The 57,671-nt window shown below is 72.9% G+C and carries 42 protein-coding genes, 3 tRNA genes and 2 pseudogenes (2 of these 47 cut by a window edge); 20 read left to right on the forward strand and 27 right to left on the reverse strand.

The features are described 5' to 3' along the window. On the forward strand, positions 1-291 hold the 3' end of the coding sequence (locus FB563_RS22255; RefSeq protein WP_055706733.1) for a carbohydrate ABC transporter permease. Its footprint begins 612 nt before the window's first position; 291 of the gene's 903 nt are visible here — the last part of the coding sequence; its start codon lies off the left edge, out of view; it ends in the stop codon at positions 289-291. Beyond that, positions 284-1,117 (forward strand): carbohydrate ABC transporter permease, encoded by an 834-nt coding sequence (locus FB563_RS22260; protein WP_055706734.1) that lies wholly within the window; start codon positions 284-286, stop codon positions 1,115-1,117. The genes FB563_RS22255 and FB563_RS22260 overlap by 8 nt, the downstream gene beginning before the upstream one ends. A 15-nt stretch (positions 1,118-1,132) precedes the next feature. Here the strand turns inward: FB563_RS22260 and FB563_RS22265 are convergent, their stop codons facing one another. The 9 genes from FB563_RS22265 to FB563_RS22305 form a co-directional block, all read right to left on the reverse strand. Continuing rightward, the gene (locus FB563_RS22265; RefSeq protein ID WP_055706735.1) at positions 1,133-1,909 is read right to left on the reverse strand and encodes an SDR family NAD(P)-dependent oxidoreductase; all 777 of its coding nucleotides are present in this window, start codon (positions 1,907-1,909) and stop codon (positions 1,133-1,135) included. 69 nt (positions 1,910-1,978) lie between these two features. Beyond that, complete coding sequence (locus tag FB563_RS22270) at positions 1,979-2,563, reverse strand: TetR/AcrR family transcriptional regulator (protein ID WP_055706736.1); 585 nt, start codon at positions 2,561-2,563, stop codon at positions 1,979-1,981. A 61-nt stretch (positions 2,564-2,624) separates the two neighbouring features. Further along, positions 2,625-2,978 carry a nitrite reductase small subunit NirD gene (gene nirD, locus FB563_RS22275; protein WP_055706737.1) on the reverse strand — a complete coding sequence of 118 codons (354 nt, stop codon included), beginning with the start codon at positions 2,976-2,978 and terminating at the stop codon, positions 2,625-2,627. Beyond that, positions 2,975-5,581 carry a nitrite reductase large subunit NirB gene (gene nirB, locus FB563_RS22280; protein WP_055706738.1) on the reverse strand — a complete coding sequence of 869 codons (2,607 nt, stop codon included), beginning with the start codon at positions 5,579-5,581 and terminating at the stop codon, positions 2,975-2,977. Before nirB ends, nirD begins: the two co-directional genes overlap by 4 nt. After that, positions 5,581-6,798: an NAD(P)/FAD-dependent oxidoreductase gene (locus FB563_RS22285; protein ID WP_055706739.1), complete on the reverse strand. Its 1,218-nt coding sequence runs from the start codon at positions 6,796-6,798 to the stop codon at positions 5,581-5,583. The genes nirB and FB563_RS22285 overlap by 1 nt, the downstream gene beginning before the upstream one ends. 182 nt (positions 6,799-6,980) lie before the next feature. Next, on the reverse strand, positions 6,981-7,622 hold the full coding sequence (locus FB563_RS22290; RefSeq protein ID WP_055706740.1) for a class F sortase: 642 nt from the start codon (positions 7,620-7,622) through the stop codon (positions 6,981-6,983). A gap of 142 nt (positions 7,623-7,764) precedes the next feature. Continuing rightward, entirely contained in the window at positions 7,765-8,271 is a 507-nt protein-coding gene (locus FB563_RS22295; protein ID WP_055706741.1) for a hypothetical protein, read from the reverse strand. A 244-nt stretch (positions 8,272-8,515) separates the two neighbouring features. After that, positions 8,516-10,168 (reverse strand): M4 family metallopeptidase, encoded by a 1,653-nt coding sequence (locus tag FB563_RS22300; protein WP_055706742.1) that lies wholly within the window; start codon positions 10,166-10,168, stop codon positions 8,516-8,518. 234 nt (positions 10,169-10,402) lie between these two features. Continuing rightward, positions 10,403-11,047 carry an AfsR/SARP family transcriptional regulator gene (locus FB563_RS22305; protein ID WP_159045522.1) on the reverse strand — a complete coding sequence of 215 codons (645 nt, stop codon included), beginning with the start codon at positions 11,045-11,047 and terminating at the stop codon, positions 10,403-10,405. Between the two features lie 341 nt (positions 11,048-11,388). On the opposite strand from FB563_RS22305, the gene FB563_RS43035 reads away from it, so the two are divergent. The 6 genes from FB563_RS43035 (at position 11,389) to FB563_RS22330 (ending at position 16,640) form a co-directional block, all read left to right on the forward strand. Then, positions 11,389-13,953 (forward strand): cyanobactin maturation protease PatG family protein, encoded by a 2,565-nt coding sequence (locus FB563_RS43035; protein WP_167528501.1) that lies wholly within the window; start codon positions 11,389-11,391, stop codon positions 13,951-13,953. 102 nt (positions 13,954-14,055) lie between these two features. Next, positions 14,056-14,184: a hypothetical protein gene (locus FB563_RS44955; protein WP_267888673.1), complete on the forward strand. Its 129-nt coding sequence runs from the start codon at positions 14,056-14,058 to the stop codon at positions 14,182-14,184. Between the two features lie 40 nt (positions 14,185-14,224). Then, the gene (locus FB563_RS22315) at positions 14,225-14,425 is read left to right on the forward strand and encodes a hypothetical protein (protein ID WP_055709997.1); all 201 of its coding nucleotides are present in this window, start codon (positions 14,225-14,227) and stop codon (positions 14,423-14,425) included. Between the two features lie 91 nt (positions 14,426-14,516). Next, entirely contained in the window at positions 14,517-14,846 is a 330-nt protein-coding gene (locus FB563_RS22320; RefSeq protein ID WP_142218853.1) for a hypothetical protein, read from the forward strand. A gap of 27 nt (positions 14,847-14,873) precedes the next feature. Further along, positions 14,874-16,151: a hemopexin repeat-containing protein gene (locus FB563_RS22325; RefSeq protein ID WP_055709780.1), complete on the forward strand. Its 1,278-nt coding sequence runs from the start codon at positions 14,874-14,876 to the stop codon at positions 16,149-16,151. Between the two features lie 36 nt (positions 16,152-16,187). Then, positions 16,188-16,640, forward strand: coding sequence for a gamma-glutamylcyclotransferase family protein (locus FB563_RS22330; protein ID WP_055709779.1), 453 nt, complete (start codon positions 16,188-16,190; stop codon positions 16,638-16,640). 1 nt (position 16,641) lies between these two features. Here the strand turns inward: FB563_RS22330 and FB563_RS22335 are convergent, their stop codons facing one another. The 4 genes from FB563_RS22335 to FB563_RS22350 form a co-directional block, all read right to left on the reverse strand. Next, positions 16,642-17,472 (reverse strand): arylamine N-acetyltransferase family protein, encoded by an 831-nt coding sequence (locus FB563_RS22335; RefSeq protein ID WP_055709778.1) that lies wholly within the window; start codon positions 17,470-17,472, stop codon positions 16,642-16,644. A gap of 57 nt (positions 17,473-17,529) precedes the next feature. Next, the gene (locus FB563_RS22340) at positions 17,530-19,632 is read right to left on the reverse strand and encodes a molybdopterin oxidoreductase family protein (RefSeq protein ID WP_055709777.1); all 2,103 of its coding nucleotides are present in this window, start codon (positions 19,630-19,632) and stop codon (positions 17,530-17,532) included. A gap of 98 nt (positions 19,633-19,730) precedes the next feature. After that, positions 19,731-21,200: a hypothetical protein gene (locus tag FB563_RS22345; RefSeq protein ID WP_055709776.1), complete on the reverse strand. Its 1,470-nt coding sequence runs from the start codon at positions 21,198-21,200 to the stop codon at positions 19,731-19,733. A 2-nt stretch (positions 21,201-21,202) separates the two neighbouring features. Beyond that, positions 21,203-21,862: a SanA/YdcF family protein gene (locus tag FB563_RS22350; protein WP_234358044.1), complete on the reverse strand. Its 660-nt coding sequence runs from the start codon at positions 21,860-21,862 to the stop codon at positions 21,203-21,205. 183 nt (positions 21,863-22,045) lie between these two features. Here FB563_RS22350 and FB563_RS22355 point away from each other — a divergent pair, with 183 nt between their 5' ends. The 5 genes and pseudogenes from FB563_RS22355 to FB563_RS22375 all read left to right on the forward strand — a co-directional run bounded on the left by FB563_RS22355 (position 22,046) and on the right by FB563_RS22375 (position 29,318). Next, positions 22,046-22,906, forward strand: a complete 861-nt coding sequence (locus FB563_RS22355) for a sirohydrochlorin chelatase (RefSeq protein ID WP_142218854.1) — start codon at positions 22,046-22,048, stop codon at positions 22,904-22,906. Positions 22,907-23,021: 115 nt separating this feature from the next. Then, positions 23,022-24,299: a deoxyguanosinetriphosphate triphosphohydrolase gene (locus FB563_RS22360; protein ID WP_055709117.1), complete on the forward strand. Its 1,278-nt coding sequence runs from the start codon at positions 23,022-23,024 to the stop codon at positions 24,297-24,299. Positions 24,300-24,403: 104 nt separating this feature from the next. Further along, the gene (locus FB563_RS22365; RefSeq protein WP_055709116.1) at positions 24,404-25,669 is read left to right on the forward strand and encodes an NAD(P)/FAD-dependent oxidoreductase; all 1,266 of its coding nucleotides are present in this window, start codon (positions 24,404-24,406) and stop codon (positions 25,667-25,669) included. Positions 25,670-25,787: 118 nt separating this feature from the next. Beyond that, positions 25,788-27,692: a DNA primase gene (gene dnaG, locus FB563_RS22370; protein ID WP_142218855.1), complete on the forward strand. Its 1,905-nt coding sequence runs from the start codon at positions 25,788-25,790 to the stop codon at positions 27,690-27,692. Between the two features lie 263 nt (positions 27,693-27,955). Continuing rightward, positions 27,956-29,318: pseudogene (locus tag FB563_RS22375) on the forward strand (RNA polymerase sigma factor). A 32-nt stretch (positions 29,319-29,350) separates the two neighbouring features. Here FB563_RS22375 and FB563_RS22380 read toward each other — a convergent pair. The 4 genes from FB563_RS22380 to FB563_RS22395 form a co-directional block, all read right to left on the reverse strand. Beyond that, the gene (locus FB563_RS22380) at positions 29,351-31,276 is read right to left on the reverse strand and encodes an ABC transporter ATP-binding protein (protein ID WP_055705984.1); all 1,926 of its coding nucleotides are present in this window, start codon (positions 31,274-31,276) and stop codon (positions 29,351-29,353) included. Next, a complete protein-coding gene (locus FB563_RS22385; protein ID WP_055705985.1) occupies positions 31,276-33,009 on the reverse strand; it encodes an ABC transporter ATP-binding protein in 1,734 nt (577 codons plus the stop codon). The genes FB563_RS22380 and FB563_RS22385 overlap by 1 nt, the downstream gene beginning before the upstream one ends. A gap of 142 nt (positions 33,010-33,151) precedes the next feature. Continuing rightward, positions 33,152-34,591, reverse strand: a complete 1,440-nt coding sequence (locus tag FB563_RS22390) for an FGGY family carbohydrate kinase (RefSeq protein WP_142218857.1) — start codon at positions 34,589-34,591, stop codon at positions 33,152-33,154. Between the two features lie 61 nt (positions 34,592-34,652). After that, entirely contained in the window at positions 34,653-34,958 is a 306-nt protein-coding gene (locus FB563_RS22395) for a hypothetical protein (protein WP_055710448.1), read from the reverse strand. A gap of 159 nt (positions 34,959-35,117) precedes the next feature. Between FB563_RS22395 and FB563_RS22400 the strand changes: the two genes are divergently transcribed. The 3 genes from FB563_RS22400 to FB563_RS22410 all read left to right on the forward strand — a co-directional run bounded on the left by FB563_RS22400 (position 35,118) and on the right by FB563_RS22410 (position 35,523). Next, positions 35,118-35,190: transfer RNA gene (locus FB563_RS22400), tRNA-Asn, on the forward strand. 6 nt (positions 35,191-35,196) lie between these two features. After that, a tRNA-Asn gene (locus FB563_RS22405) sits at positions 35,197-35,269 on the forward strand. A 177-nt stretch (positions 35,270-35,446) separates the two neighbouring features. Beyond that, positions 35,447-35,523: transfer RNA gene (locus FB563_RS22410), tRNA-Ile, on the forward strand. 939 nt (positions 35,524-36,462) lie between these two features. Here FB563_RS22410 and FB563_RS22415 read toward each other — a convergent pair. Beyond that, positions 36,463-37,383 (reverse strand): LysR family transcriptional regulator, encoded by a 921-nt coding sequence (locus tag FB563_RS22415; protein ID WP_055710447.1) that lies wholly within the window; start codon positions 37,381-37,383, stop codon positions 36,463-36,465. Positions 37,384-37,475: 92 nt separating this feature from the next. Here FB563_RS22415 and FB563_RS22420 point away from each other — a divergent pair, with 92 nt between their 5' ends. Then, complete coding sequence (locus FB563_RS22420) at positions 37,476-38,864, forward strand: MFS transporter (protein ID WP_055710446.1); 1,389 nt, start codon at positions 37,476-37,478, stop codon at positions 38,862-38,864. A 142-nt stretch (positions 38,865-39,006) separates the two neighbouring features. On the opposite strand, the gene FB563_RS22425 is transcribed toward FB563_RS22420, so the two are convergent. From FB563_RS22425 to FB563_RS22450, 5 genes are all read right to left on the reverse strand, one after another. After that, positions 39,007-40,044 (reverse strand): rod shape-determining protein, encoded by a 1,038-nt coding sequence (locus FB563_RS22425; RefSeq protein ID WP_055710445.1) that lies wholly within the window; start codon positions 40,042-40,044, stop codon positions 39,007-39,009. Between the two features lie 164 nt (positions 40,045-40,208). After that, positions 40,209-44,480 (reverse strand): SAV_2336 N-terminal domain-related protein, encoded by a 4,272-nt coding sequence (locus FB563_RS44145; protein ID WP_244329030.1) that lies wholly within the window; start codon positions 44,478-44,480, stop codon positions 40,209-40,211. Continuing rightward, entirely contained in the window at positions 44,470-45,495 is a 1,026-nt protein-coding gene (locus FB563_RS22440; protein WP_055704153.1) for an AAA family ATPase, read from the reverse strand. Before FB563_RS22440 ends, FB563_RS44145 begins: the two co-directional genes overlap by 11 nt. A 71-nt stretch (positions 45,496-45,566) precedes the next feature. After that, positions 45,567-47,249 carry a VMAP-C domain-containing protein gene (locus FB563_RS22445; RefSeq protein ID WP_055704154.1) on the reverse strand — a complete coding sequence of 561 codons (1,683 nt, stop codon included), beginning with the start codon at positions 47,247-47,249 and terminating at the stop codon, positions 45,567-45,569. After that, positions 47,246-47,638 carry a CU044_2847 family protein gene (locus FB563_RS22450; RefSeq protein WP_055704155.1) on the reverse strand — a complete coding sequence of 131 codons (393 nt, stop codon included), beginning with the start codon at positions 47,636-47,638 and terminating at the stop codon, positions 47,246-47,248. Before FB563_RS22450 ends, FB563_RS22445 begins: the two co-directional genes overlap by 4 nt. A gap of 217 nt (positions 47,639-47,855) precedes the next feature. Between FB563_RS22450 and FB563_RS22455 the strand changes: the two genes are divergently transcribed. Then, entirely contained in the window at positions 47,856-51,500 is a 3,645-nt protein-coding gene (locus FB563_RS22455) for a S8 family serine peptidase (protein WP_055704156.1), read from the forward strand. A gap of 1 nt (position 51,501) precedes the next feature. On the opposite strand, the pseudogene FB563_RS22460 reads toward FB563_RS22455, so the two are convergent. The 3 genes and pseudogenes from FB563_RS22460 to FB563_RS22470 form a co-directional block, all read right to left on the reverse strand. Continuing rightward, positions 51,502-52,846 (reverse strand): annotated as a pseudogene (locus tag FB563_RS22460) (carboxyl transferase domain-containing protein). Continuing rightward, on the reverse strand, positions 52,839-54,284 hold the full coding sequence (locus tag FB563_RS22465) for an acyl-CoA synthetase (protein ID WP_055704157.1): 1,446 nt from the start codon (positions 54,282-54,284) through the stop codon (positions 52,839-52,841). The pseudogene FB563_RS22460 and the gene FB563_RS22465 overlap by 8 nt, the downstream one beginning before the upstream one ends. Positions 54,285-54,467: 183 nt before the next feature. Then, a complete protein-coding gene (locus FB563_RS22470) occupies positions 54,468-55,484 on the reverse strand; it encodes a MerR family transcriptional regulator (RefSeq protein WP_079048539.1) in 1,017 nt (338 codons plus the stop codon). A 136-nt stretch (positions 55,485-55,620) separates the two neighbouring features. Here FB563_RS22470 and FB563_RS22475 point away from each other — a divergent pair, with 136 nt between their 5' ends. Continuing rightward, the gene (locus FB563_RS22475; protein ID WP_055704159.1) at positions 55,621-56,484 is read left to right on the forward strand and encodes an ATP-grasp domain-containing protein; all 864 of its coding nucleotides are present in this window, start codon (positions 55,621-55,623) and stop codon (positions 56,482-56,484) included. Positions 56,485-56,588: 104 nt separating this feature from the next. On the opposite strand, the gene FB563_RS22480 is transcribed toward FB563_RS22475, so the two are convergent. Beyond that, a complete protein-coding gene (locus FB563_RS22480) occupies positions 56,589-57,488 on the reverse strand; it encodes a LysR family transcriptional regulator (RefSeq protein WP_055704160.1) in 900 nt (299 codons plus the stop codon). A gap of 94 nt (positions 57,489-57,582) precedes the next feature. Between FB563_RS22480 and FB563_RS22485 the strand changes: the two genes are divergently transcribed. Further along, positions 57,583-57,671 carry the 5' portion of an oxidoreductase gene (locus FB563_RS22485; RefSeq protein WP_055704161.1) on the forward strand. It continues 742 nt past the right edge of the window, so the window shows 89 of its 831 coding nt (coding positions 1-89); the start codon lies at positions 57,583-57,585; the stop codon falls past the right edge of the window.

The following is a 57,671-nucleotide window of genomic DNA, read 5'->3' on the forward strand; positions in this document are numbered from 1 at the left end:
CGGCACATCACCCTGCCGCAGCTGCGGGCCACCTCGGTCGCGGTGGTGCTGCTGCTCGTCATCAACGCCTTCCAGGCCTTCGACGAGTTCTACAACCTGCTCTCGGACGCGCGGGGTTATCCGCCGTACGCCCGGCCGCCGCTGGTCTACCTCTACTACACCGCTCTCGGGCAGGGGCAGAACCTGGGGCTCGGCAGCGCGGGCGCGGTGATCCTCGCGCTGGTCATCGCGGTCGTCACGGTGGGGCAGGCGCGGTGGCTGCGACTGGGAAGGACGGACGCCGATGGATGACGCCCTGGTACGGGTGGGCCGGGCGCTCAGGCTGGTGATGCTGATCGCGCTCGCCCTGCTCTTCCTGATCCCCTTCTATCTGCTGGTGCGCAACGGGCTGTCGAGCGAGCAGGACATCACCTCGCCCGAATGGACCTTCTTTCCGGGGGAGGTGCGATGGGAAAACGTCCGGGAGCTGTTCGACGACCCGTCCGTCCCGTTCGCCCGCTCGCTGCTCAACTCCGCGCTGATCGCCGTCGCGACCACGCTGGGCACCCTGTTCCTGGCCTCCCTCGCGGGCTACGGCCTCGCCCGCATCCCCTACCGGCACGCGAACAAGGTCTTCTACGGCATCCTCGGCACCCTGCTGGTCCCGGCCGCCGTCACCTTCGTGCCCAGCTTCGTGCTGGTGTCGTCGCTGGGCTGGATCTCCACCTACCGGGGGCTGATCGTCCCGACGCTGTTCTCCGCGTTCGCCTGTTTCGTGTTCCGGCAGTACTTCCTCGGCTTTCCGCGGGAGTTGGAGGACGCGGCGCAGGTCGACGGGCTCGGGTACTGGCGGACGTACTGGCTGGTGGTGGTGCCGAACGCGCGGCCGGTGTTCGCGGCGGTCGGGACGATCGTGTTCCTCGGGGCGTGGAACTCCTTCCTGTGGCCGCTGGTGATCGGGCAGGACCAGAGCGCCTGGACGGTGCAGGTGGCCCTGTCGTCGTTCACCACCTCCCAGGTCGTGCGACTGCACGAGCTGTTCGTCGCCGCGGCCGTGTCGATCCTGCCGCTGCTCGTGGTGTTCCTGTTCTTCCAGCGGTGGATCGTGGCCGGGGTGGAGCGGTCGGGGATCGACTAGCCGGTCACCAGCGGGTCACAGCGTGCCGCCGCTGTCCACGACCAGGTCGGTGCCGACGACGGAGGCCGCGTCGTCCGAGGCCAGGTAGAGGACGGCGGCGGCGACCTCCCGGGTGGCGGCGATGCGGCCGAGCGGGAGGGTGGCCCGCGCGCGCTCGGCCCGGTCCGCCTCGGTCTCGCCCGGGCGCAGGGACATGGAGGTCTCGGTGGCACCGGGGCTGACCACGTTGATCCGCACACCGTCCCGGATGTGGTCCAGGGCGGCGCCCCGGCTGAGCGCGGTCACGGCCGCCTTGGACGCGGAGTAGGCGGCGGCTCCGCGGGAGGCGGTGTGCAGGCCGAAGGTGGAGGAGATGTTGACGATCGCGCCGCCCGCCGGCTGGGTGCGCATCCGGCGGATCTGCGCCTGGAGGGCCAGGAAGACCCCGGTGACGTTGGTCGCGAGCTGGGTGTGCCAGTCCTCCTCCGGGAGGTCCGCGAGGGGCTGCCCGCCCCGGAACACGCCCGCGTTGTTGACCGCCACGTCGAGCGAGCCGAAGTACTCGACGGCGGCGCGGACCACCGCGTCGGCATCCCCCGCACGGGAGATGTCGGCGCTCACCGCGAGGCCCTTGCCGCCCTGTTCCTCGATCAGCCGGACGGTCTCCGCCAGCGGCTCGGGGCGCCGTCCGGCGACGACGACCCGGGCTCCCTCGGCGGCGAGCGCGAGGGCGACGGTCCGGCCGATGCCGGATCCGGCGCCGGTGACGAGGGCCGTCCGGCCGGAGAAACGGTGGTGTGCGGCGGTGGTCATGATCTCCCCTTTTCTTGACCGTTCGTTTCAGTATGAGGTGATGAAAAAGGCGCTGCTCGACCGTGCGCCTCAGTCGAGCAGCGCCAGCGCCTGCTCTGCCGCGTCCCGTACCCGGGCCGGGTCCGAGGACGCCTTGCCGACCACCCGCAGCCCCTGCATCAGCACCAGGAGCATGCGTGCGAGGACGAGCGGGTCGCGGTCGGCGGGCAGTTCACCCTGGGCCTGGGCGCGCACGAGTGCCGAGTGCAGCGCCGTCTCGATGTGGTCCCAGTTGCGCTCGACGTGCCGGGCGGCGGCCGGGTCGTGCGGGGCGAGTTCGGCGGCGGTGTTGGTGATCAGGCAGCCGTTCAGCCGCAGCCGCTCGTCGGCGGCCTCCGCCGCGTACCGCCGTACGACCCCGCGCACGGCCGGCAGGGCGGCGCCCGGCTGGGACAGCTCCCGCACGATCCGGCCGAGCCCCGCCCGCTCGTAGCGCTCCAGCGCCTTCAGGTACAGCTCGTGCTTGCTGCCGAAGGTCGCGTACAGGCTCGCTCTGCCGATGCCGAGGTGCTCGACCAGGCCGGCCATCGACGTCGCCTCGTAGCCGCGCCGCCAGAACAGCTCGAGGGCCGACTGCAGCGCGGCGTCCGGATCGAATTCCTTGGTCCTGGCCACGTACCGCAGCCTAGGTTTATCTGGAACGATCAGTCAAGCAAAGTCGATCCGTCGGCGTCGGTCAGACCGTGCGCACCTCGTACGCCGCCACCCGCACCTCGGCGTCGTCCAGGCACTCCCCGCTGACCAGGTCGAAACGCTGCTTCAGCAGGGGCGAGGCGACGAACGGGCGGCCGAGGCGGGTGCCGGTCAGGCCGCGGGAGAGGACGGCCGCGCCGGTGAAGGGGTCGCGGTTGTCGACGGCGTACAGGCGGTCGGCGCGGTCCCGGAAGAGGGCCACCTGGCGGCCGTCCGGCAGCAGGGCGGCCACCCCGCGGCCCGGGGTGAGCGCGCTCAGGTCGCAGGCCGTGAACCAGTCGTCGTCGGCGAGCCGGAGCTGGACCTTGAGGTCGGTGGTCTCGACAGCCAGGGTCATCGGGCGCTTCCTTCCAGTACGTCGTCGGCGGGCCGCAGGCCGATGTTCAGCAGCGGCAGGTCGGGCTTGATCTGGTCGCGCTCGGGGACGAAGGCGACGACCGGGTCCGGGGTGTCCGGGGCGTTCACGAAGGACACGAACCGGGCCAGCTTCTCGGGGTCGTTGATGGTCTCCGCCCATTCGTCGCGGTAGTTCGCGATGTGGGTCCGCATGAGCTGCTCCAGCTCGTCGCAGATGCCGAGCGAGTCGTGCACCACCACATCGCGTACGTGGTCCAGGCCGCCCGGGATCCGCTCCAGCCAGACGCTCGTGCGCTCCAGGCGGTCGGCGGTGCGGATGTAGAACATCAGGAACCGGTCGATCAGACGGACCAGTTCGGCGTCCGACAGGTCCTGGGCCAGCAGGTCGGCGTGGCGCGGGGTGGCGCCGCCGTTGCCGCCGACATACAGGTTCCAGCCGTTGGCCGTGGCGATCACGCCGAAGTCCTTCGACTGGGCCTCGGCGCACTCGCGCTGGCAGCCGGAGACCGCCGACTTCAGCTTGTGCGGGGAGCGCAGGCCCCGGTAGCGCAGCTCCAGGTCGATCGCCATCCTGACCGAGTCCTGGACGCCGTAGCGGCACCAGGTGGAGCCCACGCAGGACTTCACGGTACGCAGCGACTTGCCGTAGGCGTGCCCGGACTCGAAGCCGGCATCCACCAACCGCGCCCAGATCAGCGGCAGTTGCTCCACCCGCGCGCCGAACATGTCGATCCGCTGGCCGCCGGTGATCTTCGTGTAGAGACCGAAGTCCCGGGCGATCTCGCCGATCACGATCAGCCTCTCGGGCGTGATCTCGCCGCCGGGGATGCGCGGCACCACCGAGTACGAGCCGTTCTTCTGCAGGTTGGCCAGGAAGTGGTCGTTGGTGTCCTGCAGGGCCGCCTGCTCGCCGTCCAGGACATAGCCGCTCGCGCCGATCGTCGGGGCGAGGGAGGCGATGATCGAGGCGACGGCCGGCTTGCAGACCTCGCAGCCGTCGCCGCCCCGGGCGCCCTCACGGCCGTACCGGTCCAGCAGCTCCTGGTACGACGTGATGCGCAGGGCGAGGACGATCTCGTACAGCTCCTCGCGGGTCTGGGAGAAGCAGCCGCACAGGCCCTTGTCGACCTCGACGCCGGACGCCTCCAGCTCGGCGTTGACCAGCTGGCCGAGCACCTTGACGCAGGAACCGCAGCCGGTGCCGGCCTTGGTGCACTTCTTCACCTCGGGCACGGTGGTGCACTTGTGCTCCGTCACCGCGCCGCGGATGGTGCCCTTGCTGACGTTGTGGCAGGAGCAGATGATCGCCTCGTCCGGCAGGGCGGAGGGGCCGAGCTGGACCCCCGAGCCGGCTCCGGCGGGCAGGACGAGCGACTCGGGGGAGAGGGGAGGCACCGAGCCGGTCAGCGCACGCAGGGTGCCGTACGCGTCCGCGTCGCCGACGAGGATGCCGCCGAGCAGCGTGCCGTCGGAGCCGATGACCAGCTTCTTGTACTGGCCGGCGCGGGAGTCGGAGTAGACGACGTCCAGGCAGTCCTCGGTGGTGCCGTGCGCGTCGCCGAAGGACGCCACGTCCACGCCGAGCAGCTTCAGCTTGGTGGACAGGTCGGCGCCGGTGAAGGACGCCTCGTCCTCGGCGATGGTGGCCGCGGCCGTCTCCGCCTGCTCGTAGCCGGGGGCCACCAGGCCGTACACCCGGCCGTCCGCCGCCAGCGCGCACTCGCCGATCGCGAACACGTGCGGGTCGGTGACCGTACGGCACTGCTCGTCGACGGTGATGCCGCCGCGCTCGCCGACCGCGAGGCCGCAGTCCCGGGCCAGCTGGTCGCGGGGGCGGACGCCCGCGCTGAACACCACCATGTCGGTGGCCAGGTCGGAACCGTCGGACAGCTTCATGCCGGTGACGGCACCGGAGGCGTCCGTGACGATCTCCTGCGTGCCCACACCCGTGTGCACGGTCAGGCCCATGCCCTCGATGGTCCGCAGCAGCGCCGCGCCGCCGCCCTCGTCCACCTGCACCGGCATCAGGCGCGGGGCGAACTCCACGATGTGCGCGGTCAGTCCGAGCCCCTTCAGCGCGCCGGCCGCCTCCAGGCCGAGCAGGCCGCCGCCGACCACGGCTCCGGTCGTAGCCCTCGTCCTCGCGTACTCCTCGATGGCGAGGAGGTCCTCGATGGTCCGGTAGACGAAACAGCCCTCGGCGTCCTTGTTCGGGACCGGCGGCACGAAGGGGTAGGAGCCGGTGGCCAGGACGAGGGTGTCGTACTCGAAGACCTGGCCGGACCGGGCCGTGACCTTCTTCGCCTCGCGGTCGATCGTCTCCGCGGGGTCGCCGACGTACAGCTCGATGCCGTGCGTCTCGATGAACTCCATGTCGGTCATGGACAGGTCCTCGGGTGTCCTGCCCGAGAAGTACGAGGTGAGGGCGACGCGGTCGTACGCTGGACGCGGCTCCTCGCACAGCACGACCACGCGGTGCGTGGCGGTCAGGCCGCGCTCGGCGAGCGCTTCGAGGAAGCGCTGGCCGACCATGCCATGGCCGACGAGCACGATCGTGGGGGTGGCCCCCAGGGCGGTGGTCATCAGGAGCCTCCATCATTGGTGAGCAGGTGGAGCAGGGGCCCGCCGTCGGAGGGCAGCGGCTCTGCTCCCTCCCAGGCGCGGGCGAGCGCGCCGACGGTGCCGAGTTCGCCGACGAGGACCCCGCCGACCAGGCGGTCGTCGCGGACGACGACCTTGCGGTAGGTGCCGCGGGTGGCGTCGGCGAGCCGTACGACGTCGTCGCCGGGGCGCGCCTCGGTCTCGCCGAACGCGGCCAGGTCGAAGGGGGAGCCCGGGCCGTTGAGCGTCAGCCGGGTCAGGGAACGGGTGCCCAGGTACCGGGCGCCGGCGTCGCCCGCGAGCAGCTCGGCGAGCGCGTCGGCCTGTTCGAGCGCGGGGGAGGCCAGGCCGTAGACCGTGCCGCCGTGCTGGGCGCAGTCGCCGACGGCGTGGATGCGCGGGTCGGAGGTGCGCAGTTCGTCGTCGACGAGGATGCCCTTGCGCACGGCGAGACCGGCCTGCTCGGCGAGTCCGGTGCGCGGCCGCACGCCGCAGGCGAGGACGACGAGGTCGGCGTCGAGCGCGTACCCGTCGGCCAGCTCGACCGAGCGGACCGCGCCCGCGACCGAGCGCACGTCCCGCACCCGGCACTCGGTGTGCACCTCGACGCCCAGCTCGGTGAGGTGCCGCAGCACCAGCCGGGAGGCGTCCGGGTCGAGCTGGCGTTCCATGAGCCGCTCGGACTGCTGGGCGAGGACCACCTGGGCGCCGCGCACGGCGAGCGCGCGGGCGGCGGAGACGCCGAGCAGCCCGCCGCCGATGACGACCGCGCGCACCCCCGGCCGGACCGCCTTGGCCAGCCCCAGGCAGTCGTCCATGGTGCGGAACGCGTGGACGCCCTCGGGCAGTTGGTGGTCCGGTGTGAACAGGCCGCGCAGCGGCGGCAGCACGGGGTTGGAGCCGGTGGCGAGAACCAGCGTGTCGTATGCGATCGAGGAGCCGTCGGCGCACCTGACGGTCCGGGCCCCCCGGTCGATGCCGGTGACCCGGGCCCGCAGCAGGCCCTCGGGCGCGGGCAGGCCGATCACCTCGGGGGCGTACCGTCCGGCCAGCACCTCGGCGAGCAGCACCCGGTTGTACGGCGGGTGCTCCTCCTCGCCGACGAGCAGCGCGGGCGTGCCCAGCTCGCCGAGCCGCCGGGCGAGCCGTACGCCCGCGAGGCCGGCGCCGATCACCACCACACGCGTATTCGAGGTCATGCCCTTGAGCGTGCGGTCCCGACGTTACCCGGCCGCATCACGCCTGTTTCCCGTGAGGAACGCTGCCCTCAGCCTGCGGCGCCTGGGCCTGTGAGGTCCGGGGGTGTGATGGGTCGTATTTCAGGTGCGGCGCCGTTGGGGCTGGTCGCGCAGTTCCCCGCGCCCCTTCGGGGCGCCTCCGCTCAGCCGCGGCTGCCCGTCAGGTGGGCGAAGACCACCACGTTGCCCTGGTAGCCGGTGGCCTTCGAGTAGCCGCCGCCGCAGGTGATGACGCGGAGCTCGGGCCGGGGCGCCGCGCCGTAGACCTTCTCGTCGGGGAAGTCGTGCGCCGCGTACACCTCCACCGCGTCCACGGTGAACACGGCCACCGAGCCGTCCCGGCGGTCCACCTCGATGCGGGCGCCCCGCTTCAGTGCGCCCAGGTCGTAGAAGACGGCGGGGCCCTCGGCGTTGTCGACATGGCCGGCGACGATCGCGGTGCCCGTCTCGCCGGGTATGGTGCCGGCCTCGTACCAGCCGGCCAGGTTCTTGTTCTGCGCCGGGGGCACGTCCAGGCTGCCCGAGCGGGTGAGGGCCAGGCCCATCAGCGGGGCGTTCACACGGATCGCGGGTATGCGGATCCGGGTGGGTATGGAGGGGACGAGAGCGGGGGCGGCGAGCCGCTCGTCGCGCGGTTGCGGGCGTCCCTCGGCCGCGGCGGGCTGCGGTGGCGTGTGTGTCCCGGCGCCGCCGCCGAGCAGCCACACCCCGGAGCCGAGGGCCACGACGGTGACCGCGGCTATCGCGGTGTCGCCGACCCTGTCGCGCCTGGTTCGCTTGCGCATGCGAAGCCCTCTCCCGGGGGCGGACCCCGAACACCGGGGGCGGACCCCCGTCGACCCCCTCCCCCTCCGGGCCGCGAGGGGCATCGGACCCGGAGGGGGCGGGAATGTGCGGTACCGGCTGACGGACAGCGGAGGGTGTCCGTCAGATCCCGTCGCCTCTCGCCCGGCGATGCAGGAGCCAGGTACCGCCCGCGGCGGCGACGGCCAGCGCCGCCACACCCGCCGCGGTCTGCACGGGGTCGGCGCCGAGCGCGCCGCCGACCCCCGTCTTCACACTTCCTCGCGGCTGCACCTGCTCGTGCGCCGCGCTCAACGCCACCACCAGGTCGCCGGTCACCTGCCGGCCGCCCTCGGCACACTTGGCGACGATCTCGTACGTCCCCGGCTGCGCGCTCTCCGGCACCCGGAACTGCCCGATCGCCTCGCCGTTGTGCGAGCTGGGCGCCAGGGTGAAGGTGCCGGAGCCGACGGCGCTCGCGTCCCCGAGCGCCGAGCCCTTGTCGCCGCACACGGCGGTGTTCACGGTGACCTGGCCGCCGGGCACCACGCTGGAGGGGTACACGTCCAGGCTGCCGGTGGCGGCCCAGGCGGGTGCCGCCGCCACCACGACGAGCGCGGTACCGGTCAGCAGACGGGCGGTGCGTCGCATGGTGCTCCCCAGGTCAAGCGTCTCGGTCTGTCCCTTACCGAGGTAAGTCGCAGTCCGGGAGCCGCGCTCCCTGATAGCCCGTCAGAAATACGGTGAACGGGTGTCGCCCCTGGCCCCCACACGGCCTAGTCCCCGCCGGATTCCGGCAGGTCACAGGCGCGCCTCGGGGGCACAGGGGCGACCAGTACGAAAAGGACACGAATGGAGCGATGCCCGCCGTTGAACGGGTGACGGGACGGCGGCCTCAGTTCACGTTGACGGCGCTCCAGGCCGCCGCCACCGCGTTGTACTCCGCGCTGCCCGCGCCGTACAGGTCCTTGGCGGCGTTCAGGGTCGCCGTGCGGGCCCCCGCGTAGTTCGTGGAGGAGGTCATGTAGACCGTCAGCGCCCGGTACCAGATCTTGCCGACCTTGTCCCGGCCGATGCCGGTGACCGTGGAGCCGTTGTACGTCGGCGAGTCGTAGCTGACGCCGTTGATGGTCTTCTGGCCGCTGCCCTCCGCCAGCAGATAGGCGAAGTGGTTGGCGACGCCGGAGGAGTAGTGGACGTCGAGGTTGCCGACCGAACTGCTCCAGTAGTCCGCCGAGTTGCCGTCCTTCGACGGCTTGTCCATGTAGCGCAGCGCGGTGTGGCCGAAGCCGGACTTCACGATCTTCTCGCCGATGAGGTAGTCACCGGGGTCGGACGGGTTGTTCGCGTACCACTCGACCATGGTGCCGAGGATGTCCGAGGTGGCCTCGTTGAGCCCGCCGGACTCGCCCGAGTAGGTCAGCGCGGCCGTCTTGGACGTCACGCCGTGCGTCATCTCGTGGCCTGCCACGTCCAGCGCCACCAGCGGCCCGAAGGTGGTCCCGTCACCGTCGCCGTACGTCATGCAGAAGCAACTGTCGTCCCAGAAGGCGTTGTTGTAGTTGCTTCCGTAGTGGACGCGGTTGTACGACCCCTTGCCGTCGCCCGCGATGCCGCTGCGCCCCTGGACGTTCTTGTAGTAGTCCCAGGTCATGTTCGTGCCGTACTGGGCGTCGACGGCGGCCGAGGAGCGGTCGGCGGTGGTGCCGCTGCCCCAGTGGTTGTCGGCGTCCGTGAACAGGTCCGCGGGGGCCCGGCTGAAGCAGATGCCGAAGAAGCACAGGTCGGTCTTGTTCTCGGCGTCACCGGTGTAGGTGTTGCCGCGCGTCGGGTCCTTCAGCTGGTACGACGATCCCGACTGGGTCGTCTCCAGCGGGACCGTGCCGCTGTACAGGGACTTTCCGTCGCCTGCGGCGGTCTCGATGCTGTCCCAGGCGTCGATCTGCCGGCCGGTGCGGGCGTCGGTCAGCACGGTGCGGGCGACCGGGTTGCCGAGCGAGTCCAGGCCGACCGCGGTGGTGCGCCAGGCGAGCTTCGGGGTGCCGTGCAGGGCGTCGACGATCAGCTCGGGCTTGGCCTTGACCTGCTTGAGCGTGTCGCCGAGGTTGACGGCGCGCAGGGCGTTCACGGCAAGGTCGGCGGCCTTGACGGCCGGGATCCTCGGGAGGATCGAGGCGAGGGATATCTCGCCGCGGGTGGCCCGGTTCGCGCTGCGGTAGGTGCCGTCCGGGGCCAGGTGGACCACGAAGTCGCCGCCGAGCACGGGCAGTCCGTGGTAGGTACGGTCGTAGCGGACGTGCTGGGTGCCGTCCTTGTCCACGATCACGTCGCGGACGCTGGTGTTCTCGGCGGAGGTCAGGCCCAGGCTCGCGGCATGGGCCAGGAGCGCTGACGCGGCGTGCTGGATGGCGGTGGCCCGGGTCGGTCTGGCGTCGGCGTGGGCGGCGGGGGAGAGGGCCATGGTCAGCAGCGTCGCGGTGCTGACGGCGACGCCGGCGGTGGTGGCGAGACGACGGGATCCTCGGACGTGCTGGCGTATCCGGCTCATCGGTCTCCTCGGGGAAGCGCCCGACTAGGCGTGGGGGCGGCGCTGATGTCCCCAGAGATTTAAGAGGCCATGACATGTCATGTCCATAGCCCTGTTATGGAGATGTGTGAGGGGGCGGGGGAGGCGACGCACCGGCTGCGGCTCTGAATGGCGAGGGCATGACAGGCTGGCCCGGTCGTCGGGGTCGTCGCCCGGCCGGACGTACGCGGTGCGGGGCGGTCGGCCGGACAGGCTCTACGCCGACACGAGATCCCTGATGAGCTGCGTCATCTGCGCGGACGGGGCGACCCCCAGTTCCCTGCGGAGCAGCGCCCGGTACTCCTCGTAGCGCTTGACCGCGCAGGCGAGGTTGCCCTCGGCGGCGTGCACGTCGATGACAATGCGGTGGCCGGTTTCGCGGATCGGGTCGATCCCGATGGCGGCCAATGCGGTCTGCAGCGCGGGTACGTAGTGCCCGGCGGAGCGGAACTGCTGGGCCAGGCTTTCGAGGGCGTGCTGACGCAGCTGGTTCCAGCGGTCGCGCTCCGTCGTCAGCCATTCGTCGGGCCAGCCGGGCAGCAGCTCCCGGGACAGTTCCTCGACCAACGGCTCGAAGTCGTAGGGGAGTTCGCTCAGGCCCGCGATGATCTGCCGAGCCGTCGCCCAGGCGGTACGCAGGTCCACCAGGACCCCTTCGGACAGCCGCAGGCGTTGCCCGATGCACTCGATCGCCGGTATGGAGCACGCGCGACGTGCCTGGCACAGGGCGGAGCGGAGGTTCGCGGCCGCCCGGCAAGGGGTCGAGTCGGGCCACAGCACCCCGGCGCCCGCGGCTCGGTACACCCCTTCGCGGTTCAGGGCAAGTAAGGCCAGCAGGCGCTGAGTTCCCAGCGGAAGCATGTGCGGACCTTCGCCGCAGGCGAATTCGAAAACCTGAAGTAGTTGCAACTTTGGACAAGATGTGCCAGACACATCCACCACTGTGCAACGTGCATATGCGTCATGCATCTGCACGTCCGCTCATGGGGTCGGGCCGCCGCACCGGGCCGCAGCCGGAGCCACGATGATTTCGCCCTTGCCCAGGATGCCCCCTGACGTGCGCAAAGAACACACCAGGAACGCATCGGCAACGTCGGCGGAACAGGGCCGCGGCGCTTCGGGTGCACCTGCGCCACACCGCCGTCCGAGGCTGGCTCACAAGCCGCCGCGGCAGAGCGGTGGCCGGTTCAAAGGATTGCGGGATGGAAGCTCGTTCGGTTCTCGGGGAACCCGCCGGTGGCGGCGGCCTCCTGGGCGATCCGCGCGTGTGCGTGGCGGTGCTCGACGGTCCCGTGGACCTCGGCCACCCCTGCTTCGCCGGTGCCGACATCCGTGCCCTGCCCACCCTGGTGCGGGACCCGGCCGGATCCGGCCCGATGGCGTTGCACGGAACCCACGTCACGAGCCTGCTGTTCGGGCAGCCCGCCAGTCCGGTGACGGGTGTCGTACCGCGATGCCGCGGTCTGGTGCTGCCGGTGTTCCCCGACGACACCCGGGTCCGGGTACGCCAACTGGACATCGCCCGCGCGATCGAACAGGCGGTCCAGGCGGGGGCGCACATCATCAACATCAGCGGAGGCGAACGCACCGCGGACGGCGCGCCGGACCCGATGCTGGAACGGGCGCTGAAACTGTGCGAGGACCACGGCGTGCTCGTCGTGGCAGCCGTGGGCAACGACGGCTGCGACTGCCTCCAGGCCCCCGCCGCCACCGCATCGGTCCTCGCGGTGGGCGCTCTGGGCGCCGGCGGCACACCCCTGGAACTCAACAACTGGGGTTCGGCCTATCGCGGCAACGCCGTACTGGCGCCTGGCGAGGACATCCGGGGCGCCGCCCCGGGCGGCGGCACCCGCTCCCTGACCGGGAGCAGCTTCGCCACGCCCCTCGTGTCCGGGCTCGCCGCGCTGCTGGTCGCGGCCCAACTGGGCCGGGGCCTGCCCCCGGACCCCAGGGCGGCCGGCCGGGCGATCCTCGCCACCGCCACCGAGTGCCGGCCCGCCGACGCCCCGCACTGCCGACGGTTCCTTGCCGGAACGGTGTCCGCCCCGCGGGCCCTCCGGCTCGTCGGGGCCGCGCAGCCGCACCCCGCCACGGCACGGCCGGCCGCCGTTGCCCTGGCACCACAGCCGTACGAGGGGGGCTCGTCCGAAGGAGAAGGAGCGAGCGAGATGGACAGTGACCGCCAGTACTGGGACGCAGCACACGGCGCCGCGGGCATGAGCCGTGCCGTGCCGGGAGAAGGGCTGCATGCGGCAGCGAGCGCGCCCGGGCCGGCCGGCGCAGGGCCGCACGCGGCACAGGGCACGCCCTGGCCGGCCGACGCAGGACCGCGAGCGGCAGGGAACACCCTTCCGCCACCCGACGGCGGCACGGCTCCGCCCGCGCTCACCGCTCCGCCCCCGCCCACCACTCCGCCCCGGCCCGTCGGGGAGCCCGGCGTCCTGGCCGCGTGCGCCTGCGGATGCGGGGGCGGCCCGGGGTGTCGCGAAGCGGGCGGCAGCGCCGGGGCCGCAGCCGCGCGGCCTGCGGCACACACACCACAGCCCCCGGCCCCCGGCGCCGTACCGGCGGACACCGCACCGGCCGGTGCGGTCCCGCCCGCTCGTCCTCGGCCCGGGCCCGAAGCCCGGCTCGAGCCCTCGGGCCTTCCGGGCGAGCCCGAGGGCGGCGCCCTCCAGCCGCCGTCCCCCGAACCGCTCGGGCCGGCGAGCCCCCACCCCGCACCCGGCGTGCACCCAGCGTGCGCCTGCCAGACCGGTACTTCCGGCAGAGCGCTGGTCTACGCGATCGGCACCATCGGATTCGACTACACGACCGAGGCCCGTCGGGACAGCTTCCGTCAGGCGATGCCCTTCGTCGAGGACGGGCAGGACGACCAGGGACGCCCGCGCACCAAGCAACCGGACGTCTACGACCCGACCCAGCTGCGCGACTACCTGATCACGGCCCCCTGGGCGGCGAACAACCTCGCCTGGACCCTGATGGTCGACGGCGCCCCGGTCTACGCGCTGGAGGCCGAACCGGCCATCGGCATGGAATACGGCGAGACCTTCGACGAGCAGCGGGTACGCCGCGCGGCCTCGGAGCCCTCCAGCATGGCGGACCTGCTGGTCGAACTCGCGCGCCCGCCCGTCTCCACGGTCTACCGGACGTTCCGGGACGCCATCGTCGGCGAGGCGCTGAAGCCGGAGGACGAGAACTTCGTCTCCCTCGTGTCCGTCCCCGGTGTGCTGACCGACCGCACCACCCGCCTGTTCAGCGGGCAGGTCGTGCCCGTGGTCGAGGTGAAGAGCCGCGGACTCTACACCTGGAACGAGGCGGCCCTCGTCGAGGACGTCATCGCCACCGTGACGGCCGACAACGCCAAGCGCAACGTCAGCCTGCGCGAGGACGTGCTCCGCAAGACCGTGCGCGCCCTGCTGGACAAGCTCTACTACCAGTTCCGCAACCTCGGCCAGACCGACGCGGACCGGGCCCTGAACTACGCCGGCACCAACGCGTTCCTGCTCACCAGCTCCTTCGCCGACGGGCTGCTGGGTGCCAAGTACGTCCCCGGCGACGAGGACCGCTTCTACTCCCTGGACTCCATCAGCGTCAGCAAGAGCACGTACTGCAGGGAGAGTTCGATCTGCTACGACGTCGTGACGACGTTCTTCGACCCGGAGAACGAACTCCGTTCGCGGCTGTCCTTCCTGCAGACGATCGACGTCAGCATCGAGACCCCGGTCAGCGTGGCGCCGGTCCACCAGTTCCTGGGCGCCATGTGAGGCGCCACCGGCCGCTAGGAGGCGACGACAGTGTCCAGTACGCACCGACCACCACGGCTCAGACTGCCCGTTCCCGCACCGCCCGTGTTCAGGGACGGGCCCATGGAACCCCCGGGGCACGCCGGCCCCGGAGCGGACGGCGGGGCCCGTGCGGCGGGTGACCGCTGCCGGAACCTCACCGGCCCCGCGCGGCAGATGTGCTACTCCGCGCGCTACGGCGTCCGGGTCTGAACGATCCGGATAACGGAAGAAGACAGAAAGGAGCAAGGTCATGAGGGACCGCAACTCGCGAAAGGCGGACGGCGCCAGGGCTGCCACGCTGCGCATGCCGCAGCAGGCACCCCCGGTCGACCGGACCGCCGCCGGCGCCGCTGCCTACGCCCACGACAGGGGCGACGGCGTCCAGCCGAACGGACTCCTGAACTGGCTCGGCCAGAAGGCGGATGACGTCATCGGCAGCATCCTGCCCTGACACCGCCACCGTGCAGGCGGGCGCGGCCGCCCATCGCAGTGCGCCCGCCTGCGCGCCCCCCTTCTTTCCGTAACGGACGAAAGGCAGCGCCATGCGCCTCAACCTCCCGCCCCAGGCGGCGACCGACCGGAACCGGGACCGCTACCAGCCGTATCTGCTCAGCTACGTCCTCACGGACGAATCCTCCGGTGACTCCTCCGACAACTCGCCCGGCGGCTCGTCCGGCAACTCGGCGCGGTCTCCGGGTGCGGTGCGCACCATCACCCCACGGGACAGCCTGCTGCCGCCCGGCGGCCCGGCGCGCGACAGCAACGAGTTCGTGATCCAGGTCCAGCCCGGCGGTGTCCTCGGCCACGCCCCCGGCGATCCCGCCCCCCTGTGCCGCTCCACCCGTGGCGGCTGCCCCCCGTCCCGCCGCTGACCCGGCGACCGCCCGGAAGGGGACCCCATGCCCGCCCTGCGCACGGCCATCGCCTGGCCCAACGACAAGACGTACCTCTTCTTCGACGACGACACCTACACCCGCTACGACACGGTCACCGGCACCCTCGAACAACAGGGACTGAGCGTCCCCGCACAGTGGACCGGCCTCGCCGGCTCGCCCGGAGCGTTCGTGTGGTGGGGCGCGGGCAAGGCCTACGCGTTCACCGGCGGCACCTACGTCCGCTACGACGAGCCCGGTGACCGCGCCGACCCCGACTACCTGCCCCCCAACCCGCCGTTCACGGTGGCCGGGAACTGGACCGGGCTGCCCGCCGACTGGCAGTCGGGTTTCGACACGGCGGTGAACTGGGGCACGGGCAAGCTGTACTTTTTCAAGGGCGACGGTTACCTGCGCTACGACATCACCGCCGACCGTGCCGACGACGGCTACCCCCGACCGATCGCCGGCAACTGGAACGGCCTCTTCGCCCAGGACCTCACCGCCGCCCTGTACTCCGGTGGCCGCTACGCCTACTTCTTCCGCGGCGACGACTACCAGCGGTACGACGTCGACGCGGATGCCGTGGACGACAACGGCACCCTGGCGACCCTGCGCTTCGAGCCGGTGCCCGGCGGCGGCGTGCGGCCGGCCCGGCTGCTGACCCCGCAGCAGGCCAACCAGCTGACAACCGACCTGATCACTCGGGGCATCCTGACCCTCCAGGGCGGGGCCGCACCCGCGGTGGGCCAGAACGTCGCCGTCCAGCCACCCACCCTCGGCCCGGTCCGCTACACCAACGCCCTCAACCCCGCGGCCGGCTTCTTCGACAACGTCGACCAGCGCATGCTCATCGCGCTCCACCGCCTGACCCGCTGGATCGACTCCTCCGTCCCCGACGTGACCGAGCTGCGCCACCTCGGCATCGGCCACGGCAACGGCCCGCCGAACGACTGCCACAACCAGGGCCGCGCCCTCGACCTCTCGGGCATCGTCGGCACCCTGGACGGCACCCCCTTCACCAAGTCGATCCTCCAGGACTGGGGCAAGCTACCGCCCCGCACCGGCAGCACCGTACGCATCGACCCGTCCGTCGACGCCCTGGCCTACCAGCTGTTCTCCACGGCCTACCGCTTCGCCACCCACGAATGCGAGGCCAACGGCATCGGCACCGGCAACAAGTGGCCCATGCCCCCACTCGGCGACAGCGGCTTCGTCATCTATCCCGACTACAGCGGCGACCCCGGGCTGCGCCAGGCCCATCAGAACCACATCCACCTGCAGGTCGGCAGGACGAGGGTCTGATCACGGAAGAGGGCGGGCCTGCCGCACAATCGGAGCGTGCACCCGCGAGAGCCACAAGAGCCGAGGGACCCCGGAACCCCGCTGCCGTTCTTCGTCTACGGCACCCTGCGCCCCGGCGAGGCCAACCACGACCTGTTCCTGCGGGGCCGCATCGCGGCGGAGGAACCGGCCCGCCTGCCCGGCGCGGCACTCTACGACGGCCCCGGCTACCCCTACGCCGTGGAACGGCCGGGCGGCGAGGTCCGGGGCGAACTGATCACGCCGCGCCCGGAGTCGTACGCCGAACTGCTCGCCGCCCTGGACCGCTTGGAGGAGCACGCGCCGGGTGATTCCCGCAACCTCTACGAACGCGTCGCCCGCGACGTCATCCGCACCGCCGACGGCACCCCCACCCTCGCCTGGGTCTACCTGGCCGCCCCACCGGTCGCCGCCCGCCTGCGCGCCACCGGCACCCCCATCGAGGGCGGCGACTGGCTGTCCCGGCGCTGACTCAGCCCAGCAACCGCACCCCCTGCGGCACCGCGATCCCGAAGTCCTCCTCCACCACGCGGCGTGCCTCCGTCTCGTCCGTCAGCTTGCGTTCGGTCACCGTGCCGTCGGCGCGGGTCTCGGTCAGCCGGGGGCCGTCCAGGGCCAGATGGCGCTCGGCGGTGGTGCGCTGGAGGTAGGGGCGCTTGGTGAAGGGGGAACGGGGGTGGGTGCCGACGTACCAGTTGAAGACCTCGAAGTCCGGTGCGGCGAACGGCTCCAGGGTGAAGGCGTACTGGCCGACCCACCGCTGCGCCCGGCGGTCGTACGCCTGCAACTCCCGGAGTTCCAGCGGGCCTTCGTGCGGCAGAGGCATGAGGCGGTGCCGGCGTCCCGCGCCCTCGGACTCCTCGCCGGTGACCAGCGGCACCGGCAGCAGCAGAGCGCCGATCGCGCCGAAGCCCACGTCCGCGAGATACGGCTCCGGCTCGCCGGGCACCGAGACCCGCAGCATCGCGTGGGTGCGCGGCCGGCTCTCGGGTGTCTCGGCGCCCAGCACCACCCGCCCGGCCAGCGGTGTCACGCCGAACCCCAGCTTTTCAAGGGCCAGCCGGAGCAGGGTGTTGTGCTCGTAGCAGTAGCCGCCGCGCCGGCCGTGGATCATCTTGGCCGTCAGATCGGCCGGGGCGAGTGAGGGGGCCCGGCCGGACACGGCGTCCAGGTTCTCGAAGGGCAGGGACAGCGCGTGCGCCAGATGCACACCCCGCAGGGTGCCGAGGCCGGCGCGGTGGCCGCCCTGCCATCCGATGCGGTCCAGATAGGCGTCGAGGTCGAACTGCTCGAGATCGGACATACCTCGAACCTAACGCGCTCCGGCCGCTGCCCGCCCCGACCCGCGGATCGATCCGTGCTACGTCCCTGGCCCTACGACCTCCACCCGCACCGCGCACGACTTGAACTCCGGCATCCGTGACGTCGGGTCGAGGGCCGGGTTGGTGAGCGTGTTGGCACGGCCCTCGCCCGGCCAGTGGAAGGGCATGAACACGGTGTCCGGGCGGATGGCGGCGGTGATCCGGGCGGGCGCGGTGGCCCGGCCCCGTCGGGATGTCACGGTCACCGGGTCGCCCTCGGCCGCGCCGATCCGGGCCGCGAGGCGCGGGTGCAGCTCCACGAAGGGGCCGGGCGCGGCCGCGTTCAGCTCCGCCACACGCCGGGTCTGCGCCCCCGACTGGTACTGGGACACCACCCGGCCGGTGGTCAGCAGGAGCGGGTACTCGGCATCCGGTTCCTCCGCCGTGGGCCGGTGCCCCACAGCCGCGAAACGGGCCCGCCCGTCCTCGGTGGCAAAACGGTCCAGGAAGAGGCGCGGGGTGCCCGGGTGGGCTTCGGCCGTGGGGTCCTCCGCCGGCTGCGGGCACGGCCAGAACACCCCGTTCTCCTCCGCCAGGCGCCGGTAGGTGATCCCGGAGTAGTCCGCCGGACCACCGGCGCTCGCCCGGCGGAGCTCGTCGAAGACCTCCTCGGGATCGGTCGGGAAGCCCTTCTCCACGCCGAGGCGGGCCGCCAGCTCGTGCAGGACGTACAGGTCGCTGCGGACCCCGGGCGGCGGGGTGACCGCCCGGCGGCGCAGCAGGACCCTGCCCTCCAGGCTGGTCGTCGTGCCCGTCTCCTCCGCCCACTGGGTGACCGGCAGGACGACGTCCGCCAGCTGGGCCGTCTCCGACAGCACCACATCGCACACGGCGAGGAAATCGAGGGACTTGACGCGTTCCTCGATGTGGGCCGCGCGCGGCGCCGACACCACCGGGTTGGAGCCCATCAGCAGCAGCGCCCGGATGTCCGTGCCGAGGGCGTCGAGGAGCTCGTACGCGCTGCGCCCGGGGCCGGGGAGCGCATCCGGGTCCACGCCCCACACACCGGCCACGTGGGCCCGCGCCGCCGGGTCGTCCAGCTTGCGGTAGCCGGGCAGCTGGTCGGCCTTCTGGCCGTGTTCCCGGCCGCCCTGCCCGTTGCCCTGCCCGGTCAGACAGCCGTATCCGGACAGCGGGCGGCCCGCCCGGCCCGTGGCCAGGCACAGGTTGATCCACGCGCCCACCGTGTCCGTGCCCTTGGACTGCTGCTCCGGCCCGCGCGCCGTCAGCACCATCGCGCTCTCCGGCTCGCAGAACAGCCGTACGGCTTCGCGGAGTTGCGGAACGGACACCCCCGTGATCCGCTCCACGTGCTCCGGCCAGTGCGCCATCGCCACCGCCCGCGCCTGCTCCCAGCCGGTGGTCCGCTCCCGGAGGTACTCCTCGTCCGTGCGCCCCTCGGCCACGATCAGGTGCAGCAGGCCGAGGGCCAGCGCGAGATCGGTGCCGGGGCGGGGGGCCAGGTGCAGGTCCGCCTGCTCGGCCGTCCTGGTCCGGCGCGGGTCCACGACGATCAGCTTCCCGCCGTTCTCCCGCAGCTCGGTGAAGAAGCGCAGGGACGGCGGCATGGTCTCGGCGAGATTCGATCCGACGAGGATCACGCACCCCGTCCTCGGGATGTCCTCCAGCGGGAAGGGCAGCCCCCGGTCGAGCCCGAACGCCTTCGTCCCGGCCGCAGCGGCCGACGACATGCAGAACCGGCCGTTGTAGTCGATCTGCGAGGTGCCGAGCACCACCCGGGCGAACTTCCCGAGCGTGTACGCCTTCTCGTTCGTCAGCCCGCCCCCGCCGAACACCCCCACGGCGTCCGCGCCGTGCTCCTCCCGTACGCTCCCGAGCCGCTCGGCGATCAGGTCCAGCGCCTCCGCCCAGCCCGCCTCGACCAGCCGGCCCCCGGACCGCACCAGGGGCGAGGTCAGCCGTACCGCGGGCGACAGCACCTCGGCCGCCGTACGGCCCTTGCCGCACAGCGCGCCCCGGTTCACCGGGAAGTCCGTTCGTTCGGTCACCCGGGCGCCCCCCTGCGGCAGGGGCGTGATGTTCATCCCGCACTGCAGGGCGCAGTACGGGCAGTGGGTGGGCGTCGAGGCGATCGGTTCCATGCCGCCAGCGTGCGTCGGGCGTGTTACGGCCCCGACCGCTTCCGGTTACGCGCCCGGCACGGCGACCTCCCCGCCCGGCCGGTGACGCCGTGAGGTCCCTACTGCCGGCTCAGCGAGCGGCTGACGCCCGCCGCGATCGTCGTCGCCAGTACCCAGCCGGTGACGACGAGCAGATACGACAGCCACTGGTACCACCCCACCGGCGCGTACGCCCCCTCCTGGCCGAAGTCGATGATCGGCAGCAGCAGGTCGAGGGTGTAGAAGAGCGGGTTGAACGCGGGCGCCTCGGACGGCTTGAGCGCGGGCGGACGGTGCAGGGCGAAGGCGAGCGTGCCGGTGCACAGCAGGAGCAGCAGCCAGCCCGCGGCCCGCATCGGGCGGAAGCCGTAGCCGACGGCCGCGTCCTGCAGCCAGCCCCACAGCCGCGCGTACGGCGGCAGGGTGCGGCGGTGCCGGCGGAGCTTGGCCAGCTGCACGGTGCGCGCGGCGGCGTCGTCGCCGACGGTGCGGTACGCCGTGGTCAGCTGCTCGTAGGGGTGCGGAAGGAAACCGTCCGGCTCGCGTTCCAGCAGGGGCAGACGCTGCTCGGCCGGGAGGTGCGGGGTCAGGACGCGGTAGCTGAGCCCGTCGAGCTGGACCTGCCCGGGCCACACCTCGGGCGGCACATGCAACAGGTCGAGCTGGGCGCGGCGCAGATTCACGGATCCCTCGATCGGCGCGGCATCCCGCAGCCACAGCTCGCCGATGACACTGCTGCTGGCCCGCAGGGCCCGGCCGCCCGGGTGGGACAGCCGGGCGTGGGCGAGATTGAGCGAGCGGGGGATCCGGGCACCCCCCAGATTGATCCGGCCGTACGCCCGCAGCCGCATGGCGTGCAGATCGGTGCCGACCGCCAGCACCTCGGCGTGCAGAGCGGTCCCTCCGGGGGCGTTCAGCTTCGCGTCGTTGAGGTTGACCTGATTGCGGACGACCGCACCGTTCAGGTGCACCTCGCCGTGCGCGACCAGCCCCGCGGCCCACACGTCCGTGCCCACCTCGGTGTGGCCGAACTGGAGCACGGCCTCCTCGGGGACCTCGCCGGGCCTGCCCAGGCGCGCACCGTTCGCGAAGAGCGCCCCGGACAGCTTCGCCCCCTGCAGCCGTACCGGACCCGTGATGCGGCAGCAGGTGATCCGCACGACTCCGTCGGCGCGCAGATTCCCGGCCGTCAGCCCCGGCAGCACCGAGTCGCTCAGGACCAGGGCGACGACCTGGGCCGCGTACAGATCGGGGGCCTCCTCGAAGTGGCAGCAGCGCAGCCGGACCGGATGGCCGACGGTGCCGTACTTGAGGTCCAGCCGCCCGGTGATCCGCGCGCCCCACACCTTCAGCCCGGCGATCCGCCCCTGCCGCACAGGCCCGCCCAGCAGCAGTTCCCGCAGCACCTCCGCCCGAAGCGTCCGCTCCGGACCCCATGTGGCGCCCTGCTCCGCGTCCTCGTCCTCGCTCTCCCGGAAGTCGACCCCCTCACCGAGCGGGAAGGCGTCCCACACACGGCGCTCCGCGGGCGTCAGGTCCGTGGTCTCCATGCTCAGTCCCGCGCCTGCGCGAGCGCCTCGGTGACCCCGTGCTCCCGCGGCCCGAGGAACGTCGGATCCGGGTGGAACACGGCGTCCAGCACCGCCTTGCCCGCCGCGAACACCTCGCGCGTCCCGCCGTAGTACCAGGTCACATCGTGCTTGTCGGTGACCCCGACGCCGTACGAGTCCACCCCCGCCGCCTCGCACAGCGCCACCGCCCGCCGGATGTGGAAGTCCTGGCTGATCAGCACGGCCCGGTCCACGCCGAAGATCTTCCGGGCCCGCACACAGGAGTCCCAGGTGTCGAACCCGGCGTAGTCCCGCACGATCCGCCGGCCCGGCACCCCGTGCTTCTCGAGATAGGCGCGCATGGCGTCGGGCTCGTCGTAGTCCTTGCGGCTGTTGTCCCCGGTCACCAGGACGACCTCGACCCGCCCCGCCCGGTACAGCTTCGCCGCCGCGTCCAGCCGGTGCGCGAGATACGGCGACGGCTCCCCGTTCCACAGCCCGGCCCCGAACACCATGGCGACCTGCGTGCGCGGGACGTCCGCCGTCGTGCGCAGCCGGTCGGCCGTGGACACGAACAGCCAGGTCACCGGCAGCAGCGCCAGCACACATCCGGCCATCACGGCCTGCACCAGCCGGCGCTGCCCCGTGCGGGTGCGCGGCAAACGCGGTCGACGGATCTTCACAAGGCCCCCAGGGATCGGTTCCAACCGGTTCCGACCATTCAGGACGCCACCGGCAGCGGTCCGGTTCGCCTCACATCGAGCATCCGTACGACGTGATGCAGCGGAAAAGGCTCGTGACGGTCCGGCAACGGCCCCGCAACGTGACACCGTCAGGATTCCTTCATGACGGCGTCGCACCTTCCCCGCTCCGAGTCCCGCATCCACCTCGACAGCACGGCGCACCTCATGAACAGCATCAGCAGCCAGCTCGCCGGCCAGCTCCGGCTGGTCTCCCCGCTCGGTCACCGCCGCGCGGCCCCGCCCGCCCTCGTCCTGGTCGCCCACGGCAGCCGGGACCCGCGCGCGCTGGAGACCGTACGGGCCCTGCGGGACCGGGTACGCGAACTGCGCCCCGGCCTCCCCGTCCACCTGGGCCACATCGAGCTGAACGCGCCCCTGCTCCCGGACACCCTCGCCGCGCTCGGCGACACCCCCGCCGTCCTGGTCCCGCTGCTCCTCTCCCGCGGCTACCACGTCAAGCAGGACATCCCCGGGATGGCCGCCGCCGCCCCGGCCGCCACCCGGCCGGCCGCCCCGCTCGGCCCGCACCCGCTCCTGGTGGAGACCCTGCGCGACCGCCTGATCGAGGCCGGCTGGCCCCCGGCCATGGACGCGGCCACCCGCCGCGCCAGCGCGGTCGTCCTGGCCGCCGCCGGTTCCCGCGACCCCGACTCCTCCACCGACACCCGCCGCACCGCCCGGCTCCTCGCCGAGCGCCTCGGGGTGCCCGTCGTCCCGGCCTACGCCTCGGCGGCGACCCCGACCGTCCCGACGGCGGTACGCGCCCTGGCGGCCCGCGGCCGGCACCGGGTGGCGATCGCGTCGTACTTCACGGCACCGGGACGCTTCGCGACGCAGTGCGCGGACGCGGCGCCGTGGATAGCCGCGGCCCCCTTGGGCGAGCACCCGGCAATGGCACGTCTGGTCCTGCACCGGTACGACGAAGCACGGGCGATCAGACCGCTGGAACTGGCCTCGGCTTGAAAGCGGGGGGAGGCGGTAACCCCCAAGGGGCGCGGGGAACCGCGCGACAAGCCACAACGACGCCGCACCCGCCCGACAACGGATCTCGGCGGACGAGTGGGCTTACTGTCGATCCATGGAAGGCACCGCACTCGACCACGGCCCCTACGACCCGACCGCAGCGGAGCGTTGGGCGCCCGAGCCCGACAAACGCCCCGGCCGCACCGCCTTCCAGCGCGACCGCGCCCGCATCCTCCACTCCGCCGCCCTCAGAAGGCTCGCGGGCAAGACCCAGGTCGTCACCCCAGGAGCCCACAGCCAGGTCTGGGACGCCAGCCCCAGAACACGGCTCACCCACTCACTCGAATGCGCCCAGGTGGGCCGGGAGCTGGGCGCCGCCCTCGGCTGTGACCCCGACCTGGTGGAAGCCGCCTGCCTGGCCCACGACCTCGGCCACCCGCCCTTCGGCCACAACGGCGAACAGGCGCTGAACGCCTTCGCGGACGACTGCGGCGGCTTCGAGGGCAACGCCCAGTCGCTCAGGATCCTGACCCGCATCGAACCCAAGCGGTTCACCCCGGAGGGATCCGTCGGCCTCAACCTCACCCGCGCCACCCTCGACGCCGCCACCAAGTACCCCTGGCCGCGCGGCGCCCACCCCACCGACCCGGCGTCGAAGAAGTTCGGCGTCTACGAGGACGACCGCCCGGTGTTCGACTGGGTCCGGGCGCACGCCCCCGGCACCCGCACCTGCTTCGAGGCCCAGGTGATGGACTGGTCGGACGACGTGGCGTACTCGGTGCACGATGTCGAGGACGGCCTGCACGCCGGTCACATCGACCCCAACTGCCTGCACGCGGAGCCCGAACGGCAGGCGGTGTTCGAGGTCGCCATCGGGCGGTACGTCCCGGCCGGCACCGACCCGGCCGAACTCTCCGCCGCGCTCGACCGCCTCCAGGACGAGGAGTGGTGGCCGCACGGCTACGACGGCACGGCGGTCGCCCAGGCCCGCCTGAAGGACGCCACCAGCCAGCTCATCGGCCGGTTCTGCCTGGCCGCCGAGGGCGCCACCCGCGCCGCGTACGGCACCGGCCGGCTCACCCGCTACGACGCCGAGCTCGTCGTGCCGCGCGAGGCCCGTATGGAGTGCGCGGTGCTCAAGGCGGTCGCGGACCGGTATGTGATGCAGCGCGCCGAGCAGGAGCGGCTGCGCGCGGACCAGCGGGTCGTCGTGGCGGAGCTGGCGGAGGCGCTCACCGCCCGCGCACCGGACGGGCTGGATCCACAGTTTCGGGCGCTCTTCGACGGGGCAGGCGACGACCACGCACGCAAGCGGGTGATCGTCGACCAGATCGCCTCCCTCACCGACGCTTCCGCGCGCTCGCTGCACGCGAGACTTACGGGGCATATGTGAGAGGAACATGACCGTCCGTGGCCTGATCGGGTCACTCCCTCTTCCCGCAGCACGCCCGGTGCGGGACGCTCGCATGTGGCGGCACCCTTACGAGGAGGCATCAAGTGGTCGACGCGGATCAGACATTCGTCATCGTCGGGGGCGGACTCGCCGGCGCGAAGGCGGCCGAGACGCTCCGGGCGGAGGGTTTCACCGGCCGGGTGATACTGATCAGCGACGAGCGCGACCACCCCTACGAACGCCCGCCGCTGTCCAAGGGGTACCTGCTCGGCAAGGAGGAGCGCGACAGCGTCTTCGTGCACGAACCCGCCTGGTACGCGCAGAACGACATCGAGCTGCACCTCGGCCAGTTCGTGGACCGCATCGACCGCGGCGCGAAGACGGTCCGCTTCGGCGACGACGGCACCCTCGTCCGCTACGACAAGCTGCTGCTCGCCACCGGCGCCGAGCCCCGCCGCCTGGACATCCCGGGCACCGGCCTGGCGGGCGTGCACCATCTGCGCCGGCTCGCGCACGCCGAGCGGCTCAAGGGCGTGCTGAGCTCGCTCGGCCGCGACAACGGGCACATCGTGATCGCGGGCGCCGGCTGGATCGGCCTGGAGGTCGCGGCGGCGGCCCGCGAGTACGGCGCGGAGGTCACCGTGATCGAACCGGCGCCGACCCCGCTGCACGGCGTCCTCGGCCCCGAGCTGGGCGGTGTCTTCGCGGAGCTGCACCGCGAGCACGGCGTCCGCTTCCACTTCGGGCGGCACCTCACCGAGATCGTCGGCCAGGACGGCATGGTCCTCGCGGCCCGCACCGACGACGGCGAGGAGCACCCGGCACACGACGTGCTCGCCGCGATCGGCGCGGTGCCCCGCACCGGCCTGGCCGAGGCGGCGGGACTGGAGCTGGTCGACCGGGCGCACGGCGGCGGCGTCCTGGTGGACGAACGGCTGCGCACGTCCGACCCCGACATCTACGCGGCCGGTGACGTGGCCGCCTTCCCGCTCGACCTCTTCGGCACGAGGGTCCGGGTGGAGCACTGGGCGAACGCCCTGAACGGCGGACCGGCGGCGGCGCGCTCGATGCTCGGCCAGGACGTGACGTACGACCGCGTGCCCTACTTCTTCACCGACCAGTACGACCTGGGCATGGAGTACAGCGGCTGGGCGCCGGCCGGGTCGTACGACCAGGTGGTGATCCGGGGCGATGCCGGCAAGCGGGAGTTCATCGCGTTCTGGGTGCGGGAGGGGCGCGTGCTGGCGGGGATGAACGTGAACGTGTGGGACGTCACAGAGCAGATCCAGAAACTGATCGGGTCCAAGGCCCAGGTGAACACGGAAGCGCTGGCCGACCCGCACGTACCTCTGGACAGCCTTGTCTCCTGACGGCCGGGACTGTCACAGCACCCCCGTGCTGCAATTCCCGGGGGGCACCCCCCGGACCCCCGGCCGGGGGTCGGTCGGCGCACCCGGGTGTGTCAGCAGTGCCCCGTAGAATCACCTCGTGGCAGGACGGATCAACGACGAGGACGTGAAGGCGGTACGGGACGCGGTCCCGATCGACGCCGTGGTCTCCGAGTACCTCCAGCTGCGCAACGCGGGCGGCGGCAACCTCAAGGGCCTGTGCCCCTTCCACGACGAGAAGTCGCCGTCCTTCCAGGTCAGCCCCAGCAAGGGACTCTTCCACTGCTTCGGCTGCCAGGAGGGCGGCGACACCATCACCTTCGTGATGAAGGTGGACCACCTCTCCTTCTCGGAGGCGGTGGAGCGGCTCGCCGCCCAGGCCGGCATCACGCTGCGCTACGAGGAGGGCGGGTACAACCCGGCCCACCAGCGCGGCGAGCGCATCCGTCTGGTCGAGGCACACAAGATCGCCGCGCAGTGGTACGCCGAGCAGCTCGCCACCAGCCCCGAGGCCGAGACCGGCCGGGTCTTCCTCGCCGAGCGCGGCTTCGACCAGGCCGCCGCCGTCCACTTCGGCGTCGGCTACAGCCCCCAGGGCTGGGACCACCTCACCCGCCATCTGCGCGGCAAGGGCTTCAGCGACAAGGAGCTGATCCTCTCCGGGCTCTCCCAGGAGGGCCGGCGCGGCCCCATCGACCGCTTCCGGGGCCGCCTGATGTGGCCGATCCGGGACATCGGCGGCGAGGTCGTCGGCTTCGGCGCCCGCAAGCTGTACGAGGCGGACAACGGCCCGAAGTACCTCAACACGCCCGACACGGCGATCTACCGCAAGAGCCAGGTGCTGTACGGCATCGACCTGGCGAAGAAGGAGATCGCCAAGACCAGCCGGGCGGTGGTGGTCGAGGGCTACACGGACGTCATGGCCTGCCACCTCGCCGGAGTGACCACCGCCATCGCCACCTGCGGTACGGCCTTCGGCGCCGACCACATCAAGATCCTCCGCCGCCTGCTGATGGACAACGGCTCGGCCCGCGTGATCTTCACCTTCGACGGCGACGCGGCCGGCCAGAAGGCCGCCCTGCGCGCCTTCGAGGACGACCAGAAGTTCGCCGCCGAGACGTACATCGCGATCGCGCCCGACGGCATGGACCCCTGCGAGCTGCGCCTCGCGAAGGGCGACGAGGCGGTGGCGGACCTCGTCGAACCCCGCACCCCGCTCTTCGAGTTCGCCCTCCGCCAGATCCTGAGCCGCTACGACCTGGACACCCCGGCCGGCCGTGCCGCCGCCCTGGACGAGGCCGCGCCGATCGTGGCCCGCATCAAGAACAGCGGCGCCCAGCACGAGGTCGCCGTCGAGCTGGCCGGCATGCTCGGCATCATGGACACCCAGTTCGTGGTCCGGCGGGTGGCCCAGCTGGCCCGCTGGGCCCGGGACGGCAAGGGCTCACCGCAGCAGGGCCGCCCCCGCCCCGCCGACCAGCAGTGGGCCGCCGCCCCCCGCCCGGCGAGCGGCGGCCCGGCCCTCACCCTGCGCAACCCGGTCTACGCCGCCGAACGCGAACTGCTCAAGCTCGCCCTCCAGCGCCCCGAACTGGTCTCCCCGGCCTTCGACGCCTACGGCGTGGACGAGTTCACCGCGCCGCCGTACGCGGCCGTACGCCTGGCGATCGCGGAGGCGGGCGGCGCCGAGTACGGCGTCCAAGACCCGCAGGAGTACCTGGTCCGGGTCCGCGAGGCCGCGCCCGACGACACCGTCCGCGCGATGGTCACCGAGCTGGCCGTCGAGCCGATCCTGCGGCGTACGGTCGACGAGACCTACGCCGGCACGGTCCTGGTCCAGATCCGCCGCCGCGCCGTCGAACGCCGCATCCACGACATCCAGTCCCAGCTGACCCGCCTCGCCACCGGCGGCGACCCCGCCCAGCTGGCCGCCGTACAGAACGAGATGTGGGTGCTGCAGCAGTACGACCAGGCGCTGCGGGAGCGGGGCGCGGAGGCGCTCTAGCGGCCGGGCGAAGACCGGTGTGGAGCCCGCGCTCCTGCTCGGCACCCGGCCTGCCCGGCGGCACGTGCAGCTGGACCTCGTCTTCGACGCTCCGTCTCGGCGGGGCCGGTACCGCGGACGGTGACAGGGGCTTCGCACAGAAGTCCGGACGCCCGGGGATCCTCCCAGATCAGGCCGGAGTGCGGCGCCCGGTCTTCCTGCACCGATCACCGTCCGGTCACGAACCGGACGCAAAAAGTCACCGCAAGCCCCTCGTGGCGGGGATGTGTCTTACCCCACACTGGGTCCGGTGCCCGAGTCCTCGGAGCGCAGGCCGTCGACTCTCCGCTCCCGAAGTACCGCTGCCGCACACCTTCAGCAGCGATCATCCTGGAGGTCGCCCCCGTGCAGACCCAGACCCTCACCCAGACCGACAGCGCCACCAGTGCCACCCGTACGACCGGTACGACCGGTACGACCGGTACGACCGGTACGACCGGTACGACCGGTACGACCGGTACGACCGCGGACGAGCCGGACGCGGAGCTGGACGTCCTCGCGGCCGTGCCCCCGCAGAGCCGCGTCGCCCTCCACCCGGAGGCGGTGCCCGCCGACCCCACGGAACCACCGGCGGAAGCGCTCGTGGACGAGCCCGAGGAGGTCGTTGAACCGCTGGCGGCCGCCGAGCCCGCCGAGCCCGCCGAGACACCGGTCGCGGCCCGGGCCGACACCGGCGGACCCTCGGCCGACCTGTTCCGCCAGTACCTGCGCGAGATCGGCCGCATCCCGCTGCTCACCGCCGCAGAGGAGGTCGAACTCGCCCGCCGCGTCGAGGCCGGTCTGTTCGCCGAGGAGAAGCTGGGCAACACCCCGGACCTGGACAGCCAGTTGGCGCTCGACCTGGACCGGCTCGTCGTCATGGGGCGCATGGCCAAGCGACGGCTCATCGAGGCCAACCTGCGGCTCGTCGTCTCCGTCGCCAAGCGGTACGTCGGCCGCGGCCTGACCATGCTCGACCTGGTGCAGGAGGGCAACCTCGGGCTGATCCGGGCGGTGGAGAAGTTCGACTACGCCCGCGGCTACAAGTTCTCGACGTACGCCACCTGGTGGATCCGCCAGGCCATGTCCAGGGCGCTGGCCGACCAGGCCCGCACCATACGTGTCCCGGTGCACGTGGTCGAGCTGATCAACCGGGTCGTCCGGGTGCAGCGCCGCATGCTGCAGGAGCGGGGGTACGAGCCGACGCCGGAAGAGGTCGCCGCCCACCTCGACCTGCTGCCCGAGCGGGTCTCCGAGGTGCTGCGGCTCGCCCAGGAACCGGTCTCCCTCCACGCCCCGGTCGGCGAGGAGGACGACGTGGCCCTCGGCGACCTGATCGAGGACGGGGACGCGGCATCGCCGGTCGAGTCGGCGGCGTTCCTGCTGCTCCGGGAGCACCTGGAGGCCGTGCTGTCCACGCTGGGGGAGCGGGAGCGGAAGGTCGTACAGCTCCGTTACGGGCTCATCGACGGCCGGCCCCGCACGCTGGAGGAGATAGGCCGGCTGTTCGGGGTGACCAGGGAGCGGATACGGCAGATCGAGTCCAAGACCCTCAACAAGCTCCGGGACCACGCCTTCGCGGACCAGCTGAGGGGCTATCTGGACTGAAGGGGGGCCGCCGGCGGCGGCCCCCCTGTCGCCTAGTCCACCTCGGCCACGGCCTGCGCGAACTGGGCCTTGTACAGCCGGGCGTACGCACCGTCGGCCGCCAACAGCTCGGCGTGCGCGCCCTGTTCCACGATCGACCCGTTCTCCATGACGAGGATCGTGTCCGCGTCCCGGATCGTCGACAGCCGGTGGGCGATCACGAACGAGGTCCGCCCCGCCGCCAGCTTGGCCATCGCCTTCTGGATCAGCACCTCGGTGCGGGTGTCGACCGAACTCGTCGCCTCGTCCAGGACCAGGATCGTCGGGTCCGACAGGAACGCCCGGGCGATGGTGATGAGCTGCTTCTCACCCGCGCTGACGCCCGTGCCCTCGTCGTCGATCACGGTGTCGTACCCGTCGGGCAGGGTGCGGATGAACCGGTCGGCGTGGGCCGCCCGTGCCGCCTCCTCGATCTCCCCGCGGGTGACCTCCCTGGCCGCCCCGTACGCGATGTTCTCCGCGATCGTGCCGCCGAACAGCCAGGTGTCCTGCAGCACCATGCCGATGCCGGACCGGAGTTCGTCGCGGGACATCTTCCGGATGTCGACCCCGTCGAGGGTGATCCGTCCGCCCGACACCTCGTAGAACCGCATCAGCAGGTTGACCAGCGTGGTCTTGCCCGCCCCCGTCGGACCGACGATCGCCACCGTGTGACCGGGCTCCACCGTGAGCGAGAGGTCCTCGATCAGCGGCTTCTCCGGGTCGTACCGGAAGGACACCTGCTCCAGCCGGACCCGGCCGCGCAGTTCCTCCGGCCGCTCGCCCGGCACCGGATCCGCCTCCTGCTCCTCCGCGTCCAGGAGTTCGAAGATCCGCTCGGCCGAGGCGACACCGGACTGCACCAGGTTCGCCATCGACGCGACCTGCGTCAGCGGCATCGAGAACTGCCGCGAGTACTGGATGAAGGCCTGGACGTCACCGATGGAGAGCGCGCCGGACGCGACCCGCAGTCCGCCGACCACCGCCACCAGCACGTAGTTCAGGTTGGACACGAACATCATCAGCGGCTGCATGACACCGCTGTTGAACTGCGCCTTGAACGCGGCCTCGTACAGCGCCTCGTTCTGCTCGGCGAACTGCTTCGCCGACTCCTCCTGCCGGCCGAACACCTTCACCAGGGTGTGCCCGGTGTACATCTCCTCGACGTGGGCGTTCAGCTTGCCGGTGGAGCGCCACTGCTGCACGAAGTGCGGCTGCGAGCGCTTGCCGACCCGGGTGGCCACGACGAACGACAGCGGTACGGTCACCAGCGCGACCAGCGCCAGGATCCAGGAGACGTAGAACATCATCGCCAGCACGCCGATGATGGTCAGCACCGAGTTGATCAGCTGGCCCATCGACTGCTGGAGCGTCTGCCCGATGTTGTCGATGTCGTTGGTCGCACGGGAGAGCACCTCGCCGCGCTGGCGCTTGTCGAAGTACGACAGCGGCAGCCGCGACAGCTTCGCCTGCACGGACTCCCGCATCCGGTACATCGTCCGGTTCACGGCCCGGTTGACGAGCCGGGTGGCCACCGCCATCAGCAGCCCGGCGACCAGGAACGTGCAGAGCGCGAGCAGCAGGACGTTCCCGACGGCACCGAAGTCGATGCCCTTGCCGGGCGTGAAGTCGGTGCTCTTCAGCATGTCCGCGATGGAGCCCTGGCCATGGGCCCGCATCTGGTCGAGGACCTGCTGCTTGGTGGCCCCGGCGGGCATCTGCCGGCCGATGATGCCGGCGAAGACCAGGTCGGTGGCCCTGCCGAGGATCTTCGGGCCGATGACGCTGAGGGTCACGCTGACGACCACGCACAGCAGCAGGCCGTAGATCGTGATCCGTTCCGGTCTGAACTGGGCGACGAGCCGTTTGCCCGACCCCTTGAAGTCCATCGAGCGCTGGTCGGGGCCGCCCCCGGCCATCATGCGCATGGGCCCGGCCATCAGGCAGCCTCCGCTTCCGTCAGCTGGGAGAGCACGATCTCCCGGTAGGTCTCGTTGGTCGCCATCAGCTCCCGGTGCCGGCCGGAGCCGACCACCCGGCCCTCGTCCAGCACGATGATCCGGTCCGCGTCCCGGATGGTCGCCACCCGCTGGGCGACGATGACGACGGTCGCCTCGGCGGTCTCGCGGGCGAGCGCGCTGCGCAGGGCGGCGTCGGTGGCGTAGTCGAGCGCGGAGAAGGAGTCGTCGAAGAGGTAGATCTCCGGGCGCTGGACCAGGGTGCGGGCGATCGCGAGGCGCTGGCGCTGGCCGCCGGAGACGTTCGTGCCGCCCTGGGCGACGGGCGCGTCCAGACCGCCCTCCAGCTTGCTCACGAACTCCTTGGCCTGCGCCACCTCCAGCGCGTGCCACAGCTCCTCGTCGGTGGCGTCCGGGTTGCCGTAGCGCAGGTTGGTGGCGACCGTGCCCGCGAACAGGTACGGCTTCTGCGGCACCAGGCCGACCGTCCTGGCCAGCAGCTTCGGGTCGACGTCCTGGACGTCCACGCCGTCGACGAGGACCGTGCCCTCGGTGGCGTCGAACAGCCGCGGGACCAGTCCGAGCAGCGTCGACTTGCCGCTGCCGGTGGAACCGATCACGGCCGTCACCTCACCCGGCCGGGCCACCAGGTCGATGGCCTTCAGCACTGGCTCCTCGGCACCCGGATAGCGGAAGCCCGCGCCCCGGATCTCCAGATGGCCGTGCCGGCGCAGCTCGGTGACCGGCGCGGCCGGCGGCACCACGCTGGAGTCGGTCGCGAGGACCTCCTCGATGCGCTCGGCGCACACCTCGGCGCGCGGCACCATCATGAACATGAAGGTGGCCATCATCACGGACATGACGATCTGCATCAGATAGGCGAGGAACGCGGTCAGGTCGCCGATCCGCATCCCGCCGCTGTCGATGCGGTGCGCGCCGAACCACACCACCGCGATGGACGACAGGTTCACCACCGTCATCACGATCGGGAACATCAGCGCCAGCATCCGACCGGTGGCGAGCTGCATCTCGGTCAGCTCGGCGTTCGACTTCCCGAACCGGCCCTGCTCGTACTCGTCCCGGACGAAGGCGCGGATCACCCGGTTGCCGGTGATCTGCTCGCGCAGCACCCGGTTGACCGTGTCCAGCCGGGTCTGCATGGTCCGGAACAGCGGCCGCAGCCGGCGCACGATCAGCGTCACGGAGATGCCGAGCACCGGCACCACCGCGACGAGCACCCCGGACAGCGGGACATCCAGCCCGAGGGCCAGCACGATGCCGCCGACACACATGATGGGCGCCGACACCATCAGGGTGAACGTCATCAGGGCCAGCATCTGGACCTGCTGTACGTCGTTCGTCGTACGCGTGATGAGCGAGGGTGCTCCGAAGTGACCCACCTCACGCGCAGAGAAGGACTGCACCCGGTCGAAGACGGCACCGCGCAGGTCCCGGCCGAGCGCGGAGGCGGTCCGCGCACCGAAGTACACGGCGCCGATGTTGCAGACGACCTGCGCGAGCGAGATGCCGATCATCAGCGCGCCGAAGGACAGGATGTAATCCGTGTCACCCTTCACGACACCGTTGTCGATGATGTGCGCGTTCAGCGTGGGCAGGTAGAGGGTGGCGCAGGTCTGCAGGAACTGCAGCAGCACCAGCAGGGCTATGGATTTCTTGTAGGGCCTGAGATAGGACCGCAGGAGTCGTATGAGCACGCTAGGTCTCTCGGAGTCGGCGGGTGGGGGCTGGTCGGTTGCCCCTGGCCCCTATCGTCGGTCACTCCACCCGCGTTACCTCAACTGATTAACCCGACTGCGGACCAAGGACCGCCGGTGCCTCGGCCGCCGGTCCTAGGCCTCACACGCGGAACGCCCCCGGATGGGTCTGCTCCCGCACCGCCGTGAACTGCTGCCGCACCGCCTGCCCCACGGCCAGCTCGTCGCCCGGCTCCAGCACCTGCGCCGCCGCGCCCTGCCAGGCAGGCGGAGTACGCGGATCGAGGGTGCCCTGCGACACGCCGAGCGCCCAGGCCGCCTGCCGGGCCGCGCCGATCGCCGCGTAGTCCGCGGGCTGCGGGACGACGACCTGCGCGCCGAACAGCGAGGGTGCCGAGGCCTGTACGGCGGGCAGCTCGGCGGCCGGGCCGAGCAGGAAGATCCGCCGCACGTCCACGCCCCGCCCGCGCAGCACGTCCAGCGCGTCGCCCAGCCCGCACAGCATGCCCTCGAACGCGGCCCGCGCCAGATGCTCGGGCTTCATCGACTCGCGCCTGAGCCCGGCGAGCGTCCCGGCCGTGTGCGGCAGGTTCGGCGTCCGCTCACCCTCCAGGTAGGGGAGCAGGACGAGCCCGTGGGAGCCCGGCGTGGACTTCATCGCCAGCTCGGACAGGCTCTCCAGGTCCGCCAGCCCGAGGAGTTCGGCGGTCCCGCGCAGGGTCCGTACGGCGTTCAGGGTGGTGACGACCGGCAGGTGCATGCCGGTGGCGTCGGCGAGCGAGGTGATCATCCCGGACTGGTCGGCGAGCGCCTCGGGGTGCACCGCCATCACGGACCCGGAGGCACCGAGGGACACGACCGCGTCCCCCAGCCCGATCCCGAGCCCGAACGCGGCGGCCATGGTCTCCCCGGTCCCGGCGGAGATCAGCAGCCCCTCCGGGGTCGTACCGGCCGCGTCCGACGGGCCGATCACCTCCGGCAGCATCGCCTGATGCCCGAGCGCCAGCTCGACCAGGTCGGGCCGGTAGGCGCCGGTGGCGGCCGACCAGTACCCGGTCCCGGACGCCCCTCCGCGATCGGTGGTCCGGCGCACGGGCCGCCCGAGCAGCTGCCAGACCAGCCAGTCGTGCGCCTGGAGGAGTACGGCCGTCCGCCGGGCGTTCTCGGTCTCGTTCTTGGCGAGCCAGCGCAGCTTGGTGACCGGCTGGGCGGCCTGCGGCACACAGCCGACGGCCTGCGCCCAGGCCTCCCGGCCGCCGAGCGCGTCGACGAGATCCGCCGCCGCGACCTGCGCCCGCTTGTCGGCGCCGACCAGCGCCGGGCGCACGGTGTTGCCCTGGGCGTCCAGCGGGACCAGCGCGTTCTGCTGCGCGGACACGCCGATCGCCTGTACGCCCTCGAGGAGGCCGCCGCCGGCCGCCTCACCGAGGGAGAGCAGCCAAGCCTGCGGATCCACGTCGCTGGGCCGGCCCTCCACCGGGTGCGGGGCGTACCCCTGCCTCAGTACGGCACCGGTGTCCGTGTCGCAGACCACGATGCGCGTGAAATCCGGTGAGCTGTCCAAGCCGGCCACTATCCCCATGGATGGAATTTTGCAGCATCGGCGGGCATGAGGTGTCGACTGCGGGTGCGGGACCTGTTCCCTACGTGTTGCTGGTGCCCCAGTCGTCCTCCGGCGTGCCGTTCAGGTTCCGCTCGCGCAAGGACCTCACTCGCTGGGCCACGGTCTCGGGGACCCGGTCGCCGACCTTGTGGCTGACCGTGTGGAAGGCCTTGCCGGCGTACCGGCGGCCCTGCTGGGCGGCGGTCTCGGCCGTGTTGCGCACGGCGGGGTTCTGCGCGATCCGCTGAGCGGACTTCTTCAGCTGCTCGTAGCGCTCGCGTCCGGCCCTCGTGCCGAGTACGTAACCGAGGGCCAGTCCGGCGACGAACGTGAGCCGGTAGCGCATGGCTGCCACCCTTCCCTTGCCTGGGTCTGCTGGTGCGACGTGGGCGCCGGGGGAACCGATTGGCGGAGCACCCCCCTGCTTGCGCTAATGTATGTGTCGCAGCGAGCGCCCGCCCCCTGGCGAATACCCAGGTAGGTACGTTCGATGCAATCGAGGCGATCCTCCGTAGCTCAATTGGCAGAGCAGCCGGCTGTTAACCGGCAGGTTACTGGTTCGAGTCCAGTCGGGGGAGCTTCGGTCCTCCGTAGCTCAATTGGCAGAGCAGCCGGCTGTTAACCGGCAGGTTACTGGTTCGAGTCCAGTCGGGGGAGCGCGATGAACGAGGACCCCTTGGGGGTCCTTTTTCATGTCCCCGGGAACCGCCGCGCGTGCGCCGATGTCCTCAAGGTCATGAGCAGCGCGGAAGCCGACCATCCGAGAGCAGGAGATCGTATGAGCGGCTATGCTGCGGCAGACGGCGCGCACACTTGTACGCGACACGCCGCTATGGGGCGGTAGCTCAGCCGGTTAGAGCAGCGGACTCATAATCCGTCGGCCGTGGGTTCGAGTCCCACCCGCCCCACCAGGCGCCGCAGGTGCAGAATCGATCTAACCTGCGGGAACGCAAGAACGGGGGTCGCCACTCCACAGCGGCGACCCCCGTTCAGGCGTTCAGACCAAGATCCAGGGGACACGCAGGGGACGCGCGGCGGACACGGGAGGTCCAGGGGGTCGAGGCGCCCTCACGCCGCCTTCCGGCGGCTGCTCGCCGCTCCGCCGGGTAGCGGTCGTCGACGCTCCCGACCCGGACAACTCCAGGCCGTTGGCGGCGCGATGCTCCCTGATCCACTTCACTGCCGCCTCGGCGGCGTCCTCCTGGCCTCGGCCGGTGGCGGTGATCATGCCGAGGAGGCCGGCGCGGGGTCGGGGCTGCGCTCCAACGGCCCGGTTGTCCCTGATCGCCGCGCGCCGTGGGCGCCCCTCGTGCCGACGTGAGTGCGGGCGTGCCCCGGCCGGCAGCCGAAGGAGTCACGGACCGCTGAGCGGCCGTACATTCCGCCTGGCGGGCGGAGGTCGCCGAGGCCCTGGAACCTCGGCTTCCGGCAGCGCGGAACTCGCCGCGGGCGCTCAGGCACTGGTCGTCATCGAACCGCCGGCACACCTCCGACGGCTCGGAACACCAGGTGGCCGGCTCGCCATGGCCTCGGCCGTTACGCCACCCGGTGACATCGAGACCACCCTGTTCGCCGACAGCGGTACGACCAGCTGCTTGACCCGTACATGCTTGAACAGGCCGTGTCATGGGCACCCACCTCCTACCGGCGTCGACCGCCGGGCCGCTTCGGCAAGAGGGAGGCGTCATGGACCGTCGCATCCGGGTACGCGTCATCCGGCGCCCCGCCGCCCCGCGCGGCCAGGAGATCGACCGCAGGACGCCTTCGGGCCGCATCCTGCCGTACTGACCGGGCGAGTTGTCGCCGTGGGGCACCTGTCCGTTGCCGGGTGAGGCGCTCCGGGAGTCGCGTCAGGACGCGCGTCGCGCCCGCGTCACCTCCGGTAGCGGGCCGGCGCGGTGGGCCAGGTCGAGCAGGGTGCGTACGGTGCGTTCGGCCTCGCCCAGGCGGGGGTGCCACTGGGCGATGATGCCGACCGGGCGGATGGGCTCGGTCAGCGGCAGTTCGACCAGGTCACCCTCGTCCAGCTCCCGAGCGACCGTCAGATGCGGCAGCAGGGTGATGCCGTGGCCGTGCCCGAGGAGGCGGAGCAGGGCGGCCATCGAGCCCTGGAGCACCTTGTGCTGGGCGCCCGCGAGCAGGTCCCGGCCGAAGCGGTCCACCAGCATCTCCGAGGTGCAGCGGCGTTCGGCCACCAGGAAGTCGTGGTCCAGCAGTTGACCGGCGGTCACCGTCTCCTGCCGGGCCAGCGGATGACGCGGGGCCGCCACCAGCACCGTACGGCAGTGACCCACCACCGCGTGCGGGCGGACCGGGGGGACGCCGTTGTCGTACTCGAACATCAGGTCCAACTCGCCCTGCGAGAAGGCTCTTTCCAGGGGCTTGCGCGGGGCCACCGTCAGCACGACGTCCGCGCCGGTGCCCGGGCCGCCCGCGCCGTACTCCAGTGCGGCCAGCACCTCGGGCAGCCACACATGGGCCAGTGACTCCGGCGCCCCGATCCGCAGCCGGGGCCGGTCGCCGCGGGCCGCCCGGCGCATCCGCTCCTCCAGCTCCAACGACTCGCGCGCGTGCGGCAGCAGCCGGGCGCCGGCCTCGGTGAGCACCGCTCCCGTGCCCGTCCGCACCAGTACGCTCACCCCCAAGTCGGCTTCCAGGCGCTGGAGCTGGGCGCTCACACTGGACTGGGCGTAGCCCAGGGCCTGGGCGGCGGCGGAGATGCCGCCGTGCTCGGCGACCGCGACGAAGGCGCGCACATAGCGGGAGTCCACGACGGCAGCCTAACCAATCCATCGGACTTTCCGATGCCCCCATCGAAAGTGCGGCGTCGCGAGCACCGCGCCGTCCGGGACACGCTGCCCGCATGACCACAGCCGAACCCACCTGCCGATCGGCCGCGCCGCCCGCACAGGCCACCGAGCCCGCCTCGCGCAGGACCACCCGAGGCATGTCCCGTGCGGCCTTCGCCGGCCTCGCCACCGGCAATCTGCTCGTCCTGCTGGACACCTCGATCCTCAACGTCGCCGTCCCCGACATCCAGACCTCGCTGCACCCGGCGGCCGCGGCGCTGCCCTGGACCGTCGACGCCTACACGGTCGTCTTCGCCGGGCTGCTCCTGGCCGGCGGGGTCATCGCCGACCGCTGGGGCGCCCGCCGCGTCTACACCCTGGCGCTCGGCCTGTTCGCCGCGCTCTCCGTGGCCTGCGCCCTCGCGCCCGGCGCCGGTGCCCTGATCGCCGGGCGCGCCGCGCTCGGCGCCGCGGGCGCCGGTCTGGTGCCCGCCTCCCTGGCCCTCCTCATCCACCACAACCCCGATCCCGGCCGCCGTACCCGCGCGATCGGCGCCTGGGCGGCGGTCAGCGGGCTCGGTGCCGCCGCCGGACCCGTGCTCGGCGGCGCCCTCGTCGAACTCGGCGGCTGGCGGCTGGTGTTCCTCGTCAACCCGCCCCTCGCCCTGGCCGCGCTGCTCCTCGCCCGCCGGCTGCCCAGGCCGCCCGCACGGACCGGCCGCGCCCTGGACCGCGCGGGTCTGGTCCTGTCCACCGCCGGTCTCGGTCTGCTCACCTTCGGCCTGGTCGAGGCCGGCATCGAGGGCTGGGGCGGGCCCGCGGCGCTGCTTCCGCTCGCCGCCGCGCTGGGCTGCTTCGCCGCGGTGGCCGCCGTGGAGCGCCGGGCCGCCGCCCCCGTCCTGCCGCCCGCGCTGCTCGCCCTGCCGCGGGTCAGGGCGGCGATGGTGGCCGCCGCGGTGTCCTGCTTCGCCTACTTCGGCGGCCTGTACCAGCTCTCCGTATGGCTCCAGCACGCCTACCGCCTGACGCCGTTCGACGCCGGTCTCGCCGCGCTGCCGATGACCTTCCCGGTGTGCGTGATGCCGTTCTTCACCGGGCGGCTCGTGGCCCGCCACGGCGCCCGGCCGGTGCTGCTGACCGGCATGGCCGCCGCCGTCGCCGCCGGGGCGCTGCTGGCCTGCGCGGCGGGCGGGCGTCCGCCGCTGCCGCTGATCGTGGCCGCGGAGCTGGCGCTGGCCGCGACCGGCACCCTGTCCATTCCGGGCGCGGCCGCGGCGGTGGCCGTCGCGGCGCCGGGGGAGTACGCGGCGACGAGCCAGGGCGCGCTCAACGGGATACGGCAGGCCGGGTCCGCGCTCGGGGTGGCGGTGCTGGGGACGTCGGGTGCGCTCACCGGCTCCGGTTACCTGCTCATGGGCGTCGGGGTGATCGCGGTGCTGCTGGTGGCGCGGACCGGTGACTGAGCGACGGGTCGTTCTCCGGTCAGGGGATTCCGGTCAGCCGATTCCGGTCAGGGCCACCGGCCTGGGGATTCCGGTCAGGGCCACCGGCCGGGGGATTCTGGTCAGGGCCACCGGCCTTGGGGTTCCGGTCAGGGGATTCGGCTCAGGCCGCCAGCGGGTTCAGCACGAGGGGCTCGATCCGGCCCTCCAGCATCTCGCCGAGGCCCTGGGCCGCGCAGATGTCGGGCCGCTCGGCGATGTACACCGGCATCCCGGTGGCCTCGCGCAGCATCTGGTCGAAGCCGGGCAGCAGCGCCGAGCCGCCGACCATCGTGATCCCGCGGTCGGCGAGGTCGGCGACCAGGTCGGGCGGGCAGTCGCGCAGCACCTTGCCGATGCCGTCGAGGACGGCGGTCAGCGGGGTCTGGATCGCGTCCCGTACGGCGGCGGTGTCGACACGCACACTGCGGGCGAGCCCGGTGGCCACGTCCCGTCCGTGGATCTCCGTGGTCTCCGGTCCCTGCGGGGTCAGCCCGTTGCCGGACAGGGCCAGTTGCAGCGGACGTACCGACTGGCTGGGCAGGATCAGTTCGTGCTCGTGCCGCAGGTGCTGCACGATCGCGTGGTCCACGGCCTCACCGCCCACCGGGATCCGCTCGGCGGTGACGATGGACCCGAGCGAGAGGACGGCGACCTGGGTCGCGGCGGCCCCGCACACCATGATCATCGTGGCCTCCGGGCGTTCCACCGGCAGCCCGCACCCCACGGCGGCGGCGATCAGCGTGTCCACCAGCTCGACCCTGCGCGCCCCCAGCCCGACCAGCGTCTCGATGGTCGCCCGCTGGGCCAGCGGACCGGCGTCGTGCGGGGTGCAGGCCGCCGCGCGCAGCCGGAGGTTGCGGCGCAGGTTGCGGCGCGTCCGGTCCCCGAGCAGCTGGCGCAGCATGCGCTGGGCCATCTCGATGTCGACCACCGTGCCGCCGGAGATGGGCCGGACCACCCGGATGTATCCCGGCGTCCGTCCCGTCATCTGCTCCGCGAAGTCGCCCACGGCTATGAGTGCCCCGGTACGGGTGTTCACGGCGGCGACCGAGGGCTGGTCGACGACGAGGCCGGCGCCCTTCACATACACCCGGGTGCGGGCCGCACCCAGGTCGACGGCGAAGTGGCAGCGGCGCAACTGCTCCAGACTGACGGTCACGGCGGATCCTCCCGAGTGCGCGGGCCCAGTGCGCCCGCCCGGTCGGCGGGTGACTTCCTCTCCCTGCATCCTGCGCGGGGACCGGTGACGGGCGCCTTCTGGAGGGGGCCGGGCGGGGTGCCGCTGAATGGGGGTTTCCGGCGGCGGCCCGGTGTGTCGCGTGGTCAGGCGCGGGTTCGCGTGATGCGCAGCTCGCAGCGGACCGTGCAGCCGGGTACGTCGTCGGGCCGGACGGGTGCGAGCGATGTGCCAGGCCCCGCCATGGCGTCCGGGTAGGTGCTCGCCAGGTGCCGCAGATGCCCGCGCACGGCCTCCCTGATGAGCTCGGGGAACGACTCGGCGTCCCTGTGCGCCACGGCTCGGAGCGGGTCGCTGACGCGCCAGATCGCCGTGCCCGTGGCCCGGAAGGACGACTCCGTCTCGTCCAGCTCCAGGCGGCGCTCGGTGAGGTCGACCTCGAAGTACTCCGTCGCCACGAGGGACCGGGTGCGGCTGAGCACACTCCCGTTGGACCGGCGGACGACGGTCCTGATCTCGCCAGTGCCCTCGGGGAGGCCGCCGGGGGGCAGCGGGTGCGGGCCGAGGACGGGCGGGAGCTGGTGCGTGCCGTCGAAGAGGAGGTGCGCCAGCCGGCACAGCCGGTACCAGCCCGCGGCGGGCCCGGGACGCAGGGAACGCAGCCAGGGGGCCTGACCGGAATCCTCGTCCAGCTCGTCCCGGAGCGTCTGCGGCACGGCCACGATGCCCCGCCGGTCCTCGGTGGCGTCCAGCATCCGGCGGACGGCCTCGGGGTCCGGGATCTCCGCACTCCTGTCGGGGAACAGACACTCGAAGGTCACCAGCCAGCGGAGCCCGCCCAACCGCACCACCTCGTCGTCGAAGTGCCTCATCGTGGCGAGCAGCAGCGGCAGGCCCGGCACGTCCCGGGCCGTGTGCACCGCCCAGCCGCCGCCCGCGGCGGTCAGTTCACAGGCGTCGCCGTCCAGGCCGCTGGCCGCCAGCAGCCGGGTGACCGCCCGGCCGAGCGCGGCCACGAGGTCCGGATGCTGCGGGCCGTCGGCGAACGCGTAGGTGACCACGGTGCGGTAGGTGGGCGGGGGCGGCTCGTCACCGAGGGCGTCGTAGAGATCGTAGTAGCCCTCATGGCCGTCGTTCTCGTCGTCCGCGTAAGGCTGCTCGTCGTGCGGTTCCCCGGGCTCCTCGGCCAGCGGGTCGTCCACGGCGAACAGGCTCTCCGGCACCTCGTTCTGCGGCAGCGGGACCTCTCGCGCCGACTCCTCGTCCCACATCTCGAAGATCGACGGCAGCGACTCCTCGGTGGGGAAGCTGCCCTCCGGCAGGGCGTCGGGCTCCGGGACCGGGTTCTGGGAGAGCGGGGCGGTGTCGTGGTCGTAGGGGGCGACACCTGTGTCCTGCGAGGGGGCGTCGTAGTCCTCGCGGAGTTCGTGCCCCAGGGCGAGCAGCTCCGGGTCGCGGCCGCCGGACAGCTCGTACTCCTCGTACACCTCCAGTGCTTCCTCGGTACGGCCCTGGCGGCGCAGGGCGAGCATCAGCAGCCGCCGGAAGTCCTCCCGGGAGGGGTACCGCGCGACCAGATCGGTGAGTTGGGCGGCGGCCAGCTCGTACTCGCCGAGATCCAGGTGGAGTTCGGCGAGCTTGCGATGCAGCGCCAGGCGGAGCTGGACGAGCCGACGGCGCGCCGTGCGGGCCGCGGGGCCGGGGACGCCCGCGAGCGGGCCCTCGTCGTGCCACAGGGCGAGCGCCTTGTCGTAGTACGTGCTCGCATCCTCGCGGGGGCCCAACACGCTTCGCTCGGTGGCCGTTCGCTCGAAGTACTCGTGGCGCTCCAGGTCCACGATGTCGGCGCTGGTGTGCAGGGCGTACCCCTCGGGGAGCACCGCCAGTGCGCCGGGCCGCAGCACGGCGTGCAACGTGGACGCGATCACGTCCACGGCGGCCATGGCGTCCTCCGGTTCCTCGCCCGGGGCCCACACACCGGCCCGAAGCTCGGCACGGGTCACCTCGCGGCCGTCCCGCAGCAACAGCATCGCCAGTACCGCCGCCTCCTCCGGCGCGAGTTCCACGGCGTGTTCAGGGTGGTCTTCCGGGTGCACGGTCACCGGGCCCAGGACGCGGTAGACCCGCCGCTCGTACTCCCTCCGGGCGAGCGACAGCAGTTCCTCGTCCATCAGCAGGTCCGTGCCCCGCGCCTGGTCCCGAGGGGTTCCGGAGATCAGCAGGCCGAGCGCGCGCGCATACGGCTCGCGCAGACTTTCCGGAAGGTGCCAGAGCCGTTCCGGCGCGAAGGGCGGCGCGGCCCGTGCGTTCCCCATGGCCAGCCGCTGCAACAGCCTGCCCAGCTTCACCAGGTCCTGCGCCTGCCCCTCCGCCCCGGAGGTGCGGCCCGGTGCGAAGCCGCTGAGCCTGACCGTGCCGTCGGGTTCGAGCATCACCCTGGACAGGCCCAGGTCGCCGTGCGTGATGCCGGCCTCGTGGATCGCTGCGACAGCCTGTGCGGCCTGTCTCCCGACCTTCGCCACCAGCGGGGACGGGAGTCGGTAATCGGAAAGGGACACGAGGGCGTTGAGATTGACGCCCGGCACGTACTCCATGACGACGTACGGTCGTCCGTCCTCGATGCCGAAGTCGCTGACCTGCGCGAGGTTGGGGTGCGTGAGAGCCCGCAGACGCGCGGTGTCCCGCAGGAACGCCTCGCGCCGTGCGCTGTCGCGAAACGGCCGGTACAACCGCACCGCCACCGGGCGGTCCGTCTCCGGGTCCTCGGCCAGCCACACGGCCCGCCCGGACGGGGTGAACCGCTGCACCAGCCGATAGCGGCCGATCCGCTCGGACGGCGCCATCGGCTCCGCCCTGCCCCCGGCCAACTGCCGTACGCTCTCCGGCCGTACGGTCGCGAACGCCTCCCCGCCCGCGGCCGCCCCCGCCTCCCCGACCGCCCCCGCACCGTCGGCCGCGGCCATCACCGCGCGGAACTCGCCGGGTGCCGCCCCGGCCCGTTCCTCGATCAACCCGCCCACCCGGGCGAGCAGTTCGTTCGTGGCGGCGCGAGCGGAGCGGGGCAGGCCGCGCAGCAGCAGGTCGCGGATCCCGGGGCGGAAGGCGTACGAGCCGGGTGTGCCGCCGGTCGTGGTCAGCAGGCCGCTGAGGATCACCTCGGCCAGGTGCTGGGGGCGCGGATCGGGTTCGACCGCCCGCTGGACCAGGCGCATGACCGGCAGGTCGGGACGGCCGACGGCCAGGTGGCCGGCCAGCCGGAACGCCTCCGGGGAGGCGGTCGCCCGGAAGCGCAGGACCAGCTCCCGCGGGGACAGCCGGGCCAGATCCGTCCGGGCCGTGGCATCCGGCACCCGCCCCAGCGGTGCCGCCGATCCGGGCAGGTCCGTTCCGCCCGCCGACGCGACCAGCTCCGCCCAGTTGGCCAGCCAGCGCGGACCCGGCTCGAGCACGGGCAGCGGGACGAAGCCCGCCGCGAGGTAGTGCGCGGGGTCGCCGTCGTACGGCGTGAAGGTCAACGTCGCCGTGGGGGCCGCCGGGAACGGCGCACGGAGCAGGCCGGGTTCGGCGGGCAGGGCCGTGTCCCGCCACAGGTGTTCCGGCAGGGGCTGTACGACGGCCACGGGCTGCCGCCGGGCCAAGCGGTGCAGGGTCGCCTGCCACCGGCTGCCCGCCGGGCCCGGCCGCCACTGCGGTCCCATGCAGTCGCTGACGACCAGGGTGACGGTGCGGCCGTCGGCGGGGCCGAGGGTGCCGTGGCCGCCGAGCCGGCCGTCCGGCAGGGCGGGGGTCACGGTGACCGTGCGGAAGACGCCCGACTGGCCCAGCGCCGTGCGCAGTTCGCGGACCAGCGGGCGCCAGATGGGCATCGTCGGGCCGGTGTCGTGGACCAGGTTGAGCCGCAGCCAGCGTTCCCGCGTGGGTCGCAGCACCGGCAGCCAGTGCTCGGGTGCGGCACCGAGACGGGCGATGCGGTCCACCGTCGCCTGCTCGTCCAGGCGCTGACCGTGCGGGGCGTCGGTACGGCGCTTGACCGGGCGCAGCGAGCGTTGCAGCGCCAGCGGATGGCGCAGCATCGGGGGCGCGGGCGCCAGCAGGGAGGCGTACCGGCCGGTCCGCGGGTGCGGGGCCGGCAGGTGGAGCGGTACGCGGGGCGACGCCGGGGGTGCCGCGGGCCGGGGCTCGGGCGGCGGCGGGTCGGCGGGCGCATCCCGCCCGGCTGACCGGTCCGGCGGCTCCTGCGGGCGCGGCTCCGGGGGCGGCGGCTCCGGGGGTGCCTCGGCCACCGGATCCATCTGCCGAGCCAGCCACAGCAGTTCCGCCAGCTCCAGCGGGGTGGGGCGGACCCCGCCCGTCGCCCCGGCCAGGGCGCCGGCCAGGCGGGCGAGCGGGTCCGGGGAGCCGTGGCGGTCAGAAGGCATCGGACGGCTGCGCCTCGCCGAGGTACGGCATGAGCTGTTCCGCGAGCTCCTGGAGGGAGTCGGCGGACACGTCGGCGGAGCGGGCCAGGTAGATCGCGTTGAGCAACTGGTCGGTGGCCAGTTCGCCGCCGCTCACCCGGTCCAGGAAGCGGCTGATCAGGGTCTGGGCGTAGGCGCCCGGCGCACCGTCGAAGTGGGCGTCGACGATGGCGGCCAGCTGGGCGTCGTCGGGCTGCCGCAGCCGCAGCCGGACGCAGCGGCGCAGGAACGCGGGCGGGAACTCGCGCTCGCCGTTGCTGGTCAGCACGACGAACGGGAAGGCACGGCAGCGGACCCGGCCGCCCGCCACGGTGACCCGGTCGTGGGTGCCGTCCACCATCACCTCGGCCCGCGGGGTGTGCCGGGCGGCCCGGACCAGCTCGGGGATCTCGTACTGGCCCTCCTCCAGCACGTTGAGCAGGTCGTTGGGCAGGTCCAGGTCGCTCTTGTCGATCTCGTCGATGAGCAGCGCGCGGGGGCGGGCGTGGGGCAGCAGGGCGGTGCCGAGGGGACCGAGGCGCAGATGGTCCTCGACGGCCGCCTCGGGGATCCGGGCGCGGCGCTCGCTCGCCGCCGCCTGACGCGCCGCGTACAGGCGGGAGAGGGGGTCGTAGTGGTAGAGGCCGTCGTGCAGGGTGCTCCGGCTGGTGATGTTCCAGCGCAGTACCGGGCCGAGCCGCAGCTCGCGGGCCACCGCGTACGCCAGCGAGGACTTCCCGGTGCCGGGCGGGCCGGTGACCAGCAGCGGACGGCGCAGGTAGAGCGCGGCGTTGACCAGCTGCACGGTCTGCGGGGTGGCCTGGTAGGTGGCGGCACGGTGGGTGCGGTCGGGGGACGTGGCGGTCTCGTCGGCGGCGTCGGCGGGCGTCGGAAGGACCGGCTCGCCGTCGAAGGCCCGCCAGGGCGGGGGCGGCGGCAGCTCGTCGATACCGTCGTGCGGCTCCGCGGTGCCGGTGTACACGGGCCTCAGGGGCATGGGACCTTCTTCTTCCGGTCGTACGGCGGATCACGGACTTCGGGGGACGCGGTGCTCGGCTGTGGTGCGGTTCAGGCGACGGGGGAGTGCAGGCTCGCGGTGGTCTCGGGGAAGCAGTGGGGGTCGTCCCAGAGCAGCTGGACGTCCCGCGCCCAGTGCCGTTCCGGCACCGGCGCGGCCTCCGCCTCCTCCCGCAACGCGGTGATGACCCGGGGGAGTTCGGCCGCGGGGACGCCCTCGACGGCGGGGGCGAGCGCGTCCAGGAACGCCGAACCGGTGCACGCGTCGTGCGGCTCGGCCGGGCCGGGGCAGCCCGAGCGCGGCCATACCAGCACGGGCACGGGCATGTTCAGGCCCACCGTGAAGTGCTCGGGCAGTGTGCCGGGCGGCGCTGCGAAGCCCGCCAGGCCCGCGCCGTTCTCGCTCAGGCGCCTGCGCAGGCCCGGCGGCTGCTCCTGGGTGCCGCAGTCGACGCGGTGCAGCACCGTGCCGGAACCCCCGGCCAGCCGCTGCCACTTCTTGCCGAGCTTGTGCCGCAGCCGGCCGCTGTGGTGCCGGTAGCGGTCGTTGACGACCACCGGGTGGGCGCAACCGAGCGGCGTCGGGTCCTCCGCACCGCACGCCCACCGGGCCACCGGCAGGTTCAGCCAGTCCCGGGGCAGGACGAAGGTGAGCAGTTCCTCGGCGTCCGGGGCGAGCCGGGTGAAGGCCCGGTCGATGCCCTGCTGGACGTACTCCCGCACGTCGGAACGGGCCAGCCGAGCCGTGCCCACCGGCCGGCGCCGGCCCTCGCGACAGGCCGACACCGACACCGTGACCTGGTCGGTGCCCGCGCCGCTGCGGTCGATCTCGATGACGATCGGGGTCCAGGAACCGGCGGGGGCGGCCGGTGACGGCTGTGCGGCGGGCCCCTCCAGCAGGTCCGCCAGCCGGTCGGCGAACCGGGAGAGGGCCGGCGCCGACGGCACCACCTCCCACTGCACATAGGTAACCGCATCGCGCAGGGAGGGGAATCCGCCGGGCGGCGGCTCCGGGCCGAAGTCGCCGACGGCGTCCACGAACAGCTGGTCCGGTGAGCACTCCAGCCCGGCGGCCTCGGCCCGCCGCACCAGCTCGTACAGCCGCCGGGTCGGGTCCTCGCCGGCGTCGCAGGCCGGGACGAGTTCACCGAGGCCGGGCCAGTGCCGGGCCAGGGTCTCGGTGGGCAGCATCCGGGCGACCAGGACGCCGGGCTCGCCCGCCCGCTGGGCGACCATGCCGACCACCCGGCCGTCCGGGAGGGCCGCCGCGGCGCCGCTGAAGCCCTCCGTCAGCGGTTGCCCATGGGCGGTGACGGCCTCCAGCTGCACCCACTGGCCGGCGATCCGCGTGGTGGACACGGCCCGGTACCGGGCCAGCTGCCCCTCGGCGTAGCCGTCCGGGAAGCCGTACGCCTCCAGCACCCGCTCGGTCAGGTCCGCTTCCGTGTCCGGCGGGGCGAACCTGGCCGGGCTCAGCGGCACCTTACGGGCCAGTTCCAGCACGGCGAGGTCGCCGGGGTCGGTGGCGCCGCCCGCCCAGCCGCCGTGCACGGCCACGGTCGCGGGCAGCCCGGTGAAGTCGGGGCGGTTCGGGAAGGACACGGTCAAGGTGCCCGGCTCGCTGTCCTGCACGACGTGCGCGCAGGTCAGGACCGTACTGGGGCCCACCAGGAAGCCCGCTCCCACCACCATGTCCCCGCACTCGATCCGGGCATGCCAGGAAGCGCTTCTCATGAGTGGGACGTCGGCTCCGGGGAGCTCGTCGCCGACGGGAGCGCCGCCGCGGCCGGTTCGGCGCCCGGGGGCCGCGACGACCAAGCCAGGCGCACCACCAGCTGCCCTTCCGCAGCTCCCTTGGCGATGACCGCGCCGGCCTCCGCGGTCAGCTTCACCCCGAACTCCAGCTCCACCGAGTCGGGACGCAGGCTGCCGTCGCGGAACACCCGCAGCGCGGACTGGGCCGCCGAGCGCACCCCGTCCAGGGCGCCCTCGAAGGTGCTGGACGCCTGGGCCGCCGGGCCGGTGCCGCCGCGGCCGACGAGGCGGGTCCCGGTCCCGGGCTCCCCGCTCTCCACGACGACCACGGCGCCGTCCTCCGTGGTGAACTCCAGCAGCCTGCCCATGGTGTTGATCGCCCCCGTGTGCTCGCTCTTCCTCCAAGCCCATTGTGACCGAAGGTTCCTGACGGTGTCTCGGGGTCCCGTCACGCAGGTCGCGCAGCCTGGCGGAAAACCGCCAGGGCGCATTCCCGCCGCCGACGGTCAACACCCCCGCAACAGGCGGCACATGACACTCGTCCCAGCACGCGACCCGCTCGAACCCACACGAGAAGAGGCGTGGATGACCACAGGACCAGTCAGACGCTCGGCTGCGCTGGTGGCGGTGGGGCTGTTGGGTGCCCTGCTGCCCAACGGACCGGCCACCGCCGCCCCGAGGGCGCCCGCCACCGGTTCCGCGGCTCCCACCACCGTCACCCCCGCTCCCGGTTCCGCGGCCCCCACCACCGTCACCCTCGTCACCGGCGACAAGGTGACCGTCACCGACCTCGGGCACGGGAGGAGGACGGTCACCGTGCAGCGGCCCGAGGGAGCCACCGGGGCCGTGCGGACGCGGCAGAGCGACGGCGAGATCAGTGTCGTACCGGACGAGGCGCTGCCGTACCTGCGGGCCGGGACGCTGGACCGGCGGCTGTTCGACGTGAGCGGGCTGATCCGGCAGGGGCTGACCGACGCCAGGGCCGGCGCGACGCCGCTCATCGTGACCTACGGCAGGGGCGCGCGGGCCGCCACCCCGGCCGGGACCCACCGGACGCGGAACCTGCCGAGCCTGCGCGGCGCCGCCGTCGAGGCCGGCAAGGGGCGCACCTTCTGGCGGTCGTTCACGCACCGCGACGGCCTCGACAAGGTCTGGCTGGACGGCAGGGTGAAGGCCGACATGGCCGGGAGCAACGCGCAGATCGGCACGCGGGCCGCCTGGGACGCGGGGCTCACCGGCAAGGGCGTCACGGTCGCCGTCCTCGACACCGGGGTCGACCTCGGCCACCCGGACCTGAAGGACCGGGTCACCGCCACCAAGAGCTTCGTCGACGGCGAGGAGGTCGCCGACCGCAACGGACACGGCACCCATGTCACCTCCACCGTCGGCGGCAGCGGCTCCGCCTCCGACGGCAAGGAGAAGGGGGTCGCGCCCGAGGCCACCCTCGCCGTCGGCAAGGTGCTCAGCGACCAGGGGTCGGGCAGCGAGTCGCAGATCATCGCCGGGATGGAGTGGGCGGCCCGGGACGTGCACGCCCGGATCGTCTCCATGAGCCTGGGATCGACGGAGGCGAGCGACGGCACCGACCCGATGGCCGAGGCGGTCAACACCCTCTCCGAGGAGACCGGCGCGCTCTTCGTCGTCGCCGCGGGCAACACCGGCGCCCCGTCCTCCATCGGCTCGCCCGGCGCCGCCGACGCCGCCCTCACCGTCGGCGCGGTCGACTCCGCCGACCAGGCGGCCTACTTCACCAGCGCCGGACCCCGCTACGGCGACAACGCCCTCAAGCCCGACATCTCGGCCCCCGGCGTCGGCATCCTCGCCGCCCGCTCCCAGCTCACCGACGGCAGCGGCTACTACACCTCCCTGAGCGGTACGTCCATGGCGACCCCGCACGTCGCCGGGGTCGCCGCCCTGCTCGCCCAGGAGCATCCCGACTGGACCGGCGCGCGGTTGAAGGACGCGCTGATGTCCAGCTCGAAGCGACTGGAGGCGTCCGCCTATGTGCTGGGCGCGGGCAGGGTGAGCGTGCCGGACGCCGTCACGGCCCGGGTCACCGCCACCGGCAGCGCGGACCTCGGCTTCCACAGCTGGCCGTACGACCGGGACAAGCCCGTCACCCGGACCGTGACCTACACCAACTCCTCCGACCAGGCAGTCGGATTGAAGCTGTCCGTGACCGGCGCGCCGGACGGTGCCGTCGCTCTCGCCGACACCTCGCTCACCGTCCCGGCCCACGGCACCGCCTCCACCACCGTCACCGGGGACGGCTCCAGGGCGCCGGTCGGCGAGACCAGCGGGCAGATCGTGGCCACGAGCCCCTCCGGAGACGCCGTCGCGCACACCGCGTTCGGGCTGGTCAAGGAGGACGAGCGGTACACGCTCACCGTCCACGTCGAGGACCGCGCGGGCAGGCCCACCGCCGCCGACCTCACCGTGCAGCGGCTCGCGGCGGGCGAGGACGCCCGGCCGGCCCACGTCGGCGACTCCGGCACCCTCCGGCTGCGCCTGAAGCCCGGCACCTACTCCCTCGCCACCTTCCTCGACGTGCACGGAAGCCACGGCGCCGACTCCCTCGGCCTCGGCTTCCTCGCGGCACCCGAGATCACCCTCGACCACGACCAGGACGTCACCCTGGACGGCCGGAAGCTGCGCGAGCTCAAGGCGAAGGTGGACCGGCGCACCGAGACCCACCAGCTCCTCATGGAGTACGACCGGCAGGCGAACGGCGCCGACCTCTTCGACGCGGTCCAGGTGCCCCTGACGTACGACAGTGTCTTCGCCGCCCCCACCGCGAAGGTGAGGGCGGGCAGCTTCGAGTACCGCACGGTATGGCGGCTCGCCGAGCCGCAGCTTCAGGTCGGGGGCGTCGGCGAGGCGACCGTCCAGCCGGGCGGCACGCTCATCGAGGGCCGGACCAGGCTGCCCCTCGTGGACGTCGGCGACGGGCCCTTCACCGGTGTCTCCGGCAAGGCGGTGCTCGCGCACCTCGCCGACGGCGCCGACCCGGCCGCGCTCGCCGGGGCCGCGCAGGACGCCGGCGTCCGGGCGCTGTTCGTGACGGACGACGCCCCCGGCCGGCTGATGGCCTGGTGGGGCACCGACGACAACGCCGACCGGCCGCTGCAGATCGCCACCGTGAACCGGGCGGACGCTGCCCGCCTGCGGGCGATGCGCTCGGTCGGGATGGCCGGCACGGCCGACTCCCCGTACGTGTACGACCTGTCCGAGGGGCACCGGGGTGCAGTCCCGGACCGCGACCTCACCTACGCCCCCGGCAAGCGTCAACTCGCCGCTCTGCACGTGAGGTTCCATGCCGCCCGGCCGGTGGACGGCGGTGAGTTCCGCTACTCCCTCACCGATGCCTTCCCGCTCGGCCTCGGCTTCCAGGAGCGGGTGCACTTGCCCGCCGAGCGCACCGACCACGTCTCCACCGGCCCCGGTCAGCTGTGGCACGAGTCCGTGGCGATCGGCGACGGCACCCTGGAGGAGCGCAGCGGACTGGTGCGGTACGAGGGCGGTTCGCGGCCGGTGCTGAACTGGTTCCGGCCCGTGTGGCACCCGTGGCTCGGCACCGGGCTCGGCTGGGGGCAGCAACGGGCGGGGAACCAGATCCAGTTGAACACCCCCGGCTGGGGCGACTCCGCGCCCGACCACACCGGGTTCGGCGACGTGTGGAGCGCGGACAGCGGTATGAGCCAGACCACCGCCGTCTACCTCGACGGCACACTCGTCGACCAGGGCAACGGCTCCGCCGCGTACGTCCGGGACGCGCCCGCCGAAGCCCGCACCTACCAGGTCGTCACCGACACCGCGCTCGACGCGGCGCGCTGGCCGCTGGGCTCGCGGGGGCACTCCGCGTGGACGTTCCGGTCGGCGGCGACGCCGGAGGACCACTGGACCTACCTGCCGCTGATCAACCTCGCGTACGACATCGGGACCGACCTCGCGGGCAGTGTGCGGGGCGGGCAACGGGTGCCGGTGGGGCTCGGCGCGCGGTACGTGGTGGGTGCCGCCGGTACCGGGACGCTGGGCGGGGGCCGGCTGGAGGTGTCGTACGACGGCGGCGGCACCTGGCGGTCCGTCCCGCTGACGGGCGCGGGCGCCTCCTGGCGCGGCACGCTGACCGTGCCGCGCGGTGCGAGCTCGGTTTCGGTGCGGGCTTCGGCCCACGACGACAAGGGTGGTTCGGTGACGCAGGAGATCATCCGGGCGGTGGCGGTGAAGTGACCTACGGCTGGGGGCGGTTCACGATCCCCCGGATCACCCCCAGCTCCACCAGGTCCTGTGGCCGGATCCGTAGCTGCTCGGCGGTCGCCTCCACCTCCTGCGGCGGGCGTTTGAGGATGGCCGCCGCGAGTTCCGGGGCGATCACCGAGAAGTAACTGTCCGGCGTCGCCCAGGTATTGTCCGGTGCGGACAGCGCCAGGGCTCCGCCGGAGCCGCCCTCGCCGATGACCAGCGTGGTGATCGGCACCCGGGCGGCCGCGACCGCACCGAAGACCTCCGCGATCGCCGCCCCGGCCCCCTGCCGTTCCGCCTCGGCGTCATTGGCCGCCCCCGGGGTGTCCACCAACGTCAGCACCGGGATGTCGAGCCGGTCCGCGAGCCGGATCAGCCGGGCGGCGGTGCGGTACCCGGCGGGCCGGGTCGCCGCTCCGGTCTGCGCCGCGTACGCCACGGTACGGCCGTCCCGCTCACCGAACCCGCACAGCATGCCGTCGGTGTCCGCACCCCCCGCACCGGTCACCGCTGATGTCCCGGCGGTGGGTGAAGCAGGCGTCCAAGTAGGCCTGGGCGCGCGGGCGTTCGGGAGAGCGTGCCCGGCGGACGGCCGCCCAGCCGGTGGCGGGCAGGTCGGCGGCGCCGAGGGCAGGTGGCGCGGGGGCCTCCTGCGCGGGGGTGGTGAGCAGCCGCAGCCACTGTCCCAGCGTCTCCCGCAGCTCCTCGGGCCGTACCACCGCGTCCGCCGACCCCACCGCCACCTGTCCCTCGGCGGTGTAGGCCGCCGGGTCGGCGTCGGCCGGGCGGACCCGGGAACCGGCGAAGCCCACCTGGGCGCCCGGCAGGGCCAGGACGACGTCCGCTCCGGCGCCGAGCGTGGCCCAGCCGCCGCCGGTCGTCGGGTCCCGCAGGACCGCGATCTGCGGCAGCCCGGCCTCCCGGGTGAGTGCCGACTGCCGGGCCACGCGCTGCAGCTGGCTCAGCGCGAGCATGCCCTCCTGCATCCGGCTGCCCCCGGTCGCGATCAACGGCACGACCGGCAACCGGTGTGCGCGGGCGTGGGTGTACGCCGCCTCCAGCCGGTCCCCGGTGCGCTCACCCAGGGAGCCGCCCAGGAAGCCGAACTCGAAGGCGATCAGCACGGCCGGGGTACCCGTGACGCGCGCGGTGCCGCAGACGACCGACTCCTCCTCGCCGGTGCGTTGGGCGGCCCGGGCGCGCGAGGCGTCGTAGCCCCGCCAGCCGAGCGGGCCGTCGGGCTTCAACCGCCCGGTCGGGGAAGGGAGTTCTCTGAAGGTGGCCGGGTCCGTGACCAGGGTCAGGACCTCCCGGGCCGAGCGGCGCTCAGACATCGGCCAGCGCCCGCTTCATGATCTTGCCCATGTCGTTGCGGGGGAGCGCGTCCAGGTAGCGCACGACGCGGGGGCGCTTGTGCGGGGCGAGGCACCGGGCCACATGGTCCGCCAGCTCCTCGGCGGCGGGCGGCGTCCGCGCGTCCGCCGGGACGATCCAGGCGACGATCCGCTCGCCCAGGTCCGCGTCCGGCTCCCCGGTGACGGCCGCCTCCCGCACTCCCGGGTGCTCCAGCAGCGCGTTCTCGATCTCACCGGCGCCGATCTTGTACCCGCCGCTCTTGATCAGATCGGTGGCCTTGCGCCCGACGATCCGCACATAGCCGTCGGGCTCGCGGACGGCCATGTCGCCGGTGCGGAAGAACCCGTCGGCGGTGAACGCGGCGGCCGTCGCGTCGGGCCGGTTCAGATACTCGGTGAACAGGTTCGGCCCGCGCACCTGGATCTCGCCGACGCTCTCCCCGTCGTACGCGGTGATCGGCGTCCCGTCCTCCTCCACGAGCCGCAGCTCGACACCGGGCAGCGGCACGCCCACGGTGCCCGCGCGCGGCTCGCCGTCGGCCCGCACGCTGGTGTTCATCAGCGTCTCGGTCATGCCGTACCGCTCGATCACCCGCCGTCCGGTCGCCGCCGCGATCCGCTCGTGGTCGTGCACGGGCAGCGCGGCCGAGCCGGAGACCAGCAGCCGGGCCCGCCCGAGGGCCTCGGCCAGCTCCGGGTCCGCCGGGAGGGCCTCGGCGATGCGGTGGTACATCGTCGGCACCCCGAACAGCATGGTCGCGCCGGCGTTCAGCTCCCGGGTCACGCCCTCGGTGGAGAACCGCCCCAGGTGCCGGACGCCGCCGCCCCGCCGCAGCGGACCGAGGACGCCCAGCACGAGCCCGTGCACATGGAACAGCGGCAGCCCGTGCACCAGCACGTCGTCCGCCGTCCACTGCCAGGCGTCGGCGAGCGCGTCCAGGGTGGTGGCGAGGGCCCGGCGGGGCAGGACGGCACCCTTGGGCGGGCCGGTCGTGCCGGAGGTGTAGACGATCAGCGCCGGGTCCTCCTCCGAGGCCGTGTCGTCGGGTACGGCACCGCGGGCGGCCGCATCGACATCGATACGCTCCAACGCACCCAGCGCCCCGGGGAGTTGGGCGCCCGGTGCGGCCAGCACCAGCGTCGGCGCGCTGTCGGAGACGATGTGAGCGAGCTCCTTCTCGCCCGACTTCGGGTTCAGCGGCACCGCGGCCGCCCCGGCGAGCAGCACGCCCGTCACGGCGACGGCGGTCTCCAGCTCCGGCGTGGCCCACACGGCCACCCGGCCGGCGCCCCGCAGCCGGGCGGCGAGCGCCCCGGCGGCCCCGGCCAGCTCGCCGTACGTCAACGACCGTTCGCCGAACCGCAGGGCGACCAGCTCGCCCGGACCGTCCGCCAGAGCGGGGAAGAGGGAGGACACGCGGCGCACTCCTAACTGTCGGTCGACCGTCGCCACCCTTCCTACACCAGGACTCTCGCCCCGACGACCGTGCTCAAGTCCACCGCGACCCGCAACTCGGCCGCGCGCAGCGGCACCCTGCCCGCGCCGGCGAGCGACCCCACCCCCGCCCGGCCGCAGCACCGGCCTGCCGCACCGGATCCCTCAGGCGGTCGTCTCCAGGACATCGGCCACGACGCAGCTGACGTTGTCGGGGCCGCCCGCCTCGTTGGCCGCCGCGATGAGCGCCTCCACGGCCTCGCCCGGCACGGCGGACGCGTCCAGCGCCTCCCGTATCCGCGTGTCCGGCACCACCTCGGTCAGCCCGTCCGAGCACAGCAGATACCGGTCCCCCTCCCGGACCTCCTGCAAGCGCACGTCCGGCACCGGATCCATCCCACCGGCCAGAGCCTTGAGCAGCAGCAACGACCGAGGCTCCACCCGATGGTCCTGGGTCATCCGGCTCAGCTCCCCGTCCCGCAGCAGATACGCCCGCGAGTCCCCGACGTGGGCCAGCGCGAGCCGCGCCCCCGTCCACAGCAGCGCCGTCAGTGTGGTGCCGACCTTGTTCGTGCCCTCGGCCACGTCGCACACCGCCTCACCCGCGGAGCGCACCGCGTCCTCCAGCAGGCTCAGCACACCGTCCGCGGGCAGTTCCTCGGCCTCGTCCAGGAACCGCAGCGCCTCCACCGCCGCGCTGCTCGCGGGCGCCCCGGCCGGGCCGAAACCGTCGGCCACGACGAGCAGCCTGCGGCCCGCGTACACGGAGTCCTGGTTGGCGGGGCGGACGAGCCCACGGTCGGAGTGGGCGGAATAGCGCAGTTCCAGCATGATGGTGTGGTCCCTTCTCGACTGGTCGGTCAGCTGGTCCACGAGGAACGCGGCGAGATCCCGCCGCACGGCCGTCTCCGCCTCGACCCGCGCCCAGTACGCGCCGATCTCCCGGGCCGCGTCGGCCGGGCCCAGGGCGCACACCACGCGGATCTCGGCCAGCGGCATGCCCAGCCGCCGCAGCCAGGCCACGAGCCGGGCCCGCCCGAGCTGCTCGACGGCGTAGTACCGGTACCCGGTGTCCGGGTCGACCCGGGCGGGCCGCAGCAACTCCAGCTCGTCGTACAGCCGCAACGCCTTCGGCGAGAGCCGGCTCGCCCTCGCGAAGGCGCCGATCGTCAGCAGCTCCATGGGCACCTCGCGCTCCTCGTCGTCCGCCACCGATGCTGGGGCCTCACCAAAGGTGAAGGTCAACCGCCGTCTTCCGGTTCCCCGGCGCTTGTTAGCCTCGCTGCCGACCCATCCGTCGTACGACAGGGAGTCCGCCGTGCCCCGCATCGCCCTCGCCACCTACGACCCCGGCGCCGAGCCCGGCAAGGACACCGACCTGCCGGGGCTGGTGCGGGCTCTTACGGACGCGGGTGCCGAGGCGGAGGCCCGCCACTGGGACGACCCGGACGCCGACTGGGGCGGCTACGACCTCGTCGTCATCCGGTCCACCTGGGACTACAGCTGGCGGGCCGCGGAGTTCGGGGCCTGGGTGGACCGGGTCGGCGCGCTGACCCGGCTCGCCAATCCGGCGCCCGTGGTGCGCTGGAACACCGACAAGCGCTACCTCGGCGAACTGGCGGCGGCCGGCGTGCCCACCGTCCCCACGCGCTACATAGCACCGGGCGAGCCGGCCGACCTGCCCGACGGCCACGAGTACGTGATCAAGCCGACCTCGGGCGCCGGCGCCCGGTTCGCCGCGCGCTACACGCCTGACCGGCGCGAGACGGCGCTGCGGCAGCTCGACCGGATGCACGCCGAGGGGTTCACCGCGATGGTGCAGCCGTACGTACGGGGGATCGACGTCAGCGGGGAGCGGGCGCTGCAGTTCTTCGGCGGGCGGCTGCTGCACGCGAGCCGCAAGGGCGCGGTGCTCACGCCGGGGACGGCGTACGACGCGGAGAAGGTGGCGCATCCGGATCTGGAGCGGTGGGAGCCGACGGATGCGGAACTGGCGGTCGCCGAGAAGGCGTTGGGGGCGGTGCCCGGTGGTTCCGGGTTGCTGTACGCGCGGGTGGATCTCGTGGACGGGGAGGATGGGGAACCCCGGCTGATGGAGCTGGAGTTGGTGGAGCCGAATCTGTTCCTGTGGCTGCATCCCGGGTCGTTGGAGCGGGTTGTGGAGGCCGTTTGCGCCTACTGAAGTGCCGCGCGGTGTCGTTGTGCGGCTGCGACGCCGTTGTGGTTGATCGCGCCCACGTGGCGGAGCCGCATATCGAACACAGCCCCGCGCCCCTTGCGGGGCGCTCAGCGCACCGTCTCTTGACATGCTTCGGCATACGCCCGTACCAGCGGTCGGCTACCGTCCTCCCGTCGCCATGCCAGCACATAGCGGCTCGGCTCGATCCCCCGGACCGGGCGGGTGGTGACTCCGCCCAGGGTGATCAAGGGGGCGTTGCCCTCTGCCACCAGGCAGATGCCGAGGCCCGCGACGAGTGCCTCGTAGGTCTCCTCCGTGCCGGAGATCTCCGCGCCGATCCGGGGTGGCCGGCCGGTGCGGGCGTCGAGGGCGAGCCAGTGGTCGCGCAGGCGGCCCGCGCTCTCGGGGAGGGCCAGGAAGGGCTCGTCCAGTACCTCGGTGAAGTCGATCTCCGGTCGGGCGGCGAGCGGGTGGGATTCGGGGAGGGCGAGCAGCCGGTGTTCCTCGGCGACCGGCGTCCAGGCGTAGCGCTCCTCGTCGGGCAGCGGGAGCCAGACGAAGGCGACGTCCGCGGTGCCGTCCGCCAGGCCGGCCGTCGGGTCGTCCCAGCTCACCTGGCGCAGCCGGACGGTGACCTCGGGGTGTGCGGCGGTGAAGCGGGAGCGGATGGCCGGCAGCAGGCCGCCCCGGCCCGGACTGGTGCTCATGCCCACGACCAGGGTGCTGCGCTGGGCCGCCTTGGCCTCCTCCAGGGCCGCCGCGCCCGCCTCCCACGCGGCCAGCACGGTGCGCGCGTGCGGCAGCAGCGCCTCGCCCGCGCCCGTCAGCGCCACCCCGTGCCGGTCGCGCCGGAAGAGCTCCGCCCCCAGCTGCCGCTCCAGGGCCCGGATCTGCTTGCTCAGCGCGGGCTGTGAGACGTACAGCCGCTCGGCGGCGCGCGTGAAGTGCAGTTCCTCGGCGACCGCGACGAAGTAGCCCAGATCGCGGGTGTGCACGTCCATGGTCATAGCCGTTGGTTATCACCAGGGGTCTTGGACGGGCAACGGCATCCGGCGGCAGCCTTGTCCGTGTCGAACGGATCGAGAGCTGCGGGGAGTTGCGATGAACAAGGTGTGGCTGGTGACCGGGGCGAGCAGCGGTTTCGGGCGGGCGATCACCGAGGCGGCCGTCGCCGCCGGTGATGTGGTGGT

It is taken from the genome of Streptomyces puniciscabiei (assembly GCF_006715785.1).
Lineage (GTDB): Bacteria > Actinomycetota > Actinomycetes > Streptomycetales > Streptomycetaceae > Streptomyces > Streptomyces puniciscabiei.

Coding starts and splice junctions, on each gene's coding strand:
- FB563_RS22260 (WP_055706734.1), top strand. CDS start 284: ATGGATGACGCCCTGGTACGGGTGGGCCGGGCGCTCAGGCTGGTGATG.
- FB563_RS22265 (WP_055706735.1), bottom strand. CDS start 1,909: ATGACCACCGCCGCACACCACCGTTTCTCCGGCCGGACGGCCCTCGTC.
- nirD (WP_055706737.1), bottom strand. CDS start 2,978: ATGACCCTGGCTGTCGAGACCACCGACCTCAAGGTCCAGCTCCGGCTC.
- nirB (WP_055706738.1), bottom strand. CDS start 5,581: ATGACCACCGCCCTGGGGGCCACCCCCACGATCGTGCTCGTCGGCCAT.
- FB563_RS22285 (WP_055706739.1), bottom strand. CDS start 6,798: ATGACCTCGAATACGCGTGTGGTGGTGATCGGCGCCGGCCTCGCGGGC.
- FB563_RS22290 (WP_055706740.1), bottom strand. CDS start 7,622: ATGCGCAAGCGAACCAGGCGCGACAGGGTCGGCGACACCGCGATAGCC.
- FB563_RS22295 (WP_055706741.1), bottom strand. CDS start 8,271: ATGCGACGCACCGCCCGTCTGCTGACCGGTACCGCGCTCGTCGTGGTG.
- FB563_RS22300 (WP_055706742.1), bottom strand. CDS start 10,168: ATGAGCCGGATACGCCAGCACGTCCGAGGATCCCGTCGTCTCGCCACC.
- FB563_RS22305 (WP_159045522.1), bottom strand. CDS start 11,047: ATGCTTCCGCTGGGAACTCAGCGCCTGCTGGCCTTACTTGCCCTGAAC.
- FB563_RS43035 (WP_167528501.1), top strand. CDS start 11,389: ATGGAAGCTCGTTCGGTTCTCGGGGAACCCGCCGGTGGCGGCGGCCTC.
- FB563_RS44955 (WP_267888673.1), top strand. CDS start 14,056: ATGGAACCCCCGGGGCACGCCGGCCCCGGAGCGGACGGCGGGGCCCGT.
- FB563_RS22315 (WP_055709997.1), top strand. CDS start 14,225: ATGAGGGACCGCAACTCGCGAAAGGCGGACGGCGCCAGGGCTGCCACG.
- FB563_RS22320 (WP_142218853.1), top strand. CDS start 14,517: ATGCGCCTCAACCTCCCGCCCCAGGCGGCGACCGACCGGAACCGGGAC.
- FB563_RS22325 (WP_055709780.1), top strand. CDS start 14,874: ATGCCCGCCCTGCGCACGGCCATCGCCTGGCCCAACGACAAGACGTAC.
- FB563_RS22335 (WP_055709778.1), bottom strand. CDS start 17,472: ATGTCCGATCTCGAGCAGTTCGACCTCGACGCCTATCTGGACCGCATC.
- FB563_RS22340 (WP_055709777.1), bottom strand. CDS start 19,632: ATGGAACCGATCGCCTCGACGCCCACCCACTGCCCGTACTGCGCCCTG.
- FB563_RS22345 (WP_055709776.1), bottom strand. CDS start 21,200: ATGGAGACCACGGACCTGACGCCCGCGGAGCGCCGTGTGTGGGACGCC.
- FB563_RS22355 (WP_142218854.1), top strand. CDS start 22,046: ATGACGGCGTCGCACCTTCCCCGCTCCGAGTCCCGCATCCACCTCGAC.
- FB563_RS22360 (WP_055709117.1), top strand. CDS start 23,022: ATGGAAGGCACCGCACTCGACCACGGCCCCTACGACCCGACCGCAGCG.
- FB563_RS22380 (WP_055705984.1), bottom strand. CDS start 31,276: ATGGCCGGGCCCATGCGCATGATGGCCGGGGGCGGCCCCGACCAGCGC.
- FB563_RS22390 (WP_142218857.1), bottom strand. CDS start 34,591: ATGGGGATAGTGGCCGGCTTGGACAGCTCACCGGATTTCACGCGCATC.
- FB563_RS22395 (WP_055710448.1), bottom strand. CDS start 34,958: ATGCGCTACCGGCTCACGTTCGTCGCCGGACTGGCCCTCGGTTACGTA.
- FB563_RS22420 (WP_055710446.1), top strand. CDS start 37,476: ATGACCACAGCCGAACCCACCTGCCGATCGGCCGCGCCGCCCGCACAG.
- FB563_RS44145 (WP_244329030.1), bottom strand. CDS start 44,480: ATGCCTTCTGACCGCCACGGCTCCCCGGACCCGCTCGCCCGCCTGGCC.
- FB563_RS22440 (WP_055704153.1), bottom strand. CDS start 45,495: ATGCCCCTGAGGCCCGTGTACACCGGCACCGCGGAGCCGCACGACGGT.
- FB563_RS22445 (WP_055704154.1), bottom strand. CDS start 47,249: ATGAGAAGCGCTTCCTGGCATGCCCGGATCGAGTGCGGGGACATGGTG.
- FB563_RS22450 (WP_055704155.1), bottom strand. CDS start 47,638: ATGGGCAGGCTGCTGGAGTTCACCACGGAGGACGGCGCCGTGGTCGTC.
- FB563_RS22455 (WP_055704156.1), top strand. CDS start 47,856: ATGACCACAGGACCAGTCAGACGCTCGGCTGCGCTGGTGGCGGTGGGG.
- FB563_RS22470 (WP_079048539.1), bottom strand. CDS start 55,484: ATGGAGCTGCTGACGATCGGCGCCTTCGCGAGGGCGAGCCGGCTCTCG.
- FB563_RS22480 (WP_055704160.1), bottom strand. CDS start 57,488: ATGACCATGGACGTGCACACCCGCGATCTGGGCTACTTCGTCGCGGTC.